A 57192-nucleotide genomic window follows, 5' to 3' on the forward strand; every position below is an offset into this window, starting at 1 on the left:
AGAGGGCACCTATCGCGACCTGTCCGGCCAACCGATTGACCCCTCGCTTTACAACTGGGCGCCGGGCGAGCCGAATGATGCCATCGGCGGCGAGGACTATTTGCAGATGGTGGACAACGGCACCTGGAACGATGCGACAATCGAACCCTCATTCTTCCCGAGGACAGTGGTCGAATTCAACCTGAGTTCTGCCCCGCTGGCCCAGGGCGTAACGGGCGCTCCGGTTCTGGCCGGAATCGAGAATGCCTTTGGCACCGATTTCGCCGATATTCTGCGCGGGACGGACGATGCCAACCAGCTGTCCGGGCTGGATGGAGGCGACATCCTCCTGGGCCTTGGTGGAGCTGACCGTCTCGAAGGCGGCGATGGTGACGATGTGCTGGACGGCGGCGAGGGCAACGACATCCTCGTCGGTGGCGACGGGGCGGATCAGTTCGTCTTCCTCGCTGGCGGCGGGTCGGATGAAATTCTCGACTTTGTCGGCTCTGCGGCTGTTGCTCCGGGCGCGATGCACGACGTGATCGACCTTCGCGCACTTGATCTGGACTATGCGACGGTGGCCCTGTCGCAAACTGTCGACGGCGTTTCGATCGCGGGGCAGGGCGTGTCAATCCTTCTGCGTGGCCTCACGCTGGCAGAGATCGGACAGGACGATTTCCTCTGATCGATCTGTAACGGGACAGGGCGCACTGTCGCAAAGAACCTGTCCGAGGCTGCGGGCGTGTCCGCAGCTTGAGCGGACAGCCAAGCCAGTTTGATTTCGCTGCTTTGAAAAAAGCGGCGAAATCACGTATTTGCCGTCTTTGAATGCGGTGCTCCGCTGCAATCTCACTTTGGGGGATTGCCAACTTGCCTGTACCACTGTTTCGGTCGGCTGGCGTGTCCTTGGCGCGGGACAACGCCCAACCGTCTGGCCCGTGCAGGGGCTGGTACATATGTGCCTGACAGCCCCAACCGGCGCTTGGTGACAATATCACTGAAGCGGTGCCGCCAAAGCGCTACATCATGGTCAACCTACATTTCTGGAGGACGCCATGACAGCCAATGTCGGAACCGTTGACCGTATCCTGCGCGCCGCGCTTGGACTGGTCTTGCTATATCTTGCCTTCTTCAGCGGCATGCCGCTCTTTGCCCAATCTCTGTTCAAGTATGGTGCGGCCATTGTCGGCGTCGTCATGCTTGCGACGTCACTCGTGAAGATCTGCCCGCTTTACGCGGTTTTCGGTCTCAAGACCTGCCGGGAGTGCTGAGATGGAGACCGTATTTACACCCGTGACGTCGTTCGGCGGCGGTCTGCTCATTGGCCTTGGGGCCGTTCTTCTGATGCTCGGTCTTGGCCGGATCTTCGGCGCAACGGGCATTCTGTCGGGCGCGATCTTTGCCGAGAGCCGGGAAGAAATGTCGTGGCGCGTTGCCCTGATCGCCGGGATGATTCTGGCACCGGCGCTTATTTATGCCCTGACCGGGGCGATGCCGGCTCTGACGGTTCCGGTCAGCCCGGTGATGATCGCCGTGGGCGGCGTGATCGTGGGGCTTGGCGCAAGCCTTGGTTCGGGATGCACATCCGGGCACGGCGTCTGTGGCTTGTCGCGCCTGTCGATCCGTTCGCTGGTTGCGGTCCCAACCTTCATGGCCACGGCCGCAGTCACCGTTTTTCTTGTCCGCCACGTGTTTGGAGGCTGATCCATGAAGCTCATCTTCGCCCTCATTGCAGGTCTGGTCTTTGGCATGGGCATCGCCCTTTCGGGCATGATGGACCCGGCCAAGGTTCTCAACTTCTTCGATGTCGCGGGCAGTTGGGACCCGAGCCTCGCCTTCGTCATGGGCGGCGCGCTTGTGGTTGCCGGGATCGGCTATCGCTTGGTCTGGCGGCGCAACGCTCCGCTGTTTGCCGGACGCTTTCAGGTTCCTACCGGGACCGAGATCGACATGAAGCTTGTCGGCGGCTCGGCCTTGTTCGGGATCGGCTGGGGCATCGCCGGCTTCTGCCCCGGGGCGGCAATTCCGGCCCTTGGCACCGGACGCTGGGAAGTCGTGCTGTTTCTGGCCGCCGTCATCGTCGGCTTCTGGCTGCGCCGCATCATCGCGCCGCAACGGCAGCAACGCGTGGCGCCCTGAGCCGCCTCGAGATTAAAGGAGAGAACCCCATGACATATCCCGTCAATATGAGCATCAAACCGGAGGTTCAGGCCTTTTTCGACGAGGCCACGAACACCATCAGCTATATCGTCAAGGATCCGTCATCGAACGCCTGCGCCATCGTCGACAGCGTGATGGACATCGACTATGCCGCCGGGCGCATCACTTATGACCATGCGGATGAACTTATCCGCCAGGTGCAGTCCCAGGGGCTGACGCTGGAGTGGATCATCGAAACCCACGTCCACGCCGATCACCTGTCGGCAGCCCCCTACATCCAGCAGACGTTGGGCGGCAAGATCGGCATCGGCGCGAAGATCATGGTCGTGCAGGAAACGTTCGGAAAGGTGTTCAACGAAGGAACCGAATTCCAGCGTGACGGCAGCCAGTTCGACCGTCTGTTCGACGATGGCGATGTCTATATGATCGGCAAATTGCCCGCCTTCGCGATGTACACGCCAGGGCACACGCCCGCCTGCATGGTGCATGTGATGGGCGATGCGGCTTTCGTCGGCGATACGTTGTTCATGCCCGATGGCGGCTCGGCCCGTGCGGATTTCCCGGGCGGCGATGCGGCAACGCTTTACGATTCGATCCAGAAGGTTCTGGCCCTGCCGGACGATATGCGGCTTTTCATGTGTCACGACTACGGGCCGAACGGGCGCGACATTCAGTGGGAAACGACGGTCGGCGAAGAAAAGGCTCAGAACATCCACGTCGGCCAAGGCAAGACGAAGGAGGATTTCGTCAGGTTCCGCACCGAACGTGACGCGACCCTTGCCATGCCCCGGCTCATCATCCCCTCGCTGCAGGTGAACATGCGCGCAGGCGACGTGCCGACCGACAGCGATGGCAACCCGATGCTCAAGGTGCCGCTGAACAGACTTTGATCGAATTCCACCGGGAGGAGGACAAAAATGCAGTTCAAGAAAATCTCGCCAAAAGTTTCGGTGTCGCCGCAGATCGCGGTCAAGGATATCGCTGCGATCAAGGCCGCCGGGTATCGTGCGATCATCTGCAATCGCCCCGATGGAGAAGGCGCGGACCAGCCCAGCTTCGAGGAAATCGAGGCCGCAGCAAAGGCCGAGGGGATCGAAGCGCGCTATGTTCCGGTCGAGTCGGGGATGGTGACCGATCAGGACGTGGCGGCCTTTGGCCAGGCGCTGGCCGAAGTGCAGCGCCCGGTTCTGGCCTTTTGTCGAACTGGCACACGCTCGGCGACGCTCTGGTCCTTGCACGAAGCGAAGAAGCGGCCCGTGCCCGAAATTCTCGCCATGACGAAAGCGGCTGGCTATGACATGACCGGTGTCGCGCGGCGCGTTGCCAATGGCGGCAAGACCCCGACCGACGCCGGCGATGCCCACTATGGCGTGGTTATTGTCGGCGCGGGGGCTGGTGGGATCTCGGTTGCGGCCAGCCTCAAGTCGCGCAAGCCGGACCTGGAGATCGCGATCATCGACCCCGCCGAAATCCACTATTACCAGCCCGGCTGGACGATGGTTGGCGGTGGCATATTCGAGGCACAGGACACCGCAAAGACAATGGGCAGCCTGATCCCGAAAGGGGTCAAATGGATCAAGGCCGCTGTTGCAGCCTTCGAGCCGCAGAACAATGCGGTCATCCTCGATGGGTGCCGTGTTGTGAAATATGATCGCCTTGTCGTCTGTCCCGGGCTCAAGCTGGACTGGGGCAAGGTCGAAGGGCTCGAGGAAACGCTTGGCCGGAACGGGGTGACCTCGAACTACCGCTATGATCTTGCGCCCTACACATGGCAGCTGGTTCAGAAGATGCAGGCAGGCCGGGCGATTTTCACGCAGCCCCCGATGCCGATCAAATGCGCCGGGGCGCCCCAAAAGGCGATGTACCTGTCAGGCGACGCCTGGTTCAGGCGCAATGCTCTGAAATCAATCGATATCCAGTTCATGAATGCCGGCGGGGTGCTGTTCGGGGTCAAGGACTATGTGCCGGCGCTGATGGACTACGTGAACAAGTACGACGCGACATTGAACTTTTTTCACAACCTGATCTCGGTCGATGGCCCGGCCAAAAAAGCCACGTTCGCGGTCGCCAAGCCCGACACGGACCCGACCGAAGTGACCGTCGAGTTCGACATGATGCATGTCTGCCCGCCGCAGACAGCACCGGACTTCATCCGCGTCTCGCCGCTGGCGGATCCGGCGGGTTGGGTCGATGTGGATCAGGCAACGCTGCGCCACAAGAGCTTTGACAACATCTGGTCGCTTGGCGACGTGATGAATGCGCCCAATGCCAAGACAGCGGCGGCGGCGCGCAAGCAGGCCCCCACGGTGGCCGAAAACATCGTAGCCGACATCGCCGGTCGGTCCGCCGTGGCGCAATACGACGGTTACGGGTCGTGCCCGCTGACGGTCGAGCGCGGCAAGATTGTTCTGGCCGAGTTCGGATATGGCGGGGTGCTGAAACCCAGTTTTCCCGCCGCGTTGATCGATGGCACGAAGCCAAGTCGTACCGCGTGGTTCCTGAAGGAAAAAATGCTGCCGCCGATCTACTGGCAGGCGATGCTGCGCGGGCGCGAATGGATGGCGAAGCCCGAAAAGTTGGAAGCTCGGGCCGAATGATTGATTGGCGCGCCGTCGCCGCTTTCAGGCGATGGCGCGTCGGCCTAGGGGGCTTACAATCCGCGCCCCCGCCACATATCCGCGAGAGACTGCAATGACGCCACGATTTGTCCGCTATCTGCCGATCCTCACATGGGGCAGGCACTATGATCGATCCGCGCTGACGAACGATCTTGTCGCGGCAGTGATCGTGACGATCATGCTGATCCCGCAATCGTTGGCCTATGCCCTTCTTGCGGGGCTGCCGCCCGAAGCGGGGCTTTACGCTTCGATTGCGCCGATCCTGCTCTATGCGGTGTTTGGCACCTCCCGCGCGCTTGCCGTGGGGCCGGTGGCGGTGGTGTCGCTTCTGACCGCCTCTGCCGTCGCTCAGGTGGCCGAGCAGGGCACGGCCGGGTATGCGGTGGCCGCGCTGACTTTGGCGGCGCTGTCTGGCGGCTTCCTGTTGCTGCTCGGCGTGTTCCGGCTGGGTTTTCTGGCCAATTTCCTCAGCCATCCGGTGATCGCGGGGTTTATCACGGCCTCGGGCATCCTGATCGCGACCAGCCAGCTCAAACACATCCTCGGGGTCGAGGGCGGCGGGCATACGCTGATCGATATGGTCAGCGCGCTTGTGTCCCATGCCGGGCAGGTCAATCCGGTGACCGTCCTTATCGGCGTCACGGCCACGGCCTTTCTGTTCTGGGTCCGCAAGGGGGTGAAGCCGCTGTTGGTCAGGATGGGGGCAGGGCCTCGTCTGGCCGACATCGCTACCAAAGCGGGGCCCGTGGCGGCGGTTGTGGCAACCACGTTCGCGGTGTGGGCCTTTGGTCTGGCCGAGCGCGGCGTCTCGGTCGTGGGGGAGGTACCGCAAGCCCTGCCGCCGCTGACGCTTCCGGGGTACGCGCCGGACCTGATCCGACAATTGGCGATCCCGGCAATCCTGATTTCCATCATCGGCTTTGTGGAATCCATCTCTGTCGCGCAGACACTTGCCGCCAAGAAGCGTCAGCGCATCGACCCGAACCAGGAACTGATCGGCCTTGGTGCGGCCAACCTTGGCGCGGCCTTTACGGGTGGCTACCCGGTCACCGGCGGTTTCTCACGCTCGGTCGTGAACTTCGACGCGGGCGCCGAAACACCGGCGGCAGGCGCCTTCACGGCCATCGGTCTTGCGGTTGCCGCGCTCGCGCTGACGCCGCTTGTCTATTACCTGCCCAACGCAACGCTGGCCGCCACCATCGTGGTTGCCGTTCTTAGCCTCGTCGATTTCGCGATCCTGAAGAAAACCTGGTCTTACTCTCGCGCCGATTTCGCAGCGGTCGCCGCGACGATCCTTCTGACCCTGACGCTTGGGGTCGAAATTGGCGTGGCCTCTGGCGTGATCCTGTCGATCGCACTGCACCTTTACAAAACCTCAAAGCCGCACGTTGCCGAAGTGGGGCTGGTTCCGGGCACCAATCACTTCCGCAATATCCACCGGCACGACGTCACCACCGACCCCGAGGTACTGGCGCTGCGCGTGGACGAGAGCCTTTATTTCGTGAATGCCCGGTTCCTTGAGGACCTGATCCAGGATCGCGTGGTCGATGGTGCGGCGCTGCGTCATGTGATCCTGATGTGTTCTGCCGTGAACGAGATTGATTATTCTGCCCTCGAAAGCCTGGAGGCGATCAACCTCAGGCTCCGGGATCTGGGGGTGGGGCTGCACCTGTCGGAAGTGAAGGGGCCGGTGATGGACCGCCTGAAGACAACGCACTTCCTTGATCAGTTGAACGGGCGGGTCTTCCTGTCGCAGTATGATGCCTGGACGGCGCTTGCTAAGCCGAACGATCCGGCCAAGGCGGCAGAATGACCGAACAGGGACTGGCGGATTGCCGATCCCTGTCTACTGCCGCTCCTCAGTGGCTTAAAAGTCTGTCGATATTGGTTTCCAACCCGATCCGTCAGGACGCTGCCGATGCAACCGCGGGGGTGCAAGCCTAAGCCGAGGCGTCTGTCGTGGTGACGGTCAAGGTGTCATCGCCGCGCTTGCCGTTTTCCAGCCAGTCTCTTTCGCGATCTTCGATAAGGTTCCACAAGACGGTCCAGAATCCGCGCATTGCTTCGGGGCCGGCAGCCGCGCAGGCGCGGCCGATGCGGTCGAACTGGAAAGACGTGATTTTGCGCAACATCTCTTCGCCCTCTGGGGTGGTGTGCAGATGCCGTTGCCGCCGGTCGATTTCGGAAGTCCGCTGCTGGATCAGACCCATGCGGACAAGATCGCCCATGGGGCGGTGAATGTTCTGATTTGTCACTCGGATCAGGTCCAGCAACTGGCCAACCGTGATGCCCGGAGACTGGGTGACAAAATAAAGAATGCGGTGGTGGACCCGACCCAAGCCAAGACCAAGATCGGCAATGCGCCTGTCACCATCATCAATCAAGTTGAGGTGGGCCAGAAAATGCAACTCCAGTGTCAGCGAGCGCGCCGCGAGCGAGTCTGCCGGGGGCCATTCCTTTGTGGATAAGCGCGCATCTGAAGAAGGTTGCTGGTCGGGCATATCTACTGGCGTCCTGAACGTAACTTGTTGGCATCGCATGTTTAGCGTCACGGGCAGAAGATACAAGTTTCAAACTATAGTCGAAACAAAACTATAACAATCTTATTGACATTAATTTGGCGATGATGTGATCTTGCTCAAGACCGGAGCTCCGGTCGCTCAAGGGAGGAAAAAATGAATATTTTCGGAAAGGCGGCACTTTTTGCCGCCGGGGCAGCCGCGCTTGTCGCGAACCCGGCGCTGGCAGACGAAGACGCGTTCCGCGTTGGTGGAATTGTCTCGCTAAGCGGCGCGTATGGCGTGATTGGCGAGTCGATGCGCAAGGGCGCGGAACTGGCGGCAGAAGCCCGGGGTGGAACGGTTCTGGGCGCGCCGATCGTGTTTGAATGGGAAGATACCGAAACCAATCCGCAGATCGCTGTTCAGAAAGCATCGGCCCTTATGGGCAAGGGCGTGGACATGTTGTTTGGGGCCGTGAGTTCGGGCTCGACACTTGCGGTGATGAAGGTATCCGAGCGGCGCGGCGTTCCGCTTATTGTCACGCTTTCGGCCAGTGACCGGATCACGGGCGAGGACATGGCTTCCAACACCTTCCGCACCTCAAACCCGGTGCGGATGGAAAACACGATGATGGCCGAGTTCGTGGGCCGCGAAAAGCTGGGCAAGATATATGCCGTTGTCGCGGACTACGGGGTAGGGCGCGACATGTGGGACGACCTGAAGGGGCGTCTGGATGCGGTAGGGGCCGAGATCGTGGCAGAGGATTATCCGCCGCTGGGAGGCCGGGACTACGCGCTGATTATCGACAAGATCAAGAAGACCGATGCCGACGGTGTCGTGATGATCATGACCGGCGGCGATGCGATCACCTTCCTCAAGCAGTCGGGGCAGGTCGGGCTGAAAGACGAAAAGCAGATTTTCGGCACGATGGTCATGGACGAGATGATGGGCGAGGCGGTCGGAGATCTGTCCTTTGGCGTCAACTCGACCCTGCGCTACCACTTTGCCATCGACAACGAGGTCAACCGGGCCTTCGTGGAGTCCTACGTTGCAAAATACGGCGTCTACCCCGACCAGGCCGCAGGCGAAGCCTATGACGGCATGGCGTGGTTCCTGGACGTGGTGGAGGAAACCGGCGTCTGGGATCAGCAGGCGTGGATCAAGGCCTTTTCGACCTCGACCAATACGAAGTCATTGGAAGGCGTGAAGGTCATGCGCGCCTGCGACCATCAGGCGGCGCAATCGGGCATCTTTGGCAAGGCCATCAAGGGCGAAGCACCGCATCCGAATGTGACGATGGAGATCTCGTATCAATTCGACAGCGAAACCCTGTTTCCTGCCTGCGACTGATCAGGACTGCGGCCTCGAACTGGGCCGCAGTTTTATCCTCGGCTACAGATGACGGACACCATATGCGACTGATCGACTATTTTCAGAAGGGTCTAGAGCACGGGCCCGAACAGCCCGCCTTTGTCGACGGGCATTCCCGCCTGACCTACGCGGACGCAGATGAAATCGCGCGGCGGATTGCTTCGGCGCTTCATGGGCGGGGTTTGGCAAACGGAACCCGATCTGCCTTGTTCAGCCCGAATTATGCCTCTGCATTCGTTGGGCTTGTCGGCATATTTCACGCCGGGAATGTTTGGGTTCCGACGAATGCCCGGAATTCTGTCGATGCCAATGTTCACATGCTGAACCTGACATCCTGCGAAGTGCTGTTCTATCACAGCGATCTGGAAGATGCCGCTCTGGATATGATCCGGCAGGTGCCCTCGCTCAAGCTGGTGGTGTGTCTTGATCGGGACGGGCGCGATGGCGCGCCGTCGCTTGACGCCTTCGCCACAGCGGGCGACGGAACCTTGCCGGACGTGCCCGACGATGAGGATCGCATCGCGTCCGTCTTTCCGACAGGGGGAACGACGGGGCTGTCGAAGGGGGCGCAATGGTCCCACGGTACCTGGGGGCAGATGGTTCAGGAATTCTGGGCCAACATGCCTTGCGAGGGGCGTGCAGTTCACCTGGTGGCGGGTCCGATGACACATGCGGCAGGCGGGCTTGCCGTGATGGCGATGGCGCGGGGCGCGACAAACGTCGTCATTCCGAAGGCAGATCCCGAACTGATCATGCAAAGCATTCAGGAGCACGGGATCACGCATCTGTATCTGCCGCCAACCGTTCTTTACATGATGCTGTCGCACCCGAATGTGCGGAATTACGACTATTCCAGCCTGCAGTATTTCGTGCTGGCTGCCGCGCCCTGTGCACCGGAGAAGTTGCGCGAAGCATTGGAGGTGTTCGGGCCGGTCATGTGCCAGTGCTATGGGCAGGCCGAAGCGCCGATGTTCATTTCTTTCCTCGGGCGCGATGTTCTGAGTGATGCCGCAAAGGGCAATGTAGCGCACCGTTTTGCAAGCTGCGGGCGCCCCAGCCTGAGCGTGCGCACCGCGATCCTAGATGATGACGGGGCCGAGGTGCCTTGTGGCGAACGCGGCGAAATCGCGGTGCGCGGGCCGCTTGTCTTTGATGGATACGTCAATAATCCCAAGGCGATGCAAAGTGCATTCCGCGCCGGCTGGCTGTTGACCGGTGATGTCGGCTATCGCGACGAAGACGGGTTCCTGTACATCGTGGACCGCAAGAAGGACATGATCGTTACCGGCGGCTTCAATGTCTTCAGCGCCGAAGTTGAACAGGTGATCCTGTCGCATCCTGCCGTCAACGATTGCGCCGTCGTGGGCGTGCCCGACGCCAAGTGGGGCGAAGCCGTGAAGGCCGTGCTGGAGCTCAAGGCCGGGAGCACCGCTTTCGATCCATCCGAGATCATCGAGCTTGTGAAGCAGCAACTGGGTGGGGTGCATGCCCCCAAAAGCGTCGACGTCTGGCAGACGCTGCCCCGCAGCCCCGCAGGCAAGGTGCTGAAGCGGGACATCCGCGAACAATTCTGGGTCGGCGAAACGCGCGCTGTCTGATCTTGCCCGTGTAGGAAAACCATGACCGGAACTTTGATCATTGGCCTCAGCATCGCGATGATGCTTTTCTTGCTGGCGGCCGGGCTGACCATCATCTTCGGGATGCTGGGGGTCATCAATTTCGCCCACGGCGTGCTGTACATGGTGGGCGGTTTCATCGCCGTCGAAGTCGTCAACCAGACAGGAAACTTCTGGCTGTCCCTGTTGGTGGCGCCTTTGGCCGTGGCCGCGCTTAGTGCCTTGCTTGAAATACTGCTGCTCAGGCCGCTCTATGACCGGGATCATGTCGAACAGCTGTTGATGACATTCGGTATCATCCTCGTGCTCGACGAAGTGGTGCGCACGGTCTGGGGGCTTGGCTATCACGACATCCCACTACCCGGGAGCCTTTCTGGCGCCATACCCGTCTTCGACTCTGACGTGGCCGTCTATCGGTTGTTCCTGATCGGGGCGGGGCTGATCGCCGGGCTTGGGCTGTTCGCGCTGATCGAGTGGACGAAACTCGGGATCGTTCTGCGCGGCGCGATGACCCATCCCGCGATGGTCCGCAGCCTTGGCATCCCTGTATCGACCATCCGAACGATTGTCTTCGCGCTGGGCGGCGGGCTGGCCGCACTTGCCGGAACCATTGCCGCGCCGCTTATTCCGATCCAGGTCGGCATGGGTTTCGGCATCATCGTGGACTGTTTCATCGTGGTGATCCTTGGCGGCCTTGGAAATATCCGGGGCGCGATCGCCGCAGCCCTGTTGTTGGGGCTCGTGCGGGCCTTTGGTCAGCAGTACTTTCCCGAATGGATCGAACTGTCGACCTATCTGGTCCTGATGATCGTTCTGCTGTGGCGGCCGCAAGGATTGTTCACCTTTTCAAAGGGGCGCAAGGCATGACCCGCGGCAAATGGCACCTTAACCTGACGCTGGCGACAGTGATCCCCTTGGCGGTGATTGTCCTGTCGTTCCTCGGCGGCGCACCGCTGCACACATTGCTGTCGCTGATCGTGGTCTGGTCGATCTTTGCAATCGGGTTCGACCTGATCTTCGGCCTGACCGGCATCATATCTTTCGGTCACGCGGCATTCTTCGGCATCGGGGCCTACGCTTATGCTGTTCTGACGCTGTCGTGGGGCGTATCGGAAGGGGTGGCGCTACTGGCCGCGATCCTTTTCGGAACGGTTCTTGGCGCGCTGTTCGGAATAGTCTCTTTGCGCATTTCGGGCATCTACTTTGGCCTGACCACGCTGATCATGGCCGAGATGGTCAACCATCTGATCGCGATCAAGCTGAAACGATGGACAGGTGGAACGGATGGGCTGGCGGGCGTCAGCCGTCCCGAAATCCTGGGGCTGAATGTCTATGACGACCACATATACCTGATGCTTCTGGTCCTTGTTTTCTGGCTGGTCCTGCTTGGCGCGGCTGTGCTGCGGGCGTCGGCCTATGGGCAGGTGTTAAGCGCCATCCGGCAAAACCCGGTCCGGGCGGAACAGCTTGGCTATGACGTCTCTATGTACAAGTGTTCGGCCTTCGCGATCTCGGGAGGGGTTTCCGGGCTGGCCGGGGCGCTGCTTGGCGGTCTGATCTACTATGTCGGCCCGCAGATGACCCACTGGGCAACCTCTGGCGACGTTTTGATCATGACAGTGCTGGGCGGGCGCGGAACCTTTGCCGGACCGGTGGTCGGGGTGGCGCTGTTCGAATTCCTGCGCGAGGGCGTCGGCGACATATCAGACCACTGGCACGGGTTGCTGGGGCTCATCTTCATCGCCGTCACCCTCTGGATGCCTGGTGGCGTGGTCGGGCTGATCCAAGAGCGGGTACGACGCCGCCGCGCACTCAGGGCGGAACTGCGCCGCGCCACGATCCGGACGGAGGGCGCGACATGACCCATGCGATGAGCTGCAAGGGGATCGGCGTCAGCTTTGGCAAGTTTCGCGCCCTGAATGATGTCAACCTCGATTTCCCGGCTGGTCGTGTGACCGCGCTGATCGGTCCGAACGGAGCCGGAAAGACGACGCTTCTGAACGTTCTGTCCGGCATCCTGACCGCCGATCGCGGGCAGATCACGGTGGGTGGGCAAGACGTGACCCATATGGCGCCGCATCGACGCGCGGCGCTTGGGATCGCCCGATCCTTCCAGATCTTCACCATCTTTCCGGAAATGACCGTTCTGGAAAACGTCCGCTTTGCGCGCCAGCGCAAGCACCTGAAGGTGGCTCTGCCGTGGCAGCTTGCCCATCGTATGTCCCAGACCCGCCGCGACGCGATGGCGGTTCTCGACCGGTTCGGACTGGCCGATCTGGCTCAGACACAGGCGGCAAACCTGTCGCACGGCAAACAGCGGGCTCTGGAACTTGCGATTGTCGTGGTGAACGAACCGGAATTGCTGTTGCTGGATGAACCTTTGGCGGGGGTTGGCCATTCCGAGATGGAAGAGTTTTCCGCATTGGTCGGCGAAGCCATACAGGGGCGCACCGCGATCCTTGTCGAGCATAACATGGACATGGTGATGGGGATCTCGGACCAGATCGTTGTGCTTCTTGGCGGCGAAGTGCTGGCCAAGGGCACGCCGTCGGATATCCGCAGCGATCCGCGCGTCCGTGACGCCTATCTGGGAGAGGCGACATGCTGACATTGCGCAACGCGGATGCCTGTTACGGCGCGGCACAGGCGCTTCACCAGGTGTCGCTATCGGCAGGTCCGGGCGATGTTCTGGCCTTGGCGGGTCGGAACGGGGCAGGGAAGAGCACCGCGCTGAAAGTCCTTGCCGGGCACCTCGCGCTGCGCTCGGGAACGCTCGAGTTCGACGGCAAGACCCTGGCTAACCCGACGCCCGAAATGATGAGCCATCTGGGCGTGGCCTATGTGCCGGAAGATCGGCAGGTGTTCCCATCGCTCAGCGTGCGCGAAAATCTGGTCATTTCGACGGTGGCCCATCCCCGACCCAGAGGCGGCTGGACAATCGACAGGGTGTTCGAGTTGTTCCCGCGCCTGAAAGAGCGTCGTCGCGCCTTTGGGCAGGAATTGTCCGGCGGAGAGCAGCAGATGCTGGCCATCGGCCGCGCCCTTTTGTGCCAGCCGCGTCTGTTGCTGCTGGACGAGCCCACCGAAGGTTTGGCGCCGGTTGTCGTTGCCGCCGTTGTCGAAGCCATTCGGGAAATCGTGGCTGAAAAGGCCGGCATCATCATCGTCGAGCAGAATTTCACCGTTCCCGAGGCGCTCGCCACATCCTTTTCGGTGATGGACACCGGCAGGATCGCCTGGAACGGCACCAAGGCCGAATACATGGAAAACCGACGGGACGTGATGTCTCTGCTTTCGGGGCTGGGATCGGATGCCCAACCGCAGCCGACCTGACCCTGAAAGCAAAAAACTCATACAGCGTGGAGCGCATTGAACATGGACAAGAAAAGCACCCCGATCGTTGCCGGTGTCGGAATGGTCAAATTCGAGAAACCCGGTCAATCGGACACCTATGACGTGATGGCCGCAAGGGCCGTGCGCGAGGCGCTGGAAGATGCGGGGCTGGATTACAGCATGATCCAATCTGCCTATGCTGGATATGTCTACGGCGACAGCACCAGCGGGCAGAAGGCGCTGTACCATGTGGGGATGACCGGGATTCCGATCGTCAATGTGAACAATAACTGCTCGACCGGATCGACGGCCCTATACCTAGCCCGTCAGGCCATCGAGAGCGGCGCCGCTGACTGTGTGCTGGCTGTCGGCTTTGAACAGATGCGCCCCGGGGCGCTGGGCGATGTGTTCGAGGACCGGCCAAGCCCCTTTCAGGCGTTTGACGAGGCCACGGACCGCTGTGTCGGCGATGTGCCGGTCCCGCTTGCGCTGCGCTATTTCGGCGGGGCCGGTCTGGCGCATATGGAAAAATACGGCACCACGCTGCGGGATTTCGCCGAGGTACGCGCAAAAGCCAGCAGGCACGCGGCGCGCAACCCCCTCGCGCTGTTCCGAAAAGAGATCACCGCAGATGATGTTCTGGAGTCAGCCGAACTTTGGCCCGGCGCTTTGACACGTCTGATGGCATGCCCTCCGACTTGCGGCGCTGCGGCGGCCGTTCTGGTGTCGCCTGCGTTTGCGCGGCGCCACGGGCTTGAGGGCGGCGTCGGCATCGTCGCGCAGGACATGGTGACAGACCGCCCGGGCACCTTTGACAGCAACGACATGATGCGTGTCGTTGGCTATGATATGACGGTCGAGGCCTCGCGCCGGGTGTACGAGAAAGCGGGCGTCGGACCGGAGGACCTCGATGTGGTCGAGCTGCACGATTGTTTCGCCCAGAACGAGCTGATTACCTACGAAGGTCTTGGCCTGTGCCCGGAAGGCGGCGCGCAGAAGTTTATCCATGACAAAGGCAACACCTATGGTGGCAACGTCGTGGTCAATTCCTCTGGTGGTCTTTTGTCCAAGGGGCATCCGCTTGGCGCGACCGGGTTGGCGCAATGCTATGAACTGACCCATCAGTTGCGTGGAACGGCCGGTGACCGACAGGTCGAAGGGGCCCGCGCGGCCTTGCAGCATAACCTGGGACTTGGCGGCGCCTGCGTGGTGACCCTGTACCAGGCCATCTGACCAAGACGGCACTGTTCGGTGGGCATTTGCCTTGAACCGGGCAGTGTCTTCCGCCTGATGGCGCGGATCACAGATGCCATCGGGCGCTGACACGCGACGGTCAGGCGGACAGGGCCGTTGGCGGAATGATCAACGGCTGATGCTGCCTGTGTTCGAGATAGCGCCACATCTCGGTGACCACCGCAGTCGTGTTTCGCTCCAGGCGATGCAGGCAGATATCGACATCAATGGCCCAGCAGCTTTGCCCCGCCCACGCCAGAAGTCCGCTGTCTATGTCCGGCTGCACAAGGCTGAGCGGCAGCCAGGCAACACCAAGGCCATCGCGCGCCCGCAGCCTCAACGCCCCGGCAAGACTGCTCTGATACACAAGGTCCAGTCGCTGACAGATGCCACGTTCTGCCAGAATGGGTTCGATATGCTTTCGGATCGGGGCGGATTCATCGAATTTCAGAAACGGAATTGGCCCGGCATTTGTATCATCGATCTCGAATTGCGGCGAACCGTCAGGGTGCGCTTTGCAGACGGGCACCAATTGGTCTGATCCAATTTTGAGAGATGTTATATCGGGGTTTCTTTCCACGCCCGCGGCGTGACCGCTTTCAAACGAGATCACGAAATCGACGAGCTCGTGATTCAGGTCTTCCACACAGTTCGGTAAATCGTCTGCCCGCAACCTGGAAATGATCGGTCCGAACTCCAGTTCCAGGGCTTGCAACCAGGCAGGGTAGAACCGCCAGCCGATGGAATGTTGTGCTGCAAAGTTCACGATGTATTTGTCTGGCTTTGCAAGGGCCTCTCGGATCGAGGCCCTCTCGCTTTCAATTCGGGACAGGGCGTGTTGGCCAGCCTCAAGCATCTGTTGGCCTGCCAGCGTGAGGCGCACCGGATGACGCGAGCGGTCAACCAGTGGGGCGCCGACCCAATCCTCCAACGCGCGGATGCGCCGGCTGAAGGCAGATTGGCTGATATTGTTCTGTGCGGCTGCCTGAGAGAAATGCCCTGTCTCTGCAAGCGTCGCGAGATCCTCAAACCAGTTGGTGTCCATGGCGTAATTCTTGATGCGTTTCCTGCATAATGTTTGCTGAACATAGCATTGGTCAGGAGCCGGGTAGTGAGTCAATCTTGCTGACAAGAAACAGCTCACGAAAAACGTAAACTTGCGGAATGGAGGGGTTCCCATGCTGCTATCGCACTTTCCGAGGGCACTTTTGTGTCACCGGCAGACGCCGCTCGAGCCGATGGAAAACCTGACCAGGCTGCTTGGCGGGCCTCGCCTTTTCGTAAAGCGGGACGATTGCACCGGCCTCGGCACGGGCGGAAACAAGGCAAGAAAGCTGGATTTCCTGATGGGGGATGCGCTGGCCAAGGGGGCGGCTTGCGTGGTCACCCAGGGTGCCGTTCAGTCCAACCATGCCCGTCAGACAGCGGCGGCGGCCGCGCGGCTTGGCCTGAAATGTCACATCCTTCTGGAACGTCGGGTGCCGGACACCGATGCGTCTTACGAGGAAACCGGCAACGTCCTGCTGGACACCCTGTTCGGCGCCGAAATCAGCTTTCATCCGCCGGGATTGGATATGAATGCGCTGGCCATGGAAAAGGCCGAAGCGCTCACGGCCGCAGGGCAGGCGGCCTATTTCATTCCGGGCGGCGGGTCGAACCGCATTGGTGCCCTTGGCTATGTCAGCTGCGCTTACGAAATTGTCGCTCAGTCCGAGGCGATGGGGCTGGATATCGACGTGGTGGTTCAGGCCACCGGCAGTGCGGGCACCCAGGCCGGTCTGGTCGCCGGGCTGGAAGGAATGCGCAGCGGTATCGACGTTGTTGGCATCAGCGTCCGGCACCCGGAAGAGCGGCAGGTCAGCGCGGTGCACAAACTTGCCAATGAAACCGCTGAATATATTGGCAATAGCGACGGCATCCCGCGCGACCGCGTGATTGCTGACGACAGCTATGTGGGGCCCGGCTACGGTCAGCCCACCGACGAAATGGTCGAGGCCATCGAACTGATGGCGCGGCACGAAGGAATTCTTCTTGATCCGGTGTATTCCGGCAAGGGGATGGCCGGTCTGATTGGCATGATCCGGGGAGGACGGTTCACACCCGATCAGAACGTGGTTTTCCTTCACACGGGCGGCGCCACGGCGCTGTTCGCTTACGGGGAGTTGTTCGACAACTCCGGGAGGGTTTCGAAAACAAGCAAACAACAAACTCAGATGACAACGGGAGCTTAAAATGAAACATGTGAAAAGACTGGCGGCGAGCATACTGGCGTTGACGGTGACTGTAACAGCCGGTCACGCCGAGACGGTGCTGAAGCTGGGGCACGTATCCAGCCCAGAGAACGTCTATCACAAGGGTGCCCTTCGGTTTGCCGAAAAGGTTTCGGAACTGACGGACGGGGCCGTGACTATCGATGCGCTCTGCTGTGCACAGCTTGGCAATGACGTGGCCCAGGCAAAGACGGTGCAACTCGGCGCGCAAGACCTTGCCATCGTGTCATCCAACAACCTGGCGCAGTTCGATCCCAAGATCGACATCTTTAGCCTGCCGGCGCTGTTTCAGGATATTCCCTCGGCACAAAAGGCCGTGTTTGGCCCGGTCGGTGACGAAATCTTTGAAAATTTCATGAAAACCACGGGCATGCGGGTCATCTATACCACCGCCTGGGGATCGCGCGCCGTCATCAATAACAAAGTCGCCGTGAAGACCCCCGCCGACATGGATGGCCTGTTGCTGCGTTCGCCGGGCAGCCCGGTGATGAATGCGACCTACAAGGCATTCGGTGCCAACCCGACGCCGGTTGCCTTTGCCGAATTGTTCACCGCGCTTCAGCAAAAGACAGTAGATGGCGCAGACATGTCGCCATGTGATGTGCTCACGCTGAAATACTACGAGGTTCAGAACCATCTGACCACGACCAACCTGTTCACAGGCTTTGGCATGGTCATCATGAACGAACGCAAGTTCCAGTCGCTGAGCGAAAGCGAGCAGGAGGCGATCCTGGCCGCCGGGCGTGAGGCGGGCGAATATTCCTGGGGCCTGACCGCACAGTGCGATCTGGACGGTATCGCCAAGGCGAAAGAAGTCGGCATGGAGGTTGTCATGCTGGAGCCTGACGAACGCGCGGTGTTCTTCGACGCTGCCCGCGGCGTCTGGGACGAATTCGCGGACCGTGTGGGCGGGCGCGATCTGATCGACCGTCTGGTCGCAGCCTCGCAGTAATCGGCGAGCGGAAAAGCCTGACCGTCGGGCGCGCAGAGGCGCGGCCGACGTCCTCCGATTACGGTCCATCCGTTCATCTTGCCGATAGGACTTCTTTCATGAAACGACTTTTCATGTGGCTGAATCGTGCAGATCAGGTGGTGTTGATCTGCCTTCTTTCCACCCTCGTCTGTGTTCTGTTTCTTCAGGTCACCTCTCGCTTCATCTTCAAGCTGCCTATCGAATGGTCCGAGGAAATGGCCCGGTTCCTGTTCATCTGGTTCTGCTGGTTCGGATGCAGCTATGCGACGATCAACTACCATCACATCCGCATCACGGCGCATTTCCGGATCATGCCGGTTCCCCTGGCCTTGCTGCTGTTGCGGGTCGGAGATGTCTTGTGGATCCTCTTCAATCTCGTGGTGATCTGGGGTGGGGTTCTTTACCTGATGTCGATCCGCGAATACCCCTATCGGGCGATGATCACAGACATCGACATGTTCTGGATCTTCCTGCCTATCCCCGTGATCTTCACGATCTTCACCCTTCGCGTCGCGAAGAATCTCTTTGATCGCGATTACTTCGACCGCTCCATGAGCGAGGTTGAACTGGAAGCGGCGGAAGAAATCGCAATCGCGCAGACAGGAGCGAAGCAATGAGTGTCGGCGCCGCCATTGGCATATCCTTCGTCGTAAGCCTGCTGCTTGGAATGCCCATCGCCATCTCGATGGGCGCGGCATCAGTCGTCGCGATCTTCATCTCGGGGCTGCCGATCACCTTCCTTGTCCAGGTGATGTTCGAGGCACTGAATTCGTTCCCGCTGATCGCGATTCCGCTGTTCATCCTTGCGGGCGGCATCATGGAAAAAGGCGGGCTGTCGCAGCGGATCGTGAATATCTTCATGCCGCTGATCGGGCGGACCTATGGCGGGCTTGCCGTGGTGACGATCATGGCCTGCATGTTCTTTGCGGCCATCTCGGGCTCGGGTCCGCCGACCGTCGCCGCGATCGGGTCGATCATGATCCCCTCGATGCTGAAGCAGGGCTACTCTGCCAATTTCTCGGGTGCTGTCACGGCGTCCGGCGGAACGCTCGGCATCCTGATCCCGCCGTCCGTCCCGATGATCATCTATGGCATCAGTTCCGACACATCGATCCCAAGGCTGTTTGCGGCGGGCATCATCCCCGGGATCATCGTGGGCACCTTGCTGATCGCCGCGGCCTATCTCCTGTCGCGCCGCGCCGGATACCGGTCTGAAGAAAGCCGGGTCGATTTCGCGGCCTTCCGTGTCGCCCTGCGCGAAGGGTTCTGGGCGCTGATGGCGCCGGTGATCATCCTTGGCGGCATCTACGCGTCGATCTTCACCCCGACCGAATCCGCCGTTGTTGCCGTGGTCTACGGGTTGTTCGTTTCGACATTCGTCTACCGCGAAACCAGCTTTGCCAAGCTGAAGGAGGTGTTTCTATTCTGCGCCACGATCAGCGGCTCGATCCTTGTGATTATCACGACGGCCACTGTCTTCGGTCAGATCCTGACACTCCAGAACATTCCGCAGGAACTGGCCGCCTGGATCGGAAGCCTGTCGGACAACAAATACGTCATCCTGATCATCATCTGCCTTGTGCTGATCTTCATCGGGATGTGGATGGACACGATCGCCCAGATCATCCTGCTGACGCCGGTTCTTCTGCCAGTGGTCATCGGGCTGGGGGTGGACCCGGTGCATTTCGGGATCATCTTCGTGCTGTGCTGCGAGATCGGTTTCCTGACGCCACCGCTGGGCGTGAACCTGTTCGTGGCGATGCGTCTGACGGGATGCTCGATCGAGAGCCTGTCGAAATCGGCGTTACCCTACGTGATCGTGCTGATCCTTGCGATCGTGCTCATCATCTTCCTGCCCCAGCTCACGCTCTGGATCCCCAATCTCATCTATGGATGAAAGGAATATTGAATGCTGAATTTCAGGCGCCACGGACGGGGGCCCGCGCTGGTCTTCCAACATGGCTACCTCGGGGGCAATTCGCTCTGGAACCCGCAGCTGACCTTCTTCTCGCGTATGTTCGACGTCATCATCCCCGATGCCCCGGGCTATGCGGGCAGCGCGGGCGAGCCAGTGGCCGAGACGATTGCCGAGATGGCAGAGGCGAATTTTGCGCTGCTCGATCATCTCGGGATCGACGACTTTTGCCTTGTCGGCCATTCAATGGGCGGCATGATCGTTCAGGAAATGGCCGCTCAGCAAGAACGCCGGATCCGCAAACTTGTGCTGTATGGCACGGCCTGCTCGGGCAAAATGCCAAGACGGTTCGAAACCTTCGAGGAAACAGCCAACTCGGTTCGTCAAGACGGGCTCGAGGCAATGGGCCGCCGCATCGGCAAGACGTGGTTTGTCGAAGGCGAGGACGCGCCGAACTACTGGCTTTGCCAGAATTCGGGCAACGGGACGACACTCGAGGCCGCTCTGGCCGGTTTGCGCGCCATGCCCGCCTGGGATGGCTCGGACAGGCTTGGCAATCTGTCCATGCCGGTTATGGTGATGGGCGGTGATCGCGACAGATCGTACAGCCTGGACGAGATGGTGCACCTGTATCGCTCCATCCCGAATGCGCGCCTCGGCCTGTTGCCGCATTGTGCCCACAACGCCCATCTGGAAAAGCCGGACCTGTTCAACCAGATCCTCGCCGATTTCCTGCTGGAAACCTAGGGCGCCACGTCTCTTGGAAGAGCGAAATGGGCTTCGAGCGGTTCGCTGTGTGTTGTCTTGGTCGCTCAAATTCGCCTGTAATCCGAAGGCTCCTTAGGTACACGGCGAGCCTTCGGATTTCGATCACTGTTTTGTGAAGATCGGCTTCCCTCGGGCAAGAATTGACTTGTTGGTCAAACCTGTATCTGTTTCGCACTATTGCCTGACCGAAATGGCAAATCACCAACAGGAGACGACCATGACCAAGCTTTCACGCGCCCTGAGCCTGTCGGCTTCAGCACTCGCGCTGGCCCTGGCCGCCGGAACGGCTTCGGCCGAGACAATCCGCTGGGCCCGTGTGGCCGATGCGCTGACGCTCGACCCGCACAGCCAGAACGAAGGGCCGACACTGACCCTGCTGCGCCACATCTACAGCACGCTGGTATCGCGCAATGCCGACGGCACGCTTGAACCCAGCCTTGCCACCAGCTGGGAAATCCACCCCGACGATCCTTCGATCTGGGTTCTGACCCTGCGCGAGGGCGTTACCTTTCAGGACGGCTCTGCCTTTACCGCCGAAGACGTTGTCTTTTCCTACGAACGTGTTCTGCACGAAAGCTCGGGCTTCCGCGCCATCCATGCCGATGTCGAAGGCGCCGAGGCGATCGACGATTATACCGTGCATGTGAAAATGTCCGGTCCGTCGCCGCTGTATCCCAACAACCTGACCAACTTCTTCATCGTCGACAAGGATTGGGCCGAGGCCAACGATGTGGTCGCGCCGCAGAACTTTGCCGCGGGCGAAGAAAACTTTGCCGTCCGCAACACCAACGGCACCGGGCCGTACAAGCTGGTATCCCGCGATCCCGAAGTGCGCACCGTGATGGAAGCCTTCGACGGTTTCTGGGGCGACGCGCCTGCCGCGACCGAGGTGATCTATCAACCGATCCCCGAAGCCGCGACCCGCATTGCGGCGCTGCTGTCGGGCGAAGTCGATTTCGTGCAGGACGTTCCGGTTCAGGACATCGCGCGGCTGGAGCAGACCGACGGTGTAAAGGTCGTCACCGGCCCCGAAAACCGCAACCTCTTCTTCTCCTATGACATGACGTCGGAGAAACTGCGCTCGTCGAACGTGGACGACAACCCGTTCTCGCATCCCGAGATCCGCGAAGCCATGGCGCTGACGCTGGACCGTGATGCCATCCAGAAGGTGGTCATGCGCGGCCAGTCGCAGCCCTCTGCCGCGCCGCTGCCGCCCTTCGTGAACGGCTGGACGGAAGAGATGAACGCCTACGACGCGCCGGATGTTGCCCGTGCGACGGAACTGGTGAAATCTGTCTATCCCGACGGCTTCTCGGTGCAGCTTGACTGCCCGAATGACCGCTATCTGAACGACGAAGCGATCTGTCAGGCCGTCGTTGGCATGATGGGCCGGATCGGCATCGACGTGTCGCTGAACGCACAGTCGCGATCGCTCCATTTCCCACTGATCGAGAAATGGGAAACCGATTTCTATCTGCTGGGCTGGGGCGTACCGACATTTGACTCGGCCTATATCTTCAACTTCCTCGTCCACACCCGTGAAGACTCTTATGGCGCCTACAACGGCGGCAAGTATTCCAACGCCGAGGTCGATGCGAAGATCGAAGAGATCGCCACGATGACCGATCTTGAGGCCCGCGATGCCGTGATCGGCGAAATCTGGGATCAGGTGATGGAAGATCGCGTCTTCCTGAACGTGCACAACCAGCTGCTGGCCTATGCGGTGAAGGATGGTCTCAACATCGAGGTGCACCCCGAGAACCAGCCGACCATGTGGACCGTGACGTTCGACTGATCGGACAACCGGTAACACGCGCCCGGCCGGCCTTTCTGGTCGGCCGGGCGTTTCCAGTCGAAGCAGCCCACCATTACGATCCGGACCGGCCGCCCAGACGTCGAAGCCCCGCCACGCGCGCCTCATGACGGGACAGAAAAATGATCGCATTCATCATCCGCCGCCTTATCCAGTCGATCATCGTCATGGTCGCTGTTGCTGCGGTGTCCTTCGCGCTGTTCCGCTTTGTCGGTGATCCGATCAATTCGATGGTCGGGCAGGAAGCCTCGATCGACGACCGGCAGGCGCTGCGCGACAGTCTTGGTCTGAACGATCCGATCATCACGCAGTTCGGTCGTTTCATAGGCAATGCTTTGCAAGGCGAATTCGGTATTTCCTACCGTCTTCAGATGCCGGTTACCGAACTTATCATGCAGCGCCTCCCGGCCACGCTTGAGCTTGCGCTGGTCTCGGGGACACTGGCCTTCATCACCGGGCTGGGGCTGGGCGTTTATACGGCTTTGCGACGGCGCGGAGTGCTGTCGAACGTTATCATGACCGGCTCGCTGATCGGTGTGTCGCTGCCCACCTTCCTGATCGGTGTCCTGCTGATCTGGGTTTTCGCGGTCGAGCTGCGCTGGCTGCCGTCGAACGGCCGCGGAGAGGTCGTCTCTATCGGGTCGTGGTGGTCGACCGGGTTCCTCACCACCTCGGGGCGGCTGGCGCTGATCCTTCCGGCGATCACGCTGGGGCTGTACCAGATGACGCTGATCATGCGGCTGGTGCGGGCCGAATTGCTTGAGGTGCTGCGCTCTGACTTTATCAAATTCGCCCGTGCACGTGGCCTGTCGGCCCGCGCGGTGAATTTCGGCCACGCGCTGAAAAACACGCTTGTTCCGGTTATCACGATTACCGGGCTGCAGCTTGGGTCGATCATCGCCTTCGCCATCATCACCGAGACGGTGTTCAACTGGCCGGGTGTCGGCGCGCTGTTCATCAGTTCGGTCCGCTTTGTCGATGTGCCGGTGATGTCGGCCTATCTGATGATGATCGCGCTGATCTTCGTCATCATAAACCTGATTGTCGATCTGCTGTACTACGCGGTCGATCCACGTCTGCGCGTTGATCGCGCAGCGCACAGCCATTGAGGAGCCACCCATGACTCCGGAAACACAAGCCCCCCAGACAAAGGCGCCCGGCCGCCTGTACCGCGCGTGGGACAGTGATCTGGCCTATGCCTTTCGTACCGCGCCGGTTGCCATCGTGGCAACGCTGGTGGTGCTGGTTGTCGTCTTCTGTTCCGTCTTTGCGCCCCTGATTGCGCCGATGAACCCCTACAATCCGGCCGCGCTGAACCTGATGAACGGCTTCACCCCTCCGATGGAGCCGAATGCCTTTACCGGAGAGGTGTTTCTGCTTGGGGCAGACGGGCAGGGGCGCGATATGCTGTCGACTATCATGTACGGCACGCGCACCTCGCTGTTCGTCGGGGCGATGGCGGTACTGTTCGCGATGGTCATGGGCATTTCCATCGGGCTTTTCGCCGGCTGGCGTGGCGGCTGGGTCGACAGCGCGTTGATGCGGATCGCGGATGTGCAGCTGGCCTTTCCGGCGATCCTGATCGCGCTGCTGGTGTTCGGCATCGCCCGGGGCTTCATTCCCGACGGCCTGCGCGACCAGCTGGCCATCTGGGTACTGATCGTCGCCATCGGGCTGTCGGACTGGGTGCAATTCGCCCGCGTGGTGCGCGGGGCCTCGATGGTCGAGAAGAACAAGGAATACGTGCAGGCCGCGCAGGTGATCGGAGCGCATCCGCTCAAGATCATGTTCCGCCATATCCTGCCCAACGTGATGGGGCCGGTGCTGGTCATCGCCACCATCAGCCTTGCGCTGGCAATCATCGCCGAGGCGACGCTGTCGTTTCTTGGCGTCGGCGTCCCTCCGACCCAGCCCAGCCTTGGGACGCTGATCCGGGTTGGTCAGGGCTTCCTGATTTCCGGAGAGTGGTGGATCCTGCTGTTTCCCGCTGTCACGCTGCTTGCGCTGGCGCTCTCGGTCAATCTGCTGGGCGACTGGCTGCGCGACGCCTTGAACCCGCGCCTGCGATAAGGGAGCCCGCAATGACTGATGCAAAGACCGAACCGCTTTTGTCCGTCCGCGATCTTGTGGTCGAATTTCCAACACGCCGCGGTGTGCTGCGGGCGCTGGACCGGGTCAGTTTCGACATCATGCCGGGCGAGGTTCTGGGCATGGTGGGCGAATCCGGTGCCGGCAAGTCGATCACCGGCGCGTCGATCATCGGCCTGATCGAGCCGCCGGGCCGGATCGCCAGCGGCGAGATACGCCTGAAGGGCGAGCGGATCGACACGCTTGGCCCCGAGGCGATGCGCCGGGTGCGCGGGCGGCGGATCGGGATGGTTTTTCAGGACCCGCTGACCTCGCTCAATCCGCTGTATACCGTGGCGCAGCAGCTGACCGAAACGATCCGCACGCATATCGACATCTCGAAGGGCGAGGCGCGCAAACGCGCCATCGCCTTGCTGGACCGGGTCGGCATTCCGGCCGCAGCGCGCAGGATCGACGATTATCCGCACCATTTCTCGGGCGGGATGCGGCAGCGCGTGGTGATCGCACTGGCGCTTTGCGCCGAACCCGAACTTGTCATCGCCGACGAGCCGACGACCGCGCTGGACGTGTCGGTGCAATCGCAGATCATCGAAGTGCTCAAGGATATCTGCGCCGAAAGGGGCGCGGCGGTCATGCTGATTACCCATGACATGGGCGTTATTGCCGAGACTGCGGACCGGGTCGCCGTTCTGTACGCTGGGCGGATGGCAGAGATCGGGCCCGTGCGCGACGTCATTACCGAGGCGCTGCATCCCTATACCGCCGGCCTCATGGGCTCGATCCCGACCCTGACGCAAGAAACAGACCGGCTGGTGCAGATCCCCGGCGCGATGCCGCGGCTGCATGCCATCCCACAGGGCTGTGCCTTCAACCCCCGATGCGAGCGGGCCTTTGCCCCCTGCCGCGAGACGCGGCCCGATCTGATAAGCCGGGAGGGCGGTCGCGATGTCGCCTGCTGGCTCTACGACCCCGCCCGGACAGGAGAGTTGCGTGATGCCTGACCCGCTTGTGAAAATCGAAGGCCTGACCCGTCGCTTCGATGTCTCGAAGCCCTGGCTCAACCGGGTGATCGAACGCGATGACAAGCAGTTCCTGACGGCCAACGCCGATGTCAGCTTTGAAATCGCCAAGGGCGAGACCTTTGCGCTTGTCGGCGAAAGCGGGTCGGGCAAGTCCACCATCGCCAAGATGGTTGTCGGCCTGTTGCCACCATCGGCGGGCACCATCCGTTTTGATGGGCAGCGGATCGACGCAAGCCTTGGCATTCCGCGCAGCCTGCGCCGCCGGTTCCAGATGATCTTTCAGGATCCTTTCGCCAGCCTCAATCCACGCTGGCGGGTGGGGGAAATCATCTCGGAACCGATCCGTACGTTTGGTCTGATGAACGCCACCGATGCCAGGGCCGAAGCCGCGCGCCTGCTCGAGGTCGTCGGCCTGTCGGCTTCGGATGTAACAAAGTATCCGCACGAGTTCTCGGGCGGTCAGCGGCAGCGGATCGCCATCGCGCGGGCTCTGTCCTCCAAGCCCGAATTCATTGTCTGCGACGAACCAACATCGGCGCTGGATGTCTCGGTTCAGGCGCAGATCCTGAACCTGATGCGGGACCTTCAGGATGAATTCGGCCTGACCTACCTTCTGATCAGCCACGATTTGTCGGTCGTGCGACACATGGCGACTCGGATCGGCGTGCTGTACCTTGGCCGTCTGGTCGAGGTCGCTCAGGGCAAGCGGTTGTTCGCAGAGCCACAGCATCCCTATACACGGATGCTGCTTGACGCGGTGCCGGATCTTGCCCTGTCAGGCCGTCGCCGCCGTCCTGTCGAAGGGGAAATCCCCAACCCGATCTCACCGCCGTCCGGCTGCGCGTTTCATCCCCGCTGCCCCTTGGCGTTTGATCGCTGCCGGACCGAAATTCCGCAGCCCAGGCCCACTCCGGCGGGGCAAGCCGCCTGCCACGCGCTGGACGACATGGTCCCGGCGTAAACGTTGATATCGCTATATTGCGCGGCAGCAACGGCGGTCGCGCCGCTGTGGGCCAGAGCGCGGGCATCAGACAGCGCGTCAGGTTTCGATTTTGCGCATGGCCCAGCTGACGCTGAAGCCATGTAAAATCGTGGACAGCAGAATGATCAGCCCGACCAGCGACCAAAGCTGACTTTCGTTCACGAATTCCATGTGGTTCATCGCGTAGCACAGATAGTAGATCGAACCGATCCCGCGCACGCCATAAACGGCGATGGCGGCCCGATCCTGGCGGGGCATATCGGTTCCCGCCAGGCTGAGCCATCCAGAGACCGGGCGCACGATCAGGATCAGGATCAGGGCAATCCATACCTGGTTCCATGTCAGATCGGCAAACACGATCGGCAGGATAGACCCAAGTGCTATCAGCAGGACAGACGTCAGCGCGTGTTCAATCGACTCGGAAAAATCATGCAGCCGCCGGTGAAAGTGGTGGTCCTCCTCCACCCGCCGCAGGGTCAGCCCCATGACCGCAACAGCGATGAAGCCGTAGCCCTCCACCAGTTCGGTCGATCCGTAGCAGAGCAACACTCCGGCAAGCGCGATCACCCCCGAACCAGTATCCGCCAGCGGGGCCTTGCGTGGCACCGAGAACAGCACGAACGCAAGCGCACGACCGCCAGCCCATCCCGCGCAAGCGCCGATGGCGATGCGATAGCAGACATCCCAGGCGAACCATTCCACGGCCCAACTCCCGGGGTTCAGACCTTCGGCAGCCACAATCAGCCCCAGATAGACAAAGGGAAAGGCCAGACCGTCGTTCAACCCGGCTTCGGTTGTCAGGGTAAACCGTACGGGGTGCTCGCCCCCTTCATGTGGGGGGCCAACTTGCACATCGGCGGCCAGCACCGGGTCGGTTGGGGCCACCACAGCGCCAAGCAGGATCGCGCCGGCCACTGTCAATCCTTCCAACCCGATGCCAAGCAAGGCCACAAGCGTGATGGTCAGCGGCATACCAATGACCAGCAATCGGACGGTGGGCCCCCAGTTCCGCCAGGGTCTTACGCTGTCGATCCGCATGCCGGTTCCGAACAGCGCGATGATAACGGTCAGTTCGCTCAGCAGTTCCCAAGGCAAGGGCGTGTCTCGCGGGTCCGGGAGGGATGGTACGTCTGGAATAGCCAATGTGGCGACAGCGCCAAAAATGATCATCAGCGGCGCCGAGGCCGGTTCGTTGCGGCTGACAAGCCGAGGCAGCCAGCGCGCGGTGATGACAATTATTCCAATCGCCGCGAGGGCAATATGATAGGGATTCAGGGCAAAAAAAGAGTCCGGGATCATGGGGGCGTCAATTCAAGAAAGTGTTGAATTGAAATTTTAGGTCTCGTGCCCGTTCTGGCAACGACTTATGCGGGGTCGACGGCCCTGTCAGGTTGCATGAAGCCGCGTGCTGATTGGACGCAAGCGGACCGGGGGCGGTTGGCGGATAGGCGATTGGTCACAGCATGTTGCACCGCTCGCCGCGGTGTCGCGTCGCGTCGTGTTCGCTTGAATCGTGAAACGCATGGCCCTGTATCGGCCGTGCGCCACCTATTTTCCACCACGTGTCGGCTTGATACTCTTGGATGGGCGCTTGGCGCTGCTGGCCTTGCTTCGCGGTTTTCCAGACCCTTTGCCCAACGCGGTCACCGCCGCGCGCGCGCGGTTCTTCTTGCTGCTCGGCTTGCCTTTGGGCGGCGGCGGCCCCTTGGGCTTGCGGTATGGTCTGGCGGCGTTTCCGGGCTCGGCAGCGGGACTTTCGATTGCGTCCTTGCGGCTGTCGCTTGCCCGGTACGTGCGGTCGCGATCGGGCGTCGCGGCCTCATCAGCCTCTTGCCGGGCAGACGCTTGCGCCTTGTGCCGATGCGGTTTGGCACTGGTTGTCTTGCGGCTGGCACCATCCCGTTTGAACCCGCCTCCTTTGCCGGCGAGGTCGGGTGGCGAGGCAAGCTGGGTGATCTGCGCACCCTTTTCCAGTTCCATGCTTTCGCCGACCGTTGCAAGAAAACCGGCGACGGCGGCGTTGCTGATCTGCACGAAACTCTGGTCGCTCTGAACCCGAATTGCGCCGATGTCGTCTTTTGACAGGCCGCCTGCCTTGCACAGCATCGGCAACAGCCGGCGCGGTTCGGCGCCCGCGTCGCGGCCACCCGACACTGCGAACCACGTCGCCGGGCCAAACTCTCTGGCGCGCTCCGGTTTGGCGTCCAAGTCTGCCAGTTCTTCCGGCGGGGCGCGCAGCGTGTGCAGCAGGCGCAGGTACCCGGCGGCGAGCTGCTCGGGCGAAAACGCTTCCAGAAGCCGGTTCACGCTCTCCTGCTCGTCCTCGGTTGCCACTTCTTGCCACGACGGGTCCGAAAACAGCCGCTCTTCGTCCATCGCGCGGACATCGGCCGCAGACGGAGCCATACCCCAGTCGGCCCGAAGCTTGGCCCACCCCAGCAATCGCTCGGCCTTCTTGCGCGTGCGCGGCGTGACGACCAGAACGCTCACACCCTTGCGCCCGGCGCGCCCCGTGCGGCCGGAGCGGTGCAACAGGGTTTCCTGGTTGGACGGCAGTTCGGCATGAACGACCAGATCGAGCCGCGGCAGGTCGATCCCGCGCGCGGCGACATCGGTCGCCACGCAGACCTGCGCGCGCCCGTCACGCATGGATTGCAAGGCGTGTGTGCGTTCGGACTGCGACAGTTCGCCCGACAAGGCCACTGCGTTGAACCCGCGGTTCGACAGCCGCGCCGCCAGCCTGTTGACCGTGGCACGCGTGTTGGCAAAGACCAGCGCGCTGGGGGCCTCGTAGTACCGCAACGTGTTGATGACCGCGTTGTCCATATCCCGTTCGGCCGCCATCAGCGCGCGGTACTCAATATCGGTGTGCTGCGGGGTTTCGGATTTGGCGACGATCCGTTCGGCGTCAGTCTGGTACCCTTTCGCCAGTGCGGCGATGGCGGGCGGAACGGTCGCCGAAAACAGCAGGGTCTGCCGGTCCGCGGGCAATTCGTCGAGAATGAATTCAAGCTCTTCGCGGAACCCGAGGTCGAGCATCTCGTCGGCCTCGTCCAGCACAACGGCACGTACGGCGGAGAGGTCGATAGAGCCGCGCATGATGTGGTCGCGCAGCCGCCCCGGCGTTGCGGCAACGATATGCGCCCCGCGTTCCAGCGCGCGGCGTTCGTCGCGCATGTCCATGCCGCCAACGCAAGAGGCCAGAACCACCCCCGCCTTGGCGTACAGCCACCCGAGCTCGCGTTTGACCTGCAAGGCCAACTCGCGCGTCGGGGCAATGACCAGCGCCAGAGGTGTGGCGCCCGGCGCAAAGGCATCATCTTCCCCTAAAAGTGTGGGCGCGATGGCAAGGCCGAACCCCAGTGTCTTGCCCGAACCGGTCTGCGCCGAAACAAGCAGATCGCGACCTTCCAGAGCGGGGTCGAGCACGGCGGTCTGAACCGGGGTCAATGTGGAATAGCCACGGTCATCCAGGGCCGCTCGAAGTGCAGGGTGCATTGGAATCTTACTCTCGGGACCTGCTGTAGGCCATCCTGGCCGGCCAGCGGTTATGTTTCGCGCCGGCAAGGGCGCATGGACAGCCGCACTTAGGGCAATTGCAGCCACTTGTATAGGTCCAAGGGCGCGTCGGCGCCGTCTGGGGCGCCGTGTCGCATCGGTGAAAGACCTGATCGCATGTGGGCGGGTGCTGTGCCAGCGGCGACCAAACCTTTCAATTTGCTCTTCTCGCGGCAATTGCAGTGGGCCCGGCAGCCTGCTTCAGCCGAGAACTTTGCCTCTCCCGAGGTCCGAAATGCGAAGGGAGTCGCGGTTCTTGGCTTGCATCTCAAGGTCTGCTTTGGCTGAGGCCTTGTATCAACCTGTCGTTTGTCTTGACTAATGGGCGACCTGATTGTCACCCTCTTTAAATGTTCAATTATATTTTCTTACCTGAGGATGTTCTTGTTTCTGTCCCGAAAGACATGACCAAATTCAAGTGCCTTATACTCATCGAGCGTGAAGTAGGTGAGGATTACCGTTACTTGGTCAGCAAAGCTCTTGTGGAAGCTGGATGCCTCTATTCGTTGGCGTGGGGAATTGATTGTTCTGCATGGGATGATAGCGTCGATTGGGCCTTTCTGGAGGCCTATGATTTCAAAGCCTTTCCTGAGGAAAAATTCGTCATGACAACTTGGCATGAAAACGAATCTCTCGCGGAGACGGTGGCGTTTGCAAAACACTGCACCAAATACTCTGAGGTGAAGCTTGAAGATATCTTAGTGCTTGATTTTGCACACCAAGAACGCGGCGACTACATCAAGAAGCTATACTTGGCCGCTTGAGAGATTCAATTTGTACAGATCGCAGAACCGGTCAATGTGGCCCCCGGTGAACCTTCGCTGCGCATTGCGCTGACGTTCGAAGTGTGGACAACAGTTGCCTTTGCAGCGGCCGCACCGATAGCTGCTTTTGCAGGTCTTCCCAAAATCGGGGCGCAACTCACCCGGCTGCAGGTAAACTCCCCGTGTGTCAGGGTGATTGGGCCGTGGTGTCAACTAGGTGTATGTCATGCAGAGACCATTAAGAAACAGCCCTGGGGAGATTCCGAGATGACGAACCCGTACCCGAGCCGACGAACCGTTTTCTCTACCGTGGGGGCCGCGCTTCTTGTCGGTGCCACGGGCCTGCGCCTGCCCGCTCGCGCGCAATCCTTTGAACCCACACCGTCGATGCGGGGCGGTTCCAACAATTACCGCCCCGGCGCGCCGATCGTGGACCGGATCGGCAATGGCGGGTTCTGGACCAGCGGAACCGTACGCCGGGCGGGCGACGGAGCGCCTCTGGCCGGGCGGCGAATTCAGGTCTGGGCCCATACGACAGAAGGCAACGAACGGGACGCACGCTCGCACGGTGCGACGCTGACCAACGAGGCCGGGGAGTTCCGGATCGAGATGCCGCAGATCGTGCCCGCCTTTGGTCAACCTCACGGGCACCTCGTCTATGATGCCGACTATGATGACGGAGGGTTCGAGACGGTCTTTCTGCGACCCGTGATGGAGCGGGCGTCCGACACCAGCCTGCAAGTCGAGTTCGTTCTGCGCCCCGTCTGATGGCCCCGATGCGCGGCGCTTTGATATGGTCGGCGCTGGTTTTGGCAATTGCCGTGCCACTGATCGCCGCTGCGCAAAGTCCGCTTTTGCAATGGCGCGACCCGGTTTACATCATCGCCGGATTTGCCGGGATCGTCGGCCTTGCACTGCTGCTGGTGCAGTTCCTGTTGATCGCAGGCGTTCTTCCCGGAGTGCCCGCACGGCGCGCCCATATCTGGACAGGCGCGGGACTGGTGATCGCGGTCTTTCTCCATGTGGCGGGGCTTTGGATAACCAGCCCGCCAGATGTGGTTGACGTTCTGCTGTTCCGGTCGCCAACACCGTTTTCCGTCTGGGGTGTGGTGGCGATGTGGGCCGTATTTGCCACCGCGGGTCTTGCCGCCTTCCGAAAACGACTGGGGTTGCGCGCCTGGCGGCTTGGGCACAACGCGGCGGCAGTTGTGATCGTGTCAGGAACGGTCATACATGCCTGGCTTATTCAGGGGGCAATGGAGGTGACGACGAAACTGGGGCTTTGTCTTGTCGTGGTGGCTGCTGCCGTGTGGGTTCTGCGCCGCCGCCGCGTCTGGCGAATGCTCCGCTGATGATTGAGATGTCGGGTTTTTGTTGCAGGATCATTCATCGCTCTCGGATATTTGATGTTGGCGACTTTTGATCCCGTGGACTCGACCGCCGGTGAAAATAGAACCTTGGCGACAAACGGGCGCAGAAACAGGCATGCCGCACGCGCATCTAATGTCTATGCGTTCTGACTCTTGATGCTAGAGTTCCGTTAACAGTCAAACTAAACGAAAGCTCCTTCAATGTATGCGCTTCGGCAAATCATCCTCGGCTGCGCCTTGCTTGCTGTCGGGCTTTACGTCTGGATCGCTTACGTGCCTGCGGCGCTGCCGTTTCTGAATCGGGTCGGCCTGCTTGATCTTCTGGGTATAGAGGCTCCGCAAGCCCAGGACGCCGGACCGCAGCGCGGGTCAAGACCTGACAGCGCGGCGCGCGTGGTGACCGAGCGGGTCGGGGAACGCGTGCTTGCGGATAACATCACGGCCATAGGCAATGGCAGGGCCCGCCGGTCCGTTAGCGTCAGGGCGAACGCCGAAGGCACCGTCACCGATCTGGCACTCGAAGCCGGCCAGTATGTGGAAAGCGGCACCGTCATCGTGCAGCTTCAGGATCAGGCGGAACAGATCGCGCTGGAACGTGCGCAGATCGAGCTGAAGAACAGTGTCGCCGACTCGGAGAGGATCACGCAATTGGCCGCGACAGGCGCCGTCACAGAGGTGCGGATGCTGGAAACCGAACTGGCGCTTCGAAGCGCGGAACTGGCCGTGCGTCAGGCAGAATTCGATCTGTCGGAACGTCAGATCAGGGCGCCGATTTCCGGGTCGATCGGGATCATCGACCTTGAAGTGGGCGACCGGGTCAGCCCGCAGGATATCCTTGTCACGATCACCGATCGATCAGACATTCTGATTGATTTCCGTGTTCCCGAACGGGTTGTCGGAAAGATTGCGATCGGTCAGAGCATTGATGTGACCCCTCTGGGCCTGTCCGAGCGGCCCTTGGTAGGAGAAGTCGCTGCGATTGACGCCGTTGTGGACCGCGCCAGCAGAACGTTGCTGGTTCGGGGGCGGGTGTCGAACGAGCAGGATATGTTGCGCGATGGAATGGCCTTTTCGGTAAGCCTGTCTTTTCCCGGCGAAACGTTGTTGTCGGTCGCCCCCCTTGCGCTTCGGTGGTCCAGCACCGGCCCCCACGTCTGGGCCGTTCGCGATGGCGTCGCCGAAGAGGTGCCGGTGGCAATCGTGCAGCGCAACACCGATGCGGTTCTCGTCACGTCAGATAGCCTGAAACCGGGCGACATGATCGTCACCGAGGGGGTCCAGACCTTGCGGGCAGGGAGCAAGGTAACCCCCGTTGCCAAAGAGGAAGAAGCTGCGTCTGCCGGCTTGCTTACGGCGCAAGGGGCTCGGTTGTGAGCGCACCCTCCAAATCCGATGCACCCGGCACGGCATTGTTCGTCCGCCGGCCAATACTGGCCTTTGTCCTGAACGCGCTTATCGTTCTTGCCGGGGTTGCCGGACTGGTTGGCGCGGAAATTCGCGAGTTGCCCAATGTGGACCGGCCCGTGGTGACGATCACGACTCCGTTTCCAGGCGCCTCGCCGGAATCCGTCGATCAGGAATTGACGGGTCGGATCGAGGGCGCGGTCGGGCGGGTGTCCGGGGTGCGCAGCATTTCGTCAAACTCGCGCTTTGGACGCAGCCGTGTCACGGTCGAGTTCAACGACAGCATTGACGTCGACGTCGCCGCGACAGATGTGCGCGATGCCGTCGCAAGAATTGTCAACGACTTGCCCGAAGACGCGGATCGCCCTGAAGTCGTCAAAGCCGATGCAAACGCGCAGCCTGTCATGCGGATCGCGGTAATTTCGGACGGGCGTTCGCCGCAGGAACTGACGGCCATTGTACAGGACCGGGTCGAGGATCGGCTGATATCTATCGAAGGGGTTGCCGACCTTCAGATCTATGGAGACCGCGAGCCGATCTTTCGTGTCGACATCGACCAACTCGAGCTGGCCAGCAGGGGGCTGACGCTGGCGGATATGGAGAGGGCCCTGTCCAACGTGGCCCTTGATACGCCCGCGGGCGATCTGGCCGGTGACCGCCAGTCCATCAACGTGCGCACGACGGCGAATGTGGCAACGACCGAGGCATTTGCCGCGCTTGAGCTCATGAACAACGTCACTATCGGCGATGTCGCACAGGTGACCTTGGGCCCCGCACCCGGAGAGACGATCCTGCGTGCCAATGGCCAGCAGGGTGTTGGCATCGGTGTCATCCGGCAGTCTACGTCGAACACGCTGGAAATCTCGGAAAGCGTGCACGAGGTTGTCGCCGAGCTGAACCGCACCCTTCCCGAAGATGTCGAGGTCATCGTGACGTCCGATGACGCGGTCTTTATCTCCGGGTCGATTGCCGAGGTGCTCAAGACACTTGGGATTGCCGTCGCCATCGTTGTGGCTGTCATCTTCCTGTTCCTGCGCGATTTTCGTGCAACGCTTATCCCGGCGCTGACCCTTCCGGTGGCGCTGGTCGGCACGCTGGCCGCGATCTATCTGGCTGGCTTTTCGGTCAATATCCTGACGCTGCTGGCTTTGGTCCTGGCGACCGGAATGGTGGTGGACGATGCCATCGTCGTGCTGGAAAACATCGTTCGGCAGCGTGCGGCCGGAATGGGGCCGCGCGCTGCGGCGGTTCATGGAACATCCCAAGTTTTCTTTGCGGTCGTCACGACAACCGCGACTCTCGCCGCCGTCTTCGTCCCTTTGTCTTTTCTGCCGGGGCAGGCAGGCGGGTTGTTTCGCGAATTCGGGTTCACGCTGGCCATGTCGGTGCTGCTGTCGTCCATCGTCGCGCTTAGCCTGTGTCCGGTTCTTGCCAGTCGATTTCTGACCAAACCGCCGAAGAAAAACGCGACCGGCCCGATGATCTGGCTTGGGACTCGTCTTATGCGGCTCTATGAGGCGTCCTTGCGTGCAGCTTTGGCCATGCCCGCCTTGATCGTGCTGATCGCCGTTTTCGTCGCTGCGACCGCCGCCATGATCGCTGGCGGCATACGGCAGGAACTCACCCCGTCCGAGGATCGCGGTGTCGTGCTGCTGAGCATAACGGCACCGCAGGGGGTGTCATTGGCCTATACGCAGTCCAAGATGAACGAGATCGAGGAGGCCGTGTCGCCGCTGATCGAAGAGGGTGAGATTTCGCATACCTTCGCCTTCAGTGGATTTAGCGCCGATAACCGCGGGTTCATGGTGTTCACACTGGCCAAATGGGAAGACCGAAGCCGGGGGCAGCAGGACATCGTGCGCGATATCAGGGCAAAGCTGTCCGACGTGATCGGCGTGCGTGCATTCGTGATCCAGCCCAACTCGCTTGGCATCCGTGGCGCGGGCAGGGGCCTTGCCTTCGCCATCACGGGCAGCAGTTACGAGCAACTGGCGGATGCCGCCGAAGAGATCGTGCAACGCCTGCGCCAGAACCCCGACATGGGGCAGGTTCAACTGGAATATGAACGCACGCAGCCGCAGATCTTTGTTCAGATCGACAGATCTCTGGCCGCGGATCTGGATATCGACATCACCGGGCTTGGCCGTGCGCTGCAGGCCATGCTGGACGGCCGCAAGGTCAGTTCGGTGTTCATCGAGGACAAGAGCTATGACGTCCAGATGCTCTCCACCTCAAATCCGATCAACGATCCGGGCGATCTGGAGAACATTTTCGTCCAGACGGGCAGCGGGCTGATGGTGCCGATGTCCAGCTTCGTGACGCTTGAGGAACGCGCCATTGCCCCCGAACTTGACCGCGAGGGGCAGAACCGTTCGGTCGAACTGACGGCTGGGCTTACTCCCGAATTGTCGCTTGGCGATGCGATGACACAAGTCCGCGCGATTGGCGCCGAGGTTCTGTCGGATGAAAACCGGATCGTGCCGCTGGCCGAGGCTGCAACGCTGGACCAGACAACCTCTGGCCTGCTTGTCACCTTCGGATTTGCGATTCTTGTGGTGTTTCTGGTTCTGGGCGCCCAGTTCGAAAGCTTTATCTCAGCTGTGGTGGTTATGGCCACGGTCCCGCTTGGCTTGGCCTGCGCGGTCTTTGCACTGCTGCTGACGGGGCAGAGCCTGAATGTCTACAGTCAGATCGGTTTGGTCATGCTGATCGGGATCATGGCCAAGAACGGAATTCTGATTGTCGAATTTGCCAATCAGCTGCGTGATAAGGGCCAGTCTGTGCATGATGCGATTCTGGATGCCGCGACCGTCCGGCTCCGCCCCGTCATGATGACCATGACCTCGACGGTCGTGGGCGGCGTGCCATTGGTGATTTCAACCGGGGCGGGGGCCGAGGCACGCGAAGCTCTGGGTTGGGTCATCGTTGGCGGACTTGGTCTGGCGACGCTTTCAACGCTTTACCTGACACCGGTCGCCTACCTGTTGCTGGCCCGGTTCTCGGCGCCCAAAGCGCGGGAAGAGGCGCGTCTGGAAGAAGAGCTGATCGCGGCCCGCGCCCAAATTTGAAAACGCAGGTGGCGCTGTATTGGACCAAATCCGTGTTACCGGTCCAAACCTGTCTGATCGGCTTGGAGGGCAAAAGACGGTTCTTGATCCCGGCCGGTGCGGCGCGTCACCAAGGCCCGCCAAGTTGCAAGTCGGTCTGCTCCGCGCGCTCTGCAAGGGCTTCGACAGCGTCGAAATCCGGTTCGGCGAACCGGTCCAGCCCAAGGTTTGCCAGCAGGGCCGCCGCCTCGGGCAGCTGATGCGACCGAAGCAGGGCCTTCGCAAGATCGGCGGCAACTGCACGGTCAAGCGCCTGCGCCGCAACCAGCATGGGGAAGGGCGCGCGCGCGGTCGTCGCCACAGTCTTCAGCCCGGCAATCTGGTCCGGGGCGTGGAGCGTCAGCAGCTGCCAGGCATAGGCATCGACCGCACCCGCGTCCGCGCGGCCCGACCGCAGGGCCTCGACCACTGCGAACGGTGTGACCAGGGGGCCAACCGTTGCAACCCGCGCCAAAGGATCACGCGCGGCAAGAAATTCGCGCGGCGCATTGTAGCCCGATTGCGAGTCTCGCACGGTCCACGCCCAGCGGGCCTTCGTCAGATCCGCGCCATCCTCGGGGCTGTCCCGCATGACGATCTGGCTGGCGTAGTACGGCCCGCCTTCCGACCAGCTTTCGGTCGAAACCGGCGCGGCCAACACAAAGGGCCGGGCGTCGCGCGGGCGCTGCTGATAGGGAAAACCACACATGAAGGCGGCCCCCAAATCTGGCCGCGCCCAAAGCCCATCCAGCGGTGCCGGAGCCTCATAGCCGATGATGTTCAGCCTGTGCCCCGTGGTCTCGGACAACCAATCGAACATCGCATCCCACGCCGCCCGCGCAGCCGGTGCCACGTTGTACATGCGCGAACAGGCGACCGGCCCCGTGTCTTGTCGGGGTGTCATGCGAAGGCCCCGCTGGGTGTTCAACGGAACCGAAGGCGCTGGCCCAGACCCATCGCGCGCGCCTTGTCCACCATGGCGGCCCCAAGCGCGACATCCGTGGATGACAGGCCGCGGTGCCAGAACAGGATGGTTTCGTCGTCGCTTTCACGTCCCGGGCGGGCGCCACAGGCGATCTGGCCCATCTCGGCATGCAGGGTCTCTTCGGTCACCTTGCCTTCGTCCACGTGGCGACGCAGGGCGCCGTAGGGGCGGCCGGGCCCGCACTGGCCCCAGTCGTCGACCACGACCTTGTCCATGATGTCTGTCAGGTCGAACTCCAGCGCGCTCATGGTGCCGTAGGGCACGACAAAGGCGCCTTTCTTGACCCAGGATGTCTTGAACAGGGGGGTCGGCTCGGGCAGGCGGCTGGCCTCGATCAGAATGTCGGCATCCTTCAGGCAGTCTTCCCAGTTGTCGGTGACGATGATCTTCTTGCCAAGATCCTGCTCCAGCCGCTCGGCAAAGGCATTGCGGCTTTCGGGACGGCGCGAATGCACGCGGATTTCCTCGAAATCATACAGGTGATCCAGCAGGCGGACATTCCAGTAAGACGTGCCGCGCGCGCCTACATGACCTAGGACCTTGCTGTCCTTGCGGGCAAGGTGCTTGGCGCCAATGGCTGTCACCGCGCCGGTGCGCATGTCGGTGATCGCAGTGGCATCGACGATGGCCTTGGGGATACCGGTTTCCGGATCGAACAAATTCAGCACCGCCAGTTCAGAGGGCAGGCCGTGCTTGTAGTTGTCGACGAAATCGCCAACCACCTTCACACCGGCATAGCCAAGCGATTTCACATAGCCGCGCAGGACGTTGAAGTGCCCCTTGTCCGAGCTTTCCGGCACAAGGTGAACGCGCGGCTCGATAACGGTTTCCCCGCGCCCCTGATCGGCCAGCGCTTTTTCGACGGCCGTGAGGATTTCCTCGTCGGTCAGCGCCAGTTCAGCGACGTCGATTGCGTTCAGATAGTCGATCCAAAGTTCCTGCATGGTCTTCACTCCCGGGATGGTGTCGTTCTGGAAAAGGGCTGCGCTGGCAGCGCTGCGAGGGCGGTAAGGGGTTCGACGGACTTCATGTTTGTCCGCTTGGCGTTGGTGGCAGATCTGAGCGCAGCATGTCGGCCATGGCGCGAAAATCCGGGCCTTGCGCGCGGTCCTCGGTCAGCGGTGCAACCAAGCCGCGCACCGCCGCATAGGCCCAAGCGGTGCCCTCGCCAAGCATGTCGGTCACGCCGCGAAGCTCGACCGCCTGAGCCGAGACGACCAGTTCGATTGCGACAAGCAGGCGAAAGCGGTCGATGATCGTCGCCGTCTTGGCCAGAACGCCCGGTGCGAGCGATGCGTGATCCTCGACACCATCGGCAACCGGGATCGGGGGGAAGGCCATCGGCGTGGCAAGGTGGCGAATTTCGGCTTCCAGCGCCGAAAGTGTTTTCTGCACCGTTGCGAACCCGTTGCGACTGCTGCCCATCGGCGACAGGAACCGTGGCAAATCCGAGATGCCGGGCGACATGATCTGCATGCAGCGGTGCGTGGTGGCCGAGGCGCATTGCGCGATGGCAAGGCCAAGCCGCTCCCACGACAGGGCCAGCGCGGTCGTGTCGAAATTGCCGTTATGCAGGAGGATACCGTCATCGACCAGCACCACCGGGTTGTCACCGGGGCCGCGCAATTCGATGGCTGTCGCCTCGGCGGCCTCATCGCGCGCATGCAGCAATGCGCCCCAGATTTGCGGCGCGCAACGATAGCTGAGCGGGTCTTGAAGGCGTCGCGCCACGCCCTCGTTCAGCAGGGCGCTGCCAGACAGCAACGCCATCAGCCGCGCCCCGGCCTCGACCTGCCCGAAAGCCGGGCGCAGCGACAGCACCCTTGGATCAAGCACCGAGGTGGCCGCGCGAAACGCTTCGAACGCCAGCGCGGTGGCGCTGAGCGACCACGAGATCAACCGGTTCAGATCATCCAGCGCAAGACACGCCTGCGCGATCGAAAAGGCATTGGCCGACACCATCGCATGCCCGTCCCGCGGGCCCAGCTTCAGCGGGGCGAAACCCGCGCGTGACAGCGCCTCACGGGCGGGCAGAATTTCACCTTTGTATTCCGCCTCGCCGTGGCCCATCAGCCCACGTGTCACATCCGACATCTGGGCAAGGTCTGCCTCGCCGACAGAGCCGAGCGCGTAGACAAGCGGGTGCACCCCGGCATTCAGTGCATCAACGAGCGTCTGGGCCACGCCAAACGAAATGCCCGAAGCGCCACCGGCAAAGCCGGCAAGGCGGGCGGCCATGATGGCCCTGACGGTTTCGACCGGAAGCGGAGTGCCCACGCCAACGGCGCGGGCCTGTGGCACGCGCTGCTGAAAGGCGGTGACATCCGCAAGGTCGAGGCGCGTATCGACGCTCGCACCCAAACCCGTGGTCAGGCCATAGACAGGCACATTGCATGCAAGCTGTGTCTCGACGATATCGCGTGCTGCCTGGATCCGGGTCTGCATCCCAACCGACAGCTTTACATGCGCCCGGGTGCGCGCGATGGCCGCGATGTCGGAAACACTCGGGGGCAGATCGCCAAGCTGGATATCGGGATGGTCTGGCACGCGATCGCTTTCAGAGGTTAGCCGAGGTGGTTACGTGTGTACTGGTATATACAACCTGTGATGTGTCATGGCTGCAAGCACAAAATGACACTTACCGGCATTTTCCGGCCCACGCGGGGGCACAATGCTGACGTAGCCCTCAACTTGGTGCCGGGACAGACCCCTGTGAATGCGGATTATCCAAGGAAAAGACAGCACATAAATCGGTAAGGCATAAATGTACGCCGGCCGCTCCGGCGACGCGACCGGGTGATGCATGGATCTTGCGGGAGCTGCAAGTTTATGGAAACCGCCCTTGTTCAGGAGCCGGTTTACTCCGGTCCTGCGAAACCGAATTGCGGGGTCGTGGACCGAGTACAGGGCAGGGATCGTTGGATTGAGCCCCGCTTCAAGCCGCAGACACCAACTTGGGCAGAAGGTCGCGTACCTCTTTGACAAGTTGCCCCGAGGCCCCTGTATCGCCGTGGATATAGCCAGACAAGGCGCGCTGGAACAGCCCGTCGAACACGGCGTAAAGCGATGCCCGCGACAGCGTGGGGTGACCGCCGGCAAGACCGCAATAGGTGTTGCAGACCCGCCAAACCATGTCCTCCAGCTTGCGGTCGATGATCGAGATATCTTCGTGAAAAGCGTCCTCGAACAAGGATTGCGCCCGAAGATCGTACCACAGCCGATGCAGCGGTGCCTCGCGCTCGAGCGTTTCGACAAGGCGATCGCAAAATGCGTCCAGCAGGGCATCGGCGCTGCTGGCCTCGACCACGACATCGTCGTAGCGGGTCACGCAGATTGATTTGTAATAGCTGACACAGCAGGTGATGAGGTCAAGCTTGTCGCTGAAGTAATAGTGCAGAACGCCATGCGAATATTGGCTATGCTGCGCGATTTCGCGGAGCGACGTGTTCGCATACCCAAGCGTGGCAAGGGTTTCGAGCGCGGCTTTGGCCAGCTCGATGCGTTTTCTTGCGAACTTGTCGACGGCCTCTTGCGTTGGCGCGCGTGCCTCGACGCGTTCCAGATTCTCAAGGCTCGCGCGGACGTCGAGGGTCTGCATTCCTGGCGACCTTCCTGTCTGTTTCATCGTTCAGTGGCTGCCATGGCCCAAGGGTGGCATCCTGATTTCGCTGTGAATTTACAGGCCTGAACAGAATTTGACAACTGTCCAAATTTTTGCCTTGACAGTTGTCCAGAAAAATTTGGACAGTTGTCAAGAATTTGCGGGGCCTTTGTGCCACCCCGGTTGAGGAGCCGGGCGACAGGTTCGGGAATACATCCGCCCTAAGGCGGATTTTTGGGAGGAAAGATGAATGCTAAACGGGAAAACAGCGCTTGTGACGGGCGGCGCACGGGGGATCGGCGCAGAAATTGCGCGCGCTTTGGCGGCCAAGGGGGCCAAGGTCATGTTGGGCGATGTGCTTGACGATCTGGCGGCGGAAACCGCGAAGAACATCGGTGCGGGCGCAGCCGCGGTGAAGCTGGATGTGACGCAGGATGCGTCGTGGGAAGCTGCCGTTCAGGCCACGATCGATACGCATGGCGGATTCGACATCCTGATCAACAATGCGGGCGTCGAAATTACCTCGCTGGTCATGTCTGTCGAAGCCGACGACATCCGCAAGATGTGCGACGTGAATATCGTTGGACCGCTTCTGGGGATGAAGCATGCGTTTCGCGCGATGGGGCCTGAAGGGGCGGCCGGGAAAAGCGGCGCGATTGTCAACGTGGCCTCGGTTGCAGCCACGATCGCCTTTCCGGCCATAGCTGGCTACTCGGCGACGAAGTCGGCGGTGGACCGGATGACCAAGGTCGCCGCGATGGAGGCGGGCAAGCTGGGGCTCAACATTCGCGTCAACTGTTTGTACCCGGGGCTGGCCGCGACCGAGATGGGTTTGAAGCTGGCCAACGATATCGTCGCGCTTGGCCTTGCCGAGACCGTCGAAGCCGCCATCGGCGGCGTGGTCGAACAGACGCCACTGGGCCGTCTGGCCGAGATTTCTGACATCGCGGATGGGGCGGTTTTCCTCGCCTCGGATCAATCCCGCTTCATCACCGGCGCGGGCCTGCCCGTCGACGGTGGGATGGGCATGTAAGCCCGAAGTTTCGAAAGGAAATTATCATGAGCAAGAAACCCGTCGTCGTCTACGGGGTGTCCGGCTATACCGGTCGTCTCGTCTGCGAATACCTGCGCGAATACAACATTCCCTTCATCGCGGCCGGTCGTGACAAGGCAAGGACCCAGGCCGTGGTCGACAAGATCCCCGGTATCGAATCCGCCGATTACGAGGTCGTTCAGGTTGAACATACCGTCGAGGCGCTGACCGAGCTGTTCAGGGGGGCGCAGGTGGTCTGCAACATGGTCGGCCCTTTCATCAAATTCGGCCCCGAAGTGGTCGAGGCCTGCCTGCAAGCCGGGGTTCACTACACCGACACCACGGGCGAACAGGATTGGGTTCTGAAATGTGAACAGGACTGGGGCACCAAATTCGCCGAGAAAGGTCTGCTTCTGTCGCCGAACAACGCGCAGATGTACACCACGGGCGAGATCGCCGCGAACATTTGCCTCGAGACTCCCGGCCTCGACACGCTCGACATTCTGGTGCTGTGGAAAGGTTTCCCGACCTATGCGTCCACCCAGACGATCTTTACCATACTCAAGGCGGATTGGTATTATCTGGAGCGCAACCAGTATGTGAAATGGGATCTTCAGGCCAGCGCCGAAGTGGTCGTTCCGGGGATGCACGAAACCGCGATTGCCGTGCCCTGGGGCGGCACCGCGCACCCGGTCTGGTTCAAGAACGATCCACGCGTCAGCAACGTAAAGGTGCTGGGTGGCGTGATGAACAGGGCCGTCATGGAAGGCGTGGTGCAAACCACCAAGATGGTCGCCGAAGAGATCCGTCCGCTACCGTTCGAAGAGCAGGAAAAGGCCCTGAGCGATATCGCCAACTCGGTGACGGCAGACATGCCACCGCGCGAAAACCCACGTGAGAACACGACCATTGACAGCGTTTACGCCTCGGGGCCGCTGGGACGGGCGCATTGCGTCCTCCACGGCAACTCCAACTACAAGCAAACGGGCATGTTGCAGGCCTATGCCGCCTATTCGCTTTTGCAGCAGCCGCCGAAACGCGTTGGTTTTGCCAGTGCCTGTCAGGCCTTCGGTCACCGCGAACTTCTGGGTCAGCTCCGGTCGTTCGGGCTGTTGATGAAGCCGCAGTTGACCGTTCAAGACTGAGTATAAGAGCGGCGTGGTCCAGTGCATCGCGCCGCCCCCGGGCTGGATTACGAAAGGCAATCTCATGCGATTGACCGACTACCTCGACAAGGGGGCCAGCCTCGGCCCCGAGGCCCCCTGCCTGCGGATGGACGATCGCTGCCTGTCTTACGGCGAGGTCCAGCGCCTGAGCCACCGCATCGCGCGCGCCTTGGAGGCGGCATGCGTGCTGCCCGGCGACAAGGTCGCGATCCTGTCGGGCAATGATCCGATCGCCTTCTCCTGTGTCTTCGGCATTGCGCGCGCGGGTGCCGTCTGGTGCCCGGTGAACCCCCGCAACGAATACCGCGAGAACGCAGAGTTTTTGGCGGGAACGGACTGCAAGTTTCTGATTTTTCATAGCGATTACGCCGATATGGTCGCCCGGATGCAGCCCGAACTGACGCAGCTTGACGCGCTTGTTTGCCTTGACCGAGCCACCGATTTCGCACCGTGCTTCGACGATTGGCTGGCCCCGGTGTCCGATGACCCGGTCGATATTCGGCCGGTGGACGATCTTGTCATGCTGCCGGGCACGGGCGGGACAACCGGCAAGCCGAAAAGCGTCATGCTGACCGGCCACAACATCGAAATGATGAGCGCTCTGACGCTGATGGGGTATCCCTTCGCCAACCGCCCCGTCTATCTGGCTGTCGCGCCGCTGACCCACGCCGCTGGCGTTCTGTGCTTTCCGATCATGGCGAAGGGCGGCGAGATCATCATCATGAAGGGGCCGGACCTTGACCGGTTCCTCGGGCTGATCTCTGCGCACCGTGTGACGCACACTTTCCTGCCGCCGACCGTTATTTACATGCTGCTTGACCACCCCGGGCTTGGCAGAGCCGATCTCTCGTCACTGCAGTGTTTCTGGTACGGTGCCGCGCCCATGTCGAAGGTGCGGCTGATCGAGGCGTTGGAGCGGATTGGCCCGATGGGGCAGTTGTTCGGTCAGACCGAAGCGCCGATGATGATTTCGATGATGGCGCCTGCGGATCACCGCACCGCCAACGGCCAAATCCGGACGGACAAGCTTGGCTCGGCCGGGCGGGTGGCGCCGCTGGTGCATGCCACCATCCGCGACCCGGAGGGCCGCGCGCTTCCCGTCGGAGAGTGCGGCGAGATCTGCGTGAAAGGGCCGCTGGTCATGTCTGGCTACTACAAGAACCCCAAGGCGACAGACGACACCATCCGGGACGGTTGGCTACATACCGGGGATCTGGGTTACCTCGACGCCGAGGGCTTTCTTTATATCGTCGACCGCGCCAAGGACATGATTATCACCGGCGGGTTCAACGTTTATTCCATCGAAGTCGAGCAGGCATTGCAAAGCCACCCCTCGGTTCAGGATTGCGCGGTGATTGGTCTGCCCGATGACAAATGGGGCGAACGGCTGGTCTGTGTGGTGCAGCCTCGCCCCGGGCACAGCGTCGACGAGGACGCAATCAGGGCGCATGTGAAGACGTTGATCGGAGCGGTGAAGTCTCCGAAACAGGTTTTCATATGGGACGATCTGCCCCGGTCCAAGGTGGGCAAGGTTGTGAAACCCGAGATCAAGGCGATGCTATTGCGCGATGCGCAGGTCAAAACGACGGCAAAAGGATAGTGGGGTCGCGTCCGGTACTCTGGGCCTCGCGCCTTACATGGCAAGGCGGCAGGAAACCGCTTGCCGGTCCAGACCCGTCTAGGGACGCGATGTTTCCACTCTTCAGATCGTCGTGTGCAAATAGTCCGCCGTTTCGCGGTTGGCGGGCAGGAAGGTTTCCAGTGTCAACTCGGACAATCCGATGTCCATCGCCGTCCCAAGCACGGTTGTCGCGCTTATGAACGAAAGCTTCCGGCTCGCGATGTCGAGTGTCAGGGGGATCGCCACGCGATTGACGGCTTTTGGCGCGCCGGTTGTCCATGGCCGCGATCCGGATGGCACAGGATAGGACTTCAATTCGTCAATCAAACTCGAGGTCGCCGCATCCGGGGCCGCCTTGTTCTGCGCGGAAAGACGGGTCAGGATGTGGTGCCGCCACTCCCGATAATTGGCGATGTGTTTGCCAAACCCGTCGGGATGCAAGCTCAGGCGCAGCGCATTGACGGGCGGCGCCATCATCGGCGCGGGCACATCCCGGAAAAGACCAAGCAGGGCAGCGTTGGCGTGGACGATTGTCCAGTGCCTGTCCATCGCCAGGGCGGGGTAGGGCGCATGCGCGTCGATCAGGTCTTTCACCGCCTGGTAGGTTGCTGCAACATCTTCATCGTCGGCGGACCTGTCGTGATAGCAGTGGGCGAAGCCTGCGGTGTGCAGCAGGTCATTGCGCGCCCGTAGGGACAGATCGAGCGTTTCGGCTAGCAACAGAACCATGTCCCGGCTCGGCGCACTGCGCCCCGTTTCCAGAAAGCTCAGATGGCGCTGCGAAATCTCTGCGTCCGAGGCCAGCGCAAGCTGACTGAAGCCGCGCTTTTCGCGCCAGGAACGTAGCGATGTCGCAAAGGTCATGTGATCCATTGATGCAGTATAACCCGCTTTCACGCTGTCTCGATTACCTTTCAGGTCATAATCCCGATGTTTCTGGCGGCGGCATTCTATGACGTGCCAGGTAATCGACGCGCGGCGCGCTTTCCCCGACGCTTCAAAGCAGTTGAACCCTGCGAAGGAGCGGAAGCGATGTTTGAACTGAACGCAAAAACGATCTTCACCCTGGATGCCATCCTCTGCCTTGTCATGGGCGCGGCCCTTGCTGCGGCATCAGGCTTGGTTGCGGCCCTGCTGGGGATGCCGGCCGGGCTGATCTTCTGGTCTGGCATCCTTCTTTTGCCCGTGGCCGCCCTGATTACTCTTGCAGCCAGCACAGGGAACAGGGCCTTGGGCTGGATCGTCATTCTTGGCAATCTCGGATGGATCGTTGCCAGCCTTGTTGTTGCGGCCTTCGTTCCGGCGAACCTGCTGGGTACGATTTTCGTGCTGGTGCAGGCAGGCGTTGTCGGAGTTTTCGTATGGATTGAACGGGCGGCAATGGGCCGGGCAAACGCGGTGCCCGCCTAGGTGCGATGGTCGCTGACGGTGCAACAGCTCTTGCCGAAGCCCGGATCGGCAAGAACTGTCGCGCTGTCGGTCGAGCCGGGCGGATCGCGTCAGATAACGTCGATACCCATCTGTCGAAACGCGTCCAGCTGTTCGTCCTGCGCGGTCTTGCTGGTCACCAGTGTGTCGATGGCATCTACATCCCAGGACTGCACTCGGCTGGTGGCCCCCAGCTTGGTGTGGTCTGCCAGAATGATCGAGCGCTGTGCTTGCGCCCCCATTGCAATTGAAATTTCAGCTTCTTGCAGATCGTAGAAGAACGCGCCTTTTCTCGGGTGCAGGGCCACCGGCGCGGAAAAGCACAGATCAACCTGAAAACGGCGGATTTCGGACAGGGTAAGTTCGCCCACGCTGGCAGGGACATCCGCGGCGATCCGACCGCCCAGAAGCAGGATGTCGATATCGGCGGCTTGCAGCGTGATGGCGATGTCCAGTGAATTGGTGATGACGGATATGCCCGGCACCTTGGCCAGCTCTTTCGCGAAGATGGCGGTGGTTGAACCGGCATCCACCATAAGAGTCTGGCCCGGCTGGATCAGCTCGACCGCCTTTTTCGCGATCTCGGATTTGGCGCGGTTCTGGGTTGTCAGCCGCTCGCGGAACGGATCTTCGGTGCGCGCCTGCGGAAGCACCGCACCGCCGTGAACCCGGGCGACCTTGCCAATCTCTTCAAGGTCCAGAAGGTCGCGGCGTACGGTTTCCCGCGAAACGCCCATCATCTCGGCCAGATCGTTGGCGTTGACCTGCTGGGTCGCGGCCAACATCGACAAAATCCGCTGATGACGCTCCTTTGCCCACATCAGTTCGTTTCCCTGGACCCGCTGCGCCGGTTCATCAGCAACAGGATCAGCTTCATAAACAGAACCGCCGTACAGACAACCGCCATCACGCAAGTCGAAAAGGCAGCTGCCTGCGAGGTCAGCCCCGCATCGTCAAGCCGCATGATCGTCACGGCGGCCACGCTCAGGTTCGGGGTTGTCAGGAACACGACCGCCGACAACGTCACCATCGAGCGCATGAACAGGAAGAAAAAGACCGACACCAGCATCGGCGCGATGAATGGCGCCACGATGTCGCGCGCGGTGCGCCCCAGCCCCGCGCCAAGCGATCCTGCCGCCTCTTCCAAGGCGGGGGGCAATTGCCGAAAGCCGGTGGCTACGGTCAGGAACCCCTGCGTGTGGTAGTGGTAGAAATTGACGATCGCGATCAGCGCAGCCGTGCCATACAGAAGGTACAGCGGCGTCGCCGTGGAATTGAACGTCAGGATATAAGCCAGGCCCAGCACCATACCGGGCACTGCGGCTGGCATCGCGGCCAAAATCTGGATCGGTTGCGCAAGCGCCTGTGGCAGGCGGCGCAGGCCCAGCCCCAGAAGGAACACCGCGATGGTGCCGCCAGCGGCCGCCGCCAGCGAAATCACGATCGTCATCCACAGGGACCCGTAGCCGCCTGCCAGTGTTATGTCGTAATGTTTGAACGACAGCCCCATGTTGTAGGGCCAAAGCTTGACGAAACTGGCATAGACCACGATTGCGATCACCGCCACGATCCCGGCGCAGATCAGCGCCGAGACAAAAGCCATGCTGATATCGCGCAGGGGCGAAAAACTAGGGCGAAAGGGCACTTGCCCGGTGGTTTGCGCCGCCTGCTGCCGCTTTATCGCCTGCCGCTCGATGGCGTATGAAATCACTGTCGGCAGCAGCAGCATGATGCCCACAACGGCCCCCATGTTGAAGTTTCGCTGCCCGACCACCTGACTGTAAATTTCGGTCGCAAGGACGGAATAGTCACCGCCGATCACCGCGGCGTTGCCGAAATCGGTGATCGTGATGGTGAAGCACACAAAGGCCGCATTCAGAATGCCAAACCGCGCGGCGGGCAGGGTGAGGTCACGGAATTGCCGCCAGGGCTGGGCGCCCATGACCTCTGCGGCCTCGTAGGTGCGCGCATCCAGCAGGACAAGCGCGGCGCCGATGATCATCACCGCTTGCGGCAGGGCGTACAGCGTATTGGCGATCAGCAGCCCCCAGAACCCGTAGATTTCAATCTCGACTCCAAGCGCGCGGCTGATCACCCCGTTGCGTCCCAGCAGAAAGATCAGACCAAGCGCCTGCACCAGCGACGGGGCAAGCAGCGGCAGCACGATAATGGCGCGGATCAGCCATTTGCCGCGAAACGCACAGCGATACAGGGCGTGCGCAATGATGAACCCCAGAAAAACACTGAGCGCCGTGGTCGCACCACCCATGACCAGCGAATGCCGCGTCGCGCGCCAGAACCCGGACGACCCCAGAACGGTGGTATAGTTTTCGATGCCATAGCTATCGCCAACGGTGATCGACCGCAGGAAGACAATCGCCATGGGATAGGCGAAGAACAGGATCAGACCCAGCAGCGGCAGCCCGACACAGGCCAGCGTCAGCAGCCGGTCGGCGTCGAACTGGCGGCGGGGAGAAGAGGCGGCGGTGTTCATCATTCGGCCGCCGCGCTCTGGCTGACATCATCCAGGACCCATGTGCACGCTTGCCCACCGATGCCAAGCGCCACGCGGTCGCCTACATGGCAGGGGTTGGCACCGTGCGTTTCCACCAGAAGCGGTCCGGCAGGGCTGTCCACTTCCAGCCGTCGCAGGTTGCCCAGAAAACTGATGCTGCGCACCGAGGCCGTGCCGGTTTCGTCCGGTGTCACGCCAATCTGCTCGGGTCGGATGCACGCCAGATAGCTGTCGCCACCCGTCGGGCGCGTTGCCAACAGATCGGGGAAGCACCGGGTGACCGTCTCGGACGTCAGCAAATTGCTGATGCCCATGAATTCCGCGACAAAGCGGGTGGCGGGGCGGTGGTAAAGATCTTCGGGCGTTCCGGCCTGTACCACAACGCCGTGATTCATGCAGATGATCTTGTCGGCCAGCGCAAGCGCCTCTTCCTGATCGTGCGTCACCATCAGCGTCGGAATGCCAAGGCTGCGCTGAACCTGCCGGATTTCGTCGCGTAGGGTCGCGCGCACCTTGGCATCAAGCGCCGAGAGCGGTTCGTCCAGCAGCAGTACGCGCGGGTCGACCGCGATGGCGCGCGCAAGCGCAATGCGCTGCTGTTGCCCGCCCGAGAGTTGGCCGGGCAGCTTGTCGGCGACCTGCGGCAGCTTGACCAGTTCGAGCAAGTCTTTGACCCGGGATGCAATATCGCCTTTGGGTGCGCCGCGGATCTTCAGCCCGTAGCCGATGTTTTCGGCCACGGTCATGTTGGGAAACAGCGAATAGGACTGGAACACAATGCCGAACCCACGCTTGCGGGCGGGCAGATCGGCCAAAGAGGCGCCCTCTAGCGTGATGTCGCCACTGTCAAGATCGGTCAGCCCGGCGATCAGCCGCAGCAGCGTTGTCTTGCCGCATCCCGATGGCCCCAGAAGGCAGACGAATTCGCCCTTTTCGATCTCGATCGACACCTTGTCGAGTGCCGTGAAGCTACCGTAGGTCTTGGTGGCGTCGCTGACGGTCAGATACATGAAGGGCGTGCTTTCCTGCGTGTTTTTGGCAACCCCTCGGGGCCGCGGGGGGCGGGGCGGCGTTGGCCGCCCCGTGGCCGGCTTAACGACCGAACTTTTCTTTCCACTGTTCTTTCACAGCGGTTTGCTGGGTTGCGGCCTTCACAAAGTCCACATCCGCCAGAACTGTCGAGATGTCAGCAGGAAGCCCGGCTTTCTCGGCCGCTTCCGAGGCATCGACACCCGGGATGGTGATCAGCGCCTTGTACTTCTGATAAAGACCGATGGCCTCGTCCGACATCGTCCAGTCGAGGAAGGCCTTCGCACCCTCCATATTGTCGGAGCTTGCCATCAGGCCCGATGCCTCAAGCTCGTATCCAACGCCGCCTTCCGGGAAAACCATCGCCAAGGGATAGCCTTCTTCGATCGACTGCATCGCGGTGAAGGCCAGCGAGATGCCAACGGTATATTCCCCGACGCGGGCCGATTTGCAGGGCTTCGACCCGGAAGACGTGTACTGCGCCATGTTCGGATCGACCGCTTCCAGCTGCGCCCAGCCGGCCTCTTCGCCCATGCTTTGCAACACGGCGTTCACGTGCAGATAGCCGGTGCCCGAGGAATTCGGGTCGGGCATCAGGACTTCGTCCTTGAATGCGGGGTTTTCCAGATCGGCCCAGCTTTTCGGCATCGGCAGGCCTTTTTCTTCCAGCCGCGCGGTATTCACACAGAATGCGCCCATATAGCCGATGGGAGCGAACCATTTGCCATCTGCGCCGCGGAACGTGTCGGGCAGTACATCGGCGCCCTTGGCTGCGTAGGGCTCCAGCATCTCAAGGATCTGCGGGTCCATCATCGCGCTGGCGGCCCAGCCCCAGATCACGTCGGCCTGCGGGTTGCCCGCCTCGGCCAGCAGGCGCGCGCCCAGCTTGCCCGTCGACAGACGCAGCACGTTGATTTCGGTGTCGGGCATGGCGGCCTGCGCCGCCTCGATATAGGCCGCGATCTCTTCTTCTTCGAGCGCGGTATAAACGGTTAGTTCATCGGCCAGTGTCGGCGCGGCAAGGCACAGGGCCGACATCGACACTGCGGCGGTCTGAATCCAGGTTTTCATGGTAATCTCCTTGTTGATCCATCTCGTGTTTGTCCGGATCGCTGTCCGGCTGTCTGCGGGCCCTGAAACAACCCGTTCTTGTTGTCCGACCCGTCTGCGGGGTCTGGGGTTATTTGTGTAGTCTTGCGTTTTTGTGGCATTTGTCTACGGTTTATTTCAAAAGCAGGCGTTCCCCGCCCGCCGGACCTGCATTTGAGGCAATTCATGCAAAATCTTTCACACCTTTCGGAGACGGATGAGCTTGCGCAGTTCGCCATGACCCTCGCCGACACGACCGACGTGATGGCCATGACCTATTTTCGCAAGCCGCTGGATATCGAATCGAAATCCGATCATTCGCCCGTGACGCAAGCCGACAGGGCCATCGAGGCCGAGATGCGGCGCCAGATCACGCAGGCCTATCCCGCGCACGGTATTCTTGGCGAAGAACAAGACAGCGCGCGGCTTGACGCGTCGCATATCTGGGTCATCGACCCGATTGACGGCACGAAAAGCTTTCTGTCGGGTATGCCGACCTTTGGCACACTGATCGCTTGCCGTGCGCATGGCGTGCTGGAACTGGGTGTCATCTCTATCCCGCCAACGGGCGAGCGCTGGACCGGTCAGCGCGGAAAGCCTACGGTTCTGAACGGCGTTCCCTGCCAGACCAGCGGGCGAACCACCCTTGCAGAGGCAATTCTCTATACAACCAGCCCCGACAGCTTTGACGCGTCAGGACTGACCCGGTTCGAAACGCTGTCACAAAAGGTCGCCATGCGCCGGTTTGGCGGAGACTGTTATGGATACGGTCTTCTTGCGTCGGGGCATGTCGACCTGCTGGTCGAGATGAACCTGCAACCCTACGACTACATGGCGCTTGTTCCGGTTGTCGAAGGCGCAGGGGGCGTCATCACCGACTGGACTGGTCAGCCGCTGACGTTGGCTTCGGAGGGCAGGGTGATTGCAGCCGCCAGTGCGGCCTTGCATGCAGAGGCGATTGCCGTACTGAAGTCCAACGCTCAAGCGCGGTGATCGGACGTTCCGGCCCCAGGGGACGCAGCCCTAGAGGGGCGCGTGCGACCGCAGCGCCGATTCCAAAGGGGCCCGGACGACTGTGCATTCGTACGGCCCCAAGCTCCGCACGGAATGTCGAGAGCTTGATACGTAAGGACGGGTACAAGCCTACGGCCGGGCCCCATCCAGAAGATCGTGGCCTCGCGTAAGTGGTACCGCCCGGCGTCAGGCGGGAGGCGGTGGCGCATGTCGTGGAAGCCCACGGTGTGAGCCAGGGCCGGGCATGCAAGGCATTGGCGGTGAAACGGTCGGGCGTGCGCTATCGCAGCGTGCGACCGGACCATGCCGAGGCGAGGGCCGCGATCGAGGCTGTCGCAGCCGAGAGGCGTCGGTTTGGCTATCGCCGCATCCAAATGATGCTGGAACGGCAGGGGATCGCTCCTCTCAGGACATCGCTGCGCGATGCCCTTCCCGGCAGTGGATGAACCTGAAGAAACTCGGGCGGCTCACTCCGTCCGGACCAGAACCAAGGAAGTCTATTGCACGAACTGCTTTTGCCCCGAAATGGACCACGCCGCAAAACGTCGTCCACAATCGGACCGACGGAAGTCAACAACGCCAGCTATTTTGTACAGGAGCATCACACCAAATGGCAGCCCGTAGGGGAATCGAACCCCTCTTTCCAGGTTGAAAACCTGGCGTCCTAACCGATAGACGAACGGGCCACTTGGTGTGAGCGGGTCTTTAAGTAATCCCGCCGAGGGGCGCAAGAGGAAAAAATGGCAATCGTGCGAATTCTTTTTTTTCCTCGCCGGATCAGGCCTTTGCAGCGTCGTCCAAACGCAGCTGAACGCTGCTGCGACCGCCCCATGTGTTGATCTCAAGCCGCCCGGCCACGTGAAAGCGTGCACCACCGTGGTTGCTCAGCGTTGGGCCAAGATCGGTGTCGAAAGCGCCAAAGGAAATCGCGTCGATTCCATTGCCCATGCCGTCGCGCAATCGCACTTTCAAATGCCCCGAACCAACCTCGCGCGCGTGGGCGACTTGCAGATCGGGCAGGGCAAACCGTGGGGCCGGGGCCGAGGCGCCAAAGGGCCCGGCCTGCTCGAGCGTTGCGATCAACTCGGTGGTGGCGGCGGCTGGCATCAGCGTCCCGTCAAGGCGCAGATCGGCGGGCCCGGCGTTGCCCGCACCCTGCTTTGCCAAAAGCTCCGACAGGCGCGCCATCGCAGCGTCCAGACGATCGCGCGCCACGGTCAGCCCGGCGGCCATCTTGTGTCCGCCCCCGGCGATCAGCAACCCCTCTTGCGCCAGCCGGTGGATCGCCGCGCCAAGATCAACCCCAGGGATTGATCGGCCCGAGCCTTTGCCGATATCACCATCGAATCCGATCACCACGGCAGGGCGGTTGGTGGCTTCCTTGATGCGGGCAGCAACGATCCCGACAACGCCGGGATGCCAGCCATCTTCGGCCGCCCAGACCAGCGGTTCCGCCAGCCCGCGCGCTTCGGCCTGCTCCATCGCGCGGGCGCGCACGGCGGCTTCGATTTCGCGCCGCTCGGTGTTCAGCGCATCCAGGCGCTCGGCCAGCGCGGCAGCTTCGTGCGGCGAGTCGGTGGCCAGCAGGCGCGCGCCCAGATCGGCCTGGCCGATGCGTCCACCGGCGTTGACACGGGGGCCCAGAAGGAACCCAAGGTGATAGGCCGACGGCGCCTGGTCCATCCGCGCCACATCGGAGAGTGCCACAAGCCCAGGCCGGGCGCGCCGCGCCATAACCACCAATCCCTGCCGCACCAGCGCCCGGTTGGCCCCGATCAAGGGCGCCACATCGGCCACGGTCGCCAGCGCCACCAGATCAAGCAGAGCCATCAGGTCCGGTCCTGTGGGCCGCCCGGCCTCGCGCAGTTGACGGCGCACCTCGACCAGCATCAGGAACACGACCCCGGCCGCGCAAAGATACCCCAGCGCGCCGTCCTCGTCCTGCCGGTTCGGATTGACCACGGCCACGGCGGGCGGCAAATGCTCGCCACCCAGGTGGTGGTCCAGCACGATCACCTCGGCGCCCTCTGCGGCCGCGATCGGACCATGCGACAGGGTTCCGCAATCGACACAGACGATCAGATCGTGATCGCGGGCGAGGGCGCGCATGGCTTCGTCATTGGGGCCATAGCCTTCGTCGATCCGGTCGGGCACGTATAGCGTTGCCCGAACCCCCATCTCGCGCAGCCAGACCAGCAGCAGCGCGGCGGAAGATCCGCCATCCACGTCGTAATCGGCAAAAACGGCAATGCGCTCGCGCCGCACCACTGCAGCAATGAAACGTGCGGCGGCCTTTTCCATGTCCTTCAGCCCACGTGGGTCGGGCAGCAGATCACGCAACTGCGGCGTCAGGAATCCGGTCGCCTCATGCGCGGCCACGCCCATCCGGGCCAGAACCCGGCAGACCGGGGCGGGCAAGGCGGTGGTCTGCTCGATCAACTCGGCGGCACGCTCCACCTCGACCGAGGCGCCAACCCAACGCCGCCCGGTCAGCGAAGTTTCAACATTCAGAAATGACACGCGGCTTGGCCCTTATCTTCCGGGGAATCCGCCGGCCCCCCGGCGAAACCCGCTTTTTCATTATTCCGGAAATACTCCCGCCGGAGGCCTCTGCCCTGTGGGCCAGCGCAATGGCTTCGGATCACTCGAAGGGCGTGCGGTATTCCATACGCCGCACGGATCCGGTTTTCGACCGCATCAGCAACGTGGTGCAGGTGACCCAGCCGGGTTCACGGCGAATGCCGGGGAGCAGAGTGCCTCCGGTTACTCCGGTTGCGGCAAAGATCACGTCGCGCGTCACCATGTCGTCGCGGCGGTAGACGCGGTCCAGATCCCTGATGCCGGCCTTGGCGGCGCGCGCTTTTTCATCTTCGTTGCGGAACAGCAAACGGCCTTCGATCTGGCCACCCATGCATTTCAGCGCCGCGGCCGCCAGAACGCCTTCGGGGGCGCCGCCGGTGCCCATGTACATGTCGATTCCGGTCATGGCGCTGTCGGCGCAATGCATCACGCCCGCCACATCGCCATCGGTGATCAGCCGGATCGACGCGCCGGTCGAGCGGACTTCGGCAATCATCGCCTCGTGGCGCGGGCGTTCCAGGATGCAGACGGTGATATCCTTGGGCGCGCAGCCCTTTTCGGTCGCCAGCGCCGAGATCCGCGTGGCGGGCGGCATGTCGAGCGTCACCAGCCCCTCGGGATAGCCCGGGCCAATGGCGAGCTTGTCCATATAGACATCGGGTGCGTGCAGCATCGACCCGCGTGGACCCATCGCGATGACGGTCAGCGCGTTAGGCATGTCCTTGGCGGTCAGCGTGGTGCCTTCCAGCGGGTCAAGGGCGATATCGACACCGGGGCCTTTGCCGGTGCCGACCTCCTCCCCGATGAACAGCATCGGGGCTTCGTCGCGTTCACCTTCGCCGATCACCACGACGCCGCTGATGTCCAGAAGGTTCAGCTGCTCGCGCATGGCGTTGACGGCGGCTTGATCCGCGGCCTTTTCATCACCGCGCCCGACCAGCGACGCCGAAGCCAGCGCTGCCTGCTCGGCCACCCGGGCAAGGCCCAGAGACAACATGCGATCGTGAAATTCTGCGGTATCCGACATCGGGCTGTCCCTTGAGATTCGTGGCTTGGCTGCGATCTGCACGGGCACGTCCCATGCGCCCTAGTTGGGCATGGGTTTAGCCTTGCGGTGCCAGTGGCACAAGATCCGGTGGCGTTTGGCGCGGTGTTGGAGGGGGCTCTGCCCCCCTCCGGCTGTGCCGGAGTCCCCCGGGATATTTATGTCCCAAAGAAGCGGGAAGGGGCCGTAGCCTAGACGCTTTCGATGCGCAGGGCCACCGGTTCCGAGACGATGACATCGGTCTGGCGCATGGCCTCGATGGCCTCGTCCAGCGCTGCGCGGGTGGTCTTATGGGTGACGAAAAGCACGGGCGCCGCGCCCTCGGAGTGGCCATACTGGCGCATCCGGTCGATGGAGACGCCAGCGTTGCCCAGAAGCGTTGCCACGCGGGCCAGCGCGCCGGGTTTGTCGACCAGCGTCATGCGCAGGTAGAAGGGCGCCGGCAGGCCGGAAGTGGCGGGCGGGACCTGTTCCAGCGTGGTTGCGGGCTGCCCGAAAGTGGGCAGGCGGAAGCCGCGCGCCAGGTCGCAGACATCGCCCATCACCGCGCTGGCCGTCGGGCCCTGGCCGGCGCCGGGGCCACGCAGTACGATCTGCTCTACCGCGTCGCCTTCGATCACCACCATGTTGGTGCCGCCTTCGAGTTGGCCCAGCGGGCTGTCGGCGGGCACGAGGCAGGGCTGCATGCGCTGTTCCAGTCCGCGACCCGTGCGGCGCGCCACGCCCAGCAGCTTGATCCGATACCCCATGTCGGCGGCCTGGCGGATATCGTCGATCTTGATGCGTTCTATACCCTCGATGTCGATGCCTGCAAAATCGGGCTGGGTGCCGAAGGCGATCGATGAAAGCAGTGCCAGTTTGTGGCCTGCATCGATCCCGCCCACGTCGAGCGTGGGGTCCGCCTCGAGATAGCCAAGGTCAGAGGCTTCCTGAAACACGGTGTCATAGCCCAGTCCGGCGCTTTCCATCCGGGTCAGGATATAGTTGCAGGTGCCGTTCATCACGCCCATCACCCGGGTCACCTGGTTGCCGGCGAGCCCTTCGGTCAGCGCCTTGATGACGGGGATGCCGCCGGCTACGGCGGCCTCGAAGCGGATGGCGCGGCCTTTGGCTTCGGCCTCTTCCGCGAGAGTCTGGCCGTGGATCGCCAGCATTGCCTTGTTGGCGGTCACCACGTCCTTGCCGGTGTCCAGCGCGGCACGGGTGGCGGCAAGCGCGGGTCCGTCCGATCCGCCCATCAACTCGACGAAGACATCGATATC

General features: G+C 61.7%; 51 protein-coding genes and 1 tRNA gene (2 of these 52 cut by a window edge). 35 read left to right on the forward strand and 17 right to left on the reverse strand.

Translation table 11 applies throughout. From position 1 onward, the window contains the following. The 7 genes from FGK64_RS22530 to FGK64_RS10335 all read left to right on the forward strand — a co-directional run. On the forward strand, positions 1-664 hold the 3' portion of the coding sequence (locus FGK64_RS22530; protein ID WP_281280401.1) for a lectin-like protein. Its footprint begins 8999 nt before the window's first position; only the last 664 of its 9663 coding nucleotides appear in the window; its start codon lies off the left edge, out of view; its stop codon occupies positions 662-664. A 370-nt stretch (positions 665-1034) separates the two neighbouring features. Continuing rightward, the gene (locus FGK64_RS10310) at positions 1035-1250 is read left to right on the forward strand and encodes a YgaP family membrane protein (RefSeq protein WP_138863704.1); all 216 of its coding nucleotides are present in this window, start codon (positions 1035-1037) and stop codon (positions 1248-1250) included. A gap of 1 nt (position 1251) precedes the next feature. Next, positions 1252-1683, forward strand: a complete 432-nt coding sequence (locus FGK64_RS10315; protein ID WP_138863705.1) for a YeeE/YedE family protein — start codon at positions 1252-1254, stop codon at positions 1681-1683. Positions 1684-1686: 3 nt separating this feature from the next. Beyond that, positions 1687-2118 (forward strand): DUF6691 family protein, encoded by a 432-nt coding sequence (locus FGK64_RS10320; RefSeq protein ID WP_138863706.1) that lies wholly within the window; start codon positions 1687-1689, stop codon positions 2116-2118. 29 nt (positions 2119-2147) lie between these two features. Next, a complete protein-coding gene (locus FGK64_RS10325; protein ID WP_138863707.1) occupies positions 2148-3029 on the forward strand; it encodes an MBL fold metallo-hydrolase in 882 nt (293 codons plus the stop codon). A gap of 27 nt (positions 3030-3056) precedes the next feature. Beyond that, positions 3057-4736: a bifunctional protein tyrosine phosphatase family protein/NAD(P)/FAD-dependent oxidoreductase gene (locus FGK64_RS10330; protein WP_138863708.1), complete on the forward strand. Its 1680-nt coding sequence runs from the start codon at positions 3057-3059 to the stop codon at positions 4734-4736. 94 nt (positions 4737-4830) lie between these two features. Then, positions 4831-6570: a SulP family inorganic anion transporter gene (locus FGK64_RS10335; RefSeq protein WP_138863709.1), complete on the forward strand. Its 1740-nt coding sequence runs from the start codon at positions 4831-4833 to the stop codon at positions 6568-6570. A 127-nt stretch (positions 6571-6697) separates the two neighbouring features. Here FGK64_RS10335 and FGK64_RS10340 read toward each other — a convergent pair whose 3' ends face one another. Then, positions 6698-7258 carry a MarR family winged helix-turn-helix transcriptional regulator gene (locus FGK64_RS10340; protein WP_171054029.1) on the reverse strand — a complete coding sequence of 187 codons (561 nt, stop codon included), beginning with the start codon at positions 7256-7258 and terminating at the stop codon, positions 6698-6700. 174 nt (positions 7259-7432) lie between these two features. Between FGK64_RS10340 and FGK64_RS10345 the strand changes: the two genes are divergently transcribed. The 7 genes from FGK64_RS10345 to FGK64_RS10375 all read left to right on the forward strand — a co-directional run bounded on the left by FGK64_RS10345 (position 7433) and on the right by FGK64_RS10375 (position 14811). Next, positions 7433-8608, forward strand: a complete 1176-nt coding sequence (locus FGK64_RS10345; protein WP_138863711.1) for an ABC transporter substrate-binding protein — start codon at positions 7433-7435, stop codon at positions 8606-8608. 62 nt (positions 8609-8670) lie between these two features. Continuing rightward, positions 8671-10227, forward strand: coding sequence for an AMP-binding protein (locus FGK64_RS10350; RefSeq protein ID WP_138863712.1), 1557 nt, complete (start codon positions 8671-8673; stop codon positions 10225-10227). A 21-nt stretch (positions 10228-10248) separates the two neighbouring features. Beyond that, entirely contained in the window at positions 10249-11112 is an 864-nt protein-coding gene (locus FGK64_RS10355) for a branched-chain amino acid ABC transporter permease (RefSeq protein ID WP_138863713.1), read from the forward strand. Continuing rightward, positions 11109-12107, forward strand: coding sequence for a branched-chain amino acid ABC transporter permease (locus tag FGK64_RS10360; RefSeq protein ID WP_171054030.1), 999 nt, complete (start codon positions 11109-11111; stop codon positions 12105-12107). The genes FGK64_RS10355 and FGK64_RS10360 overlap by 4 nt, the downstream gene beginning before the upstream one ends. Further along, on the forward strand, positions 12104-12853 hold the full coding sequence (locus tag FGK64_RS10365) for an ABC transporter ATP-binding protein (protein WP_138863715.1): 750 nt from the start codon (positions 12104-12106) through the stop codon (positions 12851-12853). Before FGK64_RS10360 ends, FGK64_RS10365 begins: the two co-directional genes overlap by 4 nt. Next, entirely contained in the window at positions 12847-13578 is a 732-nt protein-coding gene (locus FGK64_RS10370) for an ABC transporter ATP-binding protein (protein WP_138863716.1), read from the forward strand. Before FGK64_RS10365 ends, FGK64_RS10370 begins: the two co-directional genes overlap by 7 nt. A 42-nt stretch (positions 13579-13620) precedes the next feature. Beyond that, positions 13621-14811, forward strand: a complete 1191-nt coding sequence (locus FGK64_RS10375; RefSeq protein ID WP_138863717.1) for a lipid-transfer protein — start codon at positions 13621-13623, stop codon at positions 14809-14811. Positions 14812-14911: 100 nt separating this feature from the next. Here the strand turns inward: FGK64_RS10375 and FGK64_RS10380 are convergent, their stop codons facing one another. Continuing rightward, entirely contained in the window at positions 14912-15856 is a 945-nt protein-coding gene (locus FGK64_RS10380; protein ID WP_138863718.1) for a LysR family transcriptional regulator, read from the reverse strand. Positions 15857-15989: 133 nt separating this feature from the next. On the opposite strand from FGK64_RS10380, the gene cuyA reads away from it, so the two are divergent. The 10 genes from cuyA (at position 15990) to FGK64_RS10430 (ending at position 26621) form a co-directional block, all read left to right on the forward strand. After that, entirely contained in the window at positions 15990-17042 is a 1053-nt protein-coding gene (gene cuyA / locus FGK64_RS10385) for a D-cysteate sulfo-lyase (protein ID WP_138863719.1), read from the forward strand. A gap of 1 nt (position 17043) precedes the next feature. Continuing rightward, positions 17044-18033 (forward strand): TRAP transporter substrate-binding protein, encoded by a 990-nt coding sequence (locus tag FGK64_RS10390; protein WP_138863720.1) that lies wholly within the window; start codon positions 17044-17046, stop codon positions 18031-18033. Positions 18034-18131: 98 nt separating this feature from the next. Then, positions 18132-18671, forward strand: a complete 540-nt coding sequence (locus tag FGK64_RS10395; protein WP_138863721.1) for a TRAP transporter small permease — start codon at positions 18132-18134, stop codon at positions 18669-18671. Continuing rightward, positions 18668-19951 (forward strand): TRAP transporter large permease, encoded by a 1284-nt coding sequence (locus FGK64_RS10400; RefSeq protein WP_138863722.1) that lies wholly within the window; start codon positions 18668-18670, stop codon positions 19949-19951. Before FGK64_RS10395 ends, FGK64_RS10400 begins: the two co-directional genes overlap by 4 nt. Before the next feature lie 12 nt (positions 19952-19963). After that, positions 19964-20716: an alpha/beta fold hydrolase gene (locus tag FGK64_RS10405; protein ID WP_138863723.1), complete on the forward strand. Its 753-nt coding sequence runs from the start codon at positions 19964-19966 to the stop codon at positions 20714-20716. A 238-nt stretch (positions 20717-20954) separates the two neighbouring features. Then, positions 20955-22532, forward strand: a complete 1578-nt coding sequence (locus FGK64_RS10410) for an ABC transporter substrate-binding protein (RefSeq protein ID WP_138863724.1) — start codon at positions 20955-20957, stop codon at positions 22530-22532. A 140-nt stretch (positions 22533-22672) separates the two neighbouring features. Beyond that, complete coding sequence (locus FGK64_RS10415) at positions 22673-23659, forward strand: ABC transporter permease (protein ID WP_138863725.1); 987 nt, start codon at positions 22673-22675, stop codon at positions 23657-23659. Between the two features lie 10 nt (positions 23660-23669). Beyond that, the gene (locus FGK64_RS10420; protein ID WP_138863726.1) at positions 23670-24620 is read left to right on the forward strand and encodes an ABC transporter permease; all 951 of its coding nucleotides are present in this window, start codon (positions 23670-23672) and stop codon (positions 24618-24620) included. Positions 24621-24631: 11 nt separating this feature from the next. Continuing rightward, positions 24632-25639, forward strand: coding sequence for an ABC transporter ATP-binding protein (locus FGK64_RS10425; RefSeq protein ID WP_138863727.1), 1008 nt, complete (start codon positions 24632-24634; stop codon positions 25637-25639). Further along, positions 25632-26621, forward strand: a complete 990-nt coding sequence (locus FGK64_RS10430; RefSeq protein ID WP_138863728.1) for an ABC transporter ATP-binding protein — start codon at positions 25632-25634, stop codon at positions 26619-26621. The genes FGK64_RS10425 and FGK64_RS10430 overlap by 8 nt, the downstream gene beginning before the upstream one ends. A gap of 78 nt (positions 26622-26699) precedes the next feature. Here the strand turns inward: FGK64_RS10430 and FGK64_RS10435 are convergent, their stop codons facing one another. Beyond that, positions 26700-27941, reverse strand: a complete 1242-nt coding sequence (locus FGK64_RS10435; protein ID WP_138863729.1) for a cation:proton antiporter — start codon at positions 27939-27941, stop codon at positions 26700-26702. Positions 27942-28190: 249 nt separating this feature from the next. Next, the gene (locus FGK64_RS10440) at positions 28191-30140 is read right to left on the reverse strand and encodes a DEAD/DEAH box helicase (protein ID WP_138863730.1); all 1950 of its coding nucleotides are present in this window, start codon (positions 30138-30140) and stop codon (positions 28191-28193) included. Positions 30141-30604: 464 nt separating this feature from the next. On the opposite strand from FGK64_RS10440, the gene FGK64_RS10445 reads away from it, so the two are divergent. The 5 genes from FGK64_RS10445 (at position 30605) to FGK64_RS10465 (ending at position 36806) form a co-directional block, all read left to right on the forward strand. Further along, complete coding sequence (locus FGK64_RS10445; RefSeq protein WP_171054031.1) at positions 30605-30964, forward strand: DUF7684 family protein; 360 nt, start codon at positions 30605-30607, stop codon at positions 30962-30964. A 267-nt stretch (positions 30965-31231) separates the two neighbouring features. Next, positions 31232-31732 carry a twin-arginine translocation pathway signal gene (locus tag FGK64_RS10450; protein ID WP_138863732.1) on the forward strand — a complete coding sequence of 167 codons (501 nt, stop codon included), beginning with the start codon at positions 31232-31234 and terminating at the stop codon, positions 31730-31732. A gap of 53 nt (positions 31733-31785) precedes the next feature. Continuing rightward, on the forward strand, positions 31786-32316 hold the full coding sequence (locus tag FGK64_RS10455; RefSeq protein ID WP_342773950.1) for a ferric reductase-like transmembrane domain-containing protein: 531 nt from the start codon (positions 31786-31788) through the stop codon (positions 32314-32316). A gap of 219 nt (positions 32317-32535) precedes the next feature. Next, positions 32536-33708, forward strand: a complete 1173-nt coding sequence (locus tag FGK64_RS10460; RefSeq protein ID WP_138863734.1) for an efflux RND transporter periplasmic adaptor subunit — start codon at positions 32536-32538, stop codon at positions 33706-33708. Continuing rightward, positions 33705-36806, forward strand: a complete 3102-nt coding sequence (locus tag FGK64_RS10465; protein WP_138863735.1) for an efflux RND transporter permease subunit — start codon at positions 33705-33707, stop codon at positions 36804-36806. Before FGK64_RS10460 ends, FGK64_RS10465 begins: the two co-directional genes overlap by 4 nt. Before the next feature lie 106 nt (positions 36807-36912). Here FGK64_RS10465 and FGK64_RS10470 read toward each other — a convergent pair whose 3' ends face one another. The 4 genes from FGK64_RS10470 to FGK64_RS10485 all read right to left on the reverse strand — a co-directional run bounded on the left by FGK64_RS10470 (position 36913) and on the right by FGK64_RS10485 (position 41407). Beyond that, positions 36913-37728, reverse strand: coding sequence for a phosphate/phosphite/phosphonate ABC transporter substrate-binding protein (locus tag FGK64_RS10470; RefSeq protein ID WP_138863736.1), 816 nt, complete (start codon positions 37726-37728; stop codon positions 36913-36915). A 20-nt stretch (positions 37729-37748) separates the two neighbouring features. Next, the gene (locus FGK64_RS10475) at positions 37749-38753 is read right to left on the reverse strand and encodes an ornithine cyclodeaminase family protein (RefSeq protein ID WP_138863737.1); all 1005 of its coding nucleotides are present in this window, start codon (positions 38751-38753) and stop codon (positions 37749-37751) included. Positions 38754-38835: 82 nt separating this feature from the next. Continuing rightward, a complete protein-coding gene (locus FGK64_RS10480) occupies positions 38836-40356 on the reverse strand; it encodes an HAL/PAL/TAL family ammonia-lyase (protein ID WP_138863738.1) in 1521 nt (506 codons plus the stop codon). 388 nt (positions 40357-40744) lie between these two features. After that, entirely contained in the window at positions 40745-41407 is a 663-nt protein-coding gene (locus FGK64_RS10485) for a TetR/AcrR family transcriptional regulator (protein ID WP_138863739.1), read from the reverse strand. Between the two features lie 253 nt (positions 41408-41660). Between FGK64_RS10485 and FGK64_RS10490 the strand changes: the two genes are divergently transcribed. The 3 genes from FGK64_RS10490 (at position 41661) to FGK64_RS10500 (ending at position 45209) form a co-directional block, all read left to right on the forward strand. Further along, positions 41661-42443 (forward strand): SDR family NAD(P)-dependent oxidoreductase, encoded by a 783-nt coding sequence (locus FGK64_RS10490; RefSeq protein WP_138863740.1) that lies wholly within the window; start codon positions 41661-41663, stop codon positions 42441-42443. A gap of 26 nt (positions 42444-42469) precedes the next feature. Beyond that, positions 42470-43588, forward strand: coding sequence for a DUF5938 domain-containing protein (locus tag FGK64_RS10495; protein ID WP_246057725.1), 1119 nt, complete (start codon positions 42470-42472; stop codon positions 43586-43588). Positions 43589-43652: 64 nt separating this feature from the next. After that, on the forward strand, positions 43653-45209 hold the full coding sequence (locus FGK64_RS10500; RefSeq protein WP_138863742.1) for an acyl-CoA synthetase: 1557 nt from the start codon (positions 43653-43655) through the stop codon (positions 45207-45209). 102 nt (positions 45210-45311) lie between these two features. Here the strand turns inward: FGK64_RS10500 and FGK64_RS10505 are convergent, their stop codons facing one another. Then, positions 45312-46094 carry a helix-turn-helix domain-containing protein gene (locus FGK64_RS10505; protein WP_210236560.1) on the reverse strand — a complete coding sequence of 261 codons (783 nt, stop codon included), beginning with the start codon at positions 46092-46094 and terminating at the stop codon, positions 45312-45314. A gap of 66 nt (positions 46095-46160) precedes the next feature. On the opposite strand from FGK64_RS10505, the gene FGK64_RS10510 reads away from it, so the two are divergent. Next, the gene (locus FGK64_RS10510; RefSeq protein WP_138863744.1) at positions 46161-46640 is read left to right on the forward strand and encodes a hypothetical protein; all 480 of its coding nucleotides are present in this window, start codon (positions 46161-46163) and stop codon (positions 46638-46640) included. A gap of 89 nt (positions 46641-46729) precedes the next feature. On the opposite strand, the gene FGK64_RS10515 is transcribed toward FGK64_RS10510, so the two are convergent. The 4 genes from FGK64_RS10515 to FGK64_RS10530 form a co-directional block, all read right to left on the reverse strand. Continuing rightward, a complete protein-coding gene (locus tag FGK64_RS10515) occupies positions 46730-47479 on the reverse strand; it encodes a DeoR/GlpR family DNA-binding transcription regulator (RefSeq protein WP_138863745.1) in 750 nt (249 codons plus the stop codon). Continuing rightward, entirely contained in the window at positions 47479-49155 is a 1677-nt protein-coding gene (locus tag FGK64_RS10520) for an ABC transporter permease subunit (RefSeq protein ID WP_210236561.1), read from the reverse strand. The genes FGK64_RS10515 and FGK64_RS10520 overlap by 1 nt, the downstream gene beginning before the upstream one ends. Then, complete coding sequence (locus FGK64_RS10525) at positions 49152-50183, reverse strand: ABC transporter ATP-binding protein (RefSeq protein ID WP_138863746.1); 1032 nt, start codon at positions 50181-50183, stop codon at positions 49152-49154. Before FGK64_RS10525 ends, FGK64_RS10520 begins: the two co-directional genes overlap by 4 nt. Positions 50184-50265: 82 nt before the next feature. Next, complete coding sequence (locus tag FGK64_RS10530) at positions 50266-51273, reverse strand: ABC transporter substrate-binding protein (protein ID WP_138863747.1); 1008 nt, start codon at positions 51271-51273, stop codon at positions 50266-50268. Between the two features lie 204 nt (positions 51274-51477). Between FGK64_RS10530 and hisN the strand changes: the two genes are divergently transcribed. Next, a complete protein-coding gene (gene hisN, locus FGK64_RS10535; protein WP_138863748.1) occupies positions 51478-52284 on the forward strand; it encodes a histidinol-phosphatase in 807 nt (268 codons plus the stop codon). 221 nt (positions 52285-52505) lie between these two features. Beyond that, on the forward strand, positions 52506-52751 hold the full coding sequence (locus FGK64_RS10540) for a hypothetical protein (protein WP_138863749.1): 246 nt from the start codon (positions 52506-52508) through the stop codon (positions 52749-52751). 165 nt (positions 52752-52916) lie between these two features. Here FGK64_RS10540 and FGK64_RS10545 read toward each other — a convergent pair. The 4 genes from FGK64_RS10545 to FGK64_RS10560 form a co-directional block, all read right to left on the reverse strand. Continuing rightward, positions 52917-52991 (reverse strand) — tRNA-Glu (locus tag FGK64_RS10545). 91 nt (positions 52992-53082) lie between these two features. Then, positions 53083-54825: a single-stranded-DNA-specific exonuclease RecJ gene (recJ, locus tag FGK64_RS10550; RefSeq protein WP_138863750.1), complete on the reverse strand. Its 1743-nt coding sequence runs from the start codon at positions 54823-54825 to the stop codon at positions 53083-53085. Positions 54826-54946: 121 nt separating this feature from the next. Then, positions 54947-55912, reverse strand: a complete 966-nt coding sequence (gene glpX, locus FGK64_RS10555; protein ID WP_138863751.1) for a class II fructose-bisphosphatase — start codon at positions 55910-55912, stop codon at positions 54947-54949. 209 nt (positions 55913-56121) lie between these two features. Beyond that, on the reverse strand, positions 56122-57192 hold the 3' portion of the coding sequence (locus FGK64_RS10560) for a homoserine dehydrogenase (RefSeq protein ID WP_138863752.1). It continues 216 nt past the right edge of the window; the window shows 1071 of its 1287 coding nt (coding positions 217-1287); its start codon lies off the right edge, out of view; its stop codon occupies positions 56122-56124.

The sequence above is a fragment of the Arenibacterium halophilum genome (assembly GCF_005938225.1).
Classification (GTDB): domain Bacteria; phylum Pseudomonadota; class Alphaproteobacteria; order Rhodobacterales; family Rhodobacteraceae; genus Arenibacterium; species Arenibacterium halophilum.

Excerpts from the sequence above, each read along its gene's own strand:
- FGK64_RS10430 (WP_138863728.1), top strand. The coding sequence starts at position 25,632 with ATGCCTGACCCGCTTGTGAAAATCGAAGGCCTGACCCGTCGCTTCGAT.
- FGK64_RS10510 (WP_138863744.1), top strand. The coding sequence starts at position 46,161 with ATGTTTCTGGCGGCGGCATTCTATGACGTGCCAGGTAATCGACGCGCG.
- FGK64_RS10315 (WP_138863705.1), top strand. The coding sequence starts at position 1,252 with ATGGAGACCGTATTTACACCCGTGACGTCGTTCGGCGGCGGTCTGCTC.
- FGK64_RS10405 (WP_138863723.1), top strand. The coding sequence starts at position 19,964 with ATGCTGAATTTCAGGCGCCACGGACGGGGGCCCGCGCTGGTCTTCCAA.
- FGK64_RS10515 (WP_138863745.1), bottom strand. The coding sequence starts at position 47,479 with ATGTGGGCAAAGGAGCGTCATCAGCGGATTTTGTCGATGTTGGCCGCG.
- FGK64_RS10380 (WP_138863718.1), bottom strand. The coding sequence starts at position 15,856 with ATGGACACCAACTGGTTTGAGGATCTCGCGACGCTTGCAGAGACAGGG.
- FGK64_RS10460 (WP_138863734.1), top strand. The coding sequence starts at position 32,536 with ATGTATGCGCTTCGGCAAATCATCCTCGGCTGCGCCTTGCTTGCTGTC.
- FGK64_RS10435 (WP_138863729.1), bottom strand. The coding sequence starts at position 27,941 with ATGATCCCGGACTCTTTTTTTGCCCTGAATCCCTATCATATTGCCCTC.
- glpX (WP_138863751.1), bottom strand. The coding sequence starts at position 55,912 with ATGTCGGATACCGCAGAATTTCACGATCGCATGTTGTCTCTGGGCCTT.
- FGK64_RS10350 (WP_138863712.1), top strand. The coding sequence starts at position 8,671 with ATGCGACTGATCGACTATTTTCAGAAGGGTCTAGAGCACGGGCCCGAA.
- FGK64_RS10530 (WP_138863747.1), bottom strand. The coding sequence starts at position 51,273 with ATGAAAACCTGGATTCAGACCGCCGCAGTGTCGATGTCGGCCCTGTGC.
- FGK64_RS10470 (WP_138863736.1), bottom strand. The coding sequence starts at position 37,728 with ATGACACCCCGACAAGACACGGGGCCGGTCGCCTGTTCGCGCATGTAC.
- FGK64_RS10355 (WP_138863713.1), top strand. The coding sequence starts at position 10,249 with ATGACCGGAACTTTGATCATTGGCCTCAGCATCGCGATGATGCTTTTC.
- FGK64_RS10340 (WP_171054029.1), bottom strand. The coding sequence starts at position 7,258 with ATGCCCGACCAGCAACCTTCTTCAGATGCGCGCTTATCCACAAAGGAA.
- FGK64_RS10425 (WP_138863727.1), top strand. The coding sequence starts at position 24,632 with ATGACTGATGCAAAGACCGAACCGCTTTTGTCCGTCCGCGATCTTGTG.
- FGK64_RS10505 (WP_210236560.1), bottom strand. The coding sequence starts at position 46,094 with ATGACCTTTGCGACATCGCTACGTTCCTGGCGCGAAAAGCGCGGCTTC.
- FGK64_RS10325 (WP_138863707.1), top strand. The coding sequence starts at position 2,148 with ATGACATATCCCGTCAATATGAGCATCAAACCGGAGGTTCAGGCCTTT.
- FGK64_RS10420 (WP_138863726.1), top strand. The coding sequence starts at position 23,670 with ATGACTCCGGAAACACAAGCCCCCCAGACAAAGGCGCCCGGCCGCCTG.
- FGK64_RS10520 (WP_210236561.1), bottom strand. The coding sequence starts at position 49,155 with ATGATGAACACCGCCGCCTCTTCTCCCCGCCGCCAGTTCGACGCCGAC.
- hisN (WP_138863748.1), top strand. The coding sequence starts at position 51,478 with ATGCAAAATCTTTCACACCTTTCGGAGACGGATGAGCTTGCGCAGTTC.
- FGK64_RS10330 (WP_138863708.1), top strand. The coding sequence starts at position 3,057 with ATGCAGTTCAAGAAAATCTCGCCAAAAGTTTCGGTGTCGCCGCAGATC.
- FGK64_RS10415 (WP_138863725.1), top strand. The coding sequence starts at position 22,673 with ATGATCGCATTCATCATCCGCCGCCTTATCCAGTCGATCATCGTCATG.
- FGK64_RS10310 (WP_138863704.1), top strand. The coding sequence starts at position 1,035 with ATGACAGCCAATGTCGGAACCGTTGACCGTATCCTGCGCGCCGCGCTT.
- FGK64_RS10400 (WP_138863722.1), top strand. The coding sequence starts at position 18,668 with ATGAGTGTCGGCGCCGCCATTGGCATATCCTTCGTCGTAAGCCTGCTG.
- FGK64_RS10320 (WP_138863706.1), top strand. The coding sequence starts at position 1,687 with ATGAAGCTCATCTTCGCCCTCATTGCAGGTCTGGTCTTTGGCATGGGC.
- FGK64_RS10525 (WP_138863746.1), bottom strand. The coding sequence starts at position 50,183 with ATGTATCTGACCGTCAGCGACGCCACCAAGACCTACGGTAGCTTCACG.
- FGK64_RS10500 (WP_138863742.1), top strand. The coding sequence starts at position 43,653 with ATGCGATTGACCGACTACCTCGACAAGGGGGCCAGCCTCGGCCCCGAG.
- FGK64_RS10335 (WP_138863709.1), top strand. The coding sequence starts at position 4,831 with ATGACGCCACGATTTGTCCGCTATCTGCCGATCCTCACATGGGGCAGG.
- FGK64_RS10490 (WP_138863740.1), top strand. The coding sequence starts at position 41,661 with ATGCTAAACGGGAAAACAGCGCTTGTGACGGGCGGCGCACGGGGGATC.
- FGK64_RS10360 (WP_171054030.1), top strand. The coding sequence starts at position 11,109 with ATGACCCGCGGCAAATGGCACCTTAACCTGACGCTGGCGACAGTGATC.
- FGK64_RS10445 (WP_171054031.1), top strand. The coding sequence starts at position 30,605 with ATGACCAAATTCAAGTGCCTTATACTCATCGAGCGTGAAGTAGGTGAG.
- FGK64_RS10485 (WP_138863739.1), bottom strand. The coding sequence starts at position 41,407 with ATGCAGACCCTCGACGTCCGCGCGAGCCTTGAGAATCTGGAACGCGTC.
- FGK64_RS10375 (WP_138863717.1), top strand. The coding sequence starts at position 13,621 with ATGGACAAGAAAAGCACCCCGATCGTTGCCGGTGTCGGAATGGTCAAA.
- FGK64_RS10390 (WP_138863720.1), top strand. The coding sequence starts at position 17,044 with ATGAAACATGTGAAAAGACTGGCGGCGAGCATACTGGCGTTGACGGTG.
- FGK64_RS10410 (WP_138863724.1), top strand. The coding sequence starts at position 20,955 with ATGACCAAGCTTTCACGCGCCCTGAGCCTGTCGGCTTCAGCACTCGCG.
- FGK64_RS10475 (WP_138863737.1), bottom strand. The coding sequence starts at position 38,753 with ATGCAGGAACTTTGGATCGACTATCTGAACGCAATCGACGTCGCTGAA.
- FGK64_RS10450 (WP_138863732.1), top strand. The coding sequence starts at position 31,232 with ATGACGAACCCGTACCCGAGCCGACGAACCGTTTTCTCTACCGTGGGG.
- cuyA (WP_138863719.1), top strand. The coding sequence starts at position 15,990 with ATGCTGCTATCGCACTTTCCGAGGGCACTTTTGTGTCACCGGCAGACG.
- FGK64_RS10365 (WP_138863715.1), top strand. The coding sequence starts at position 12,104 with ATGACCCATGCGATGAGCTGCAAGGGGATCGGCGTCAGCTTTGGCAAG.
- FGK64_RS10370 (WP_138863716.1), top strand. The coding sequence starts at position 12,847 with ATGCTGACATTGCGCAACGCGGATGCCTGTTACGGCGCGGCACAGGCG.
- FGK64_RS10495 (WP_246057725.1), top strand. The coding sequence starts at position 42,470 with ATGAGCAAGAAACCCGTCGTCGTCTACGGGGTGTCCGGCTATACCGGT.
- FGK64_RS10395 (WP_138863721.1), top strand. The coding sequence starts at position 18,132 with ATGAAACGACTTTTCATGTGGCTGAATCGTGCAGATCAGGTGGTGTTG.
- FGK64_RS10345 (WP_138863711.1), top strand. The coding sequence starts at position 7,433 with ATGAATATTTTCGGAAAGGCGGCACTTTTTGCCGCCGGGGCAGCCGCG.
- FGK64_RS10440 (WP_138863730.1), bottom strand. The coding sequence starts at position 30,140 with ATGCACCCTGCACTTCGAGCGGCCCTGGATGACCGTGGCTATTCCACA.